Source organism: Streptomyces acidicola (assembly GCF_009377235.1).
GTDB classification, from domain to species: domain Bacteria; phylum Actinomycetota; class Actinomycetes; order Streptomycetales; family Streptomycetaceae; genus Streptomyces; species Streptomyces acidicola.
Genome location: NZ_VMNX01000027.1, coordinates 1 through 56,814, shown reverse-complemented (window position 1 = coordinate 56,814; position 56,814 = coordinate 1). Strand labels below are relative to the sequence as shown.

56 protein-coding genes (1 of these 56 only partly in view) are annotated in these 56,814 nt (G+C 67.6%); 30 read left to right on the top strand and 26 right to left on the bottom strand.

All coding sequences use genetic code 11. The features are described from left to right. From FPZ41_RS10870 to thyX, 3 genes are all read right to left on the bottom strand, one after another. Positions 1–1,324, bottom strand: partial view of a ribonuclease J gene (locus FPZ41_RS10870; protein WP_152861465.1) — the 5' portion only. 362 nt of this gene lie to the left of the window's left edge; the window shows 1,324 of its 1,686 coding nt (coding positions 1–1,324); it begins with the start codon at positions 1,322–1,324; the stop codon falls past the left edge of the window. A gap of 128 nt (positions 1,325–1,452) precedes the next feature. Beyond that, positions 1,453–2,352 (bottom strand): 4-hydroxy-tetrahydrodipicolinate synthase, encoded by a 900-nt coding sequence (gene dapA, locus FPZ41_RS10865; protein ID WP_152861464.1) that lies wholly within the window; start codon positions 2,350–2,352, stop codon positions 1,453–1,455. A 232-nt stretch (positions 2,353–2,584) separates the two neighbouring features. Further along, positions 2,585–3,325, bottom strand: a complete 741-nt coding sequence (gene thyX / locus FPZ41_RS10860; RefSeq protein WP_322620073.1) for an FAD-dependent thymidylate synthase — start codon at positions 3,323–3,325, stop codon at positions 2,585–2,587. 221 nt (positions 3,326–3,546) lie between these two features. Between thyX and FPZ41_RS10855 the strand changes: the two genes are divergently transcribed. Then, on the top strand, positions 3,547–3,780 hold the full coding sequence (locus FPZ41_RS10855; RefSeq protein ID WP_152861460.1) for a hypothetical protein: 234 nt from the start codon (positions 3,547–3,549) through the stop codon (positions 3,778–3,780). A gap of 159 nt (positions 3,781–3,939) precedes the next feature. After that, positions 3,940–4,494 (top strand): hypothetical protein, encoded by a 555-nt coding sequence (locus tag FPZ41_RS10850; RefSeq protein WP_322620072.1) that lies wholly within the window; start codon positions 3,940–3,942, stop codon positions 4,492–4,494. 69 nt (positions 4,495–4,563) lie between these two features. Here the strand turns inward: FPZ41_RS10850 and FPZ41_RS10845 are convergent, their stop codons facing one another. The 6 genes from FPZ41_RS10845 to eccD all read right to left on the bottom strand — a co-directional run bounded on the left by FPZ41_RS10845 (position 4,564) and on the right by eccD (position 11,762). Then, a complete protein-coding gene (locus FPZ41_RS10845; protein WP_152861458.1) occupies positions 4,564–5,019 on the bottom strand; it encodes a tetratricopeptide repeat protein in 456 nt (151 codons plus the stop codon). A 16-nt stretch (positions 5,020–5,035) separates the two neighbouring features. After that, the gene (gene dapB / locus FPZ41_RS10840) at positions 5,036–5,788 is read right to left on the bottom strand and encodes a 4-hydroxy-tetrahydrodipicolinate reductase (protein ID WP_152861456.1); all 753 of its coding nucleotides are present in this window, start codon (positions 5,786–5,788) and stop codon (positions 5,036–5,038) included. A 74-nt stretch (positions 5,789–5,862) separates the two neighbouring features. Further along, a complete protein-coding gene (locus tag FPZ41_RS10835; RefSeq protein ID WP_322620071.1) occupies positions 5,863–7,242 on the bottom strand; it encodes a M16 family metallopeptidase in 1,380 nt (459 codons plus the stop codon). Continuing rightward, the gene (locus FPZ41_RS10830) at positions 7,239–9,470 is read right to left on the bottom strand and encodes a polyribonucleotide nucleotidyltransferase (protein WP_322620070.1); all 2,232 of its coding nucleotides are present in this window, start codon (positions 9,468–9,470) and stop codon (positions 7,239–7,241) included. The genes FPZ41_RS10835 and FPZ41_RS10830 overlap by 4 nt, the downstream gene beginning before the upstream one ends. Before the next feature lie 354 nt (positions 9,471–9,824). Further along, the gene (gene rpsO / locus FPZ41_RS10825) at positions 9,825–10,112 is read right to left on the bottom strand and encodes a 30S ribosomal protein S15 (protein ID WP_322620069.1); all 288 of its coding nucleotides are present in this window, start codon (positions 10,110–10,112) and stop codon (positions 9,825–9,827) included. Between the two features lie 192 nt (positions 10,113–10,304). Further along, on the bottom strand, positions 10,305–11,762 hold the full coding sequence (gene eccD / locus FPZ41_RS10820) for a type VII secretion integral membrane protein EccD (protein WP_322620068.1): 1,458 nt from the start codon (positions 11,760–11,762) through the stop codon (positions 10,305–10,307). A 288-nt stretch (positions 11,763–12,050) separates the two neighbouring features. Between eccD and eccCa the strand changes: the two genes are divergently transcribed. From eccCa to FPZ41_RS10780, 8 genes are all read left to right on the top strand, one after another. Further along, positions 12,051–15,995: a type VII secretion protein EccCa gene (eccCa, locus tag FPZ41_RS10815; protein ID WP_322620067.1), complete on the top strand. Its 3,945-nt coding sequence runs from the start codon at positions 12,051–12,053 to the stop codon at positions 15,993–15,995. A gap of 145 nt (positions 15,996–16,140) precedes the next feature. Beyond that, on the top strand, positions 16,141–16,539 hold the full coding sequence (locus FPZ41_RS10810) for a hypothetical protein (protein ID WP_152861450.1): 399 nt from the start codon (positions 16,141–16,143) through the stop codon (positions 16,537–16,539). Between the two features lie 227 nt (positions 16,540–16,766). Further along, positions 16,767–21,941: a toxin glutamine deamidase domain-containing protein gene (locus FPZ41_RS10805; RefSeq protein WP_152861448.1), complete on the top strand. Its 5,175-nt coding sequence runs from the start codon at positions 16,767–16,769 to the stop codon at positions 21,939–21,941. A gap of 75 nt (positions 21,942–22,016) precedes the next feature. Next, complete coding sequence (locus tag FPZ41_RS10800; protein WP_152861446.1) at positions 22,017–23,006, top strand: hypothetical protein; 990 nt, start codon at positions 22,017–22,019, stop codon at positions 23,004–23,006. A gap of 146 nt (positions 23,007–23,152) precedes the next feature. Continuing rightward, entirely contained in the window at positions 23,153–23,491 is a 339-nt protein-coding gene (locus FPZ41_RS10795; protein ID WP_152861444.1) for a hypothetical protein, read from the top strand. A 134-nt stretch (positions 23,492–23,625) separates the two neighbouring features. Next, on the top strand, positions 23,626–25,656 hold the full coding sequence (locus tag FPZ41_RS10790) for an ATP-binding protein (protein ID WP_152861442.1): 2,031 nt from the start codon (positions 23,626–23,628) through the stop codon (positions 25,654–25,656). Between the two features lie 81 nt (positions 25,657–25,737). Beyond that, the gene (locus tag FPZ41_RS10785) at positions 25,738–27,078 is read left to right on the top strand and encodes an SUKH-4 family immunity protein (RefSeq protein ID WP_322620066.1); all 1,341 of its coding nucleotides are present in this window, start codon (positions 25,738–25,740) and stop codon (positions 27,076–27,078) included. Positions 27,079–27,489: 411 nt separating this feature from the next. Continuing rightward, the gene (locus FPZ41_RS10780; protein ID WP_228022667.1) at positions 27,490–28,044 is read left to right on the top strand and encodes a hypothetical protein; all 555 of its coding nucleotides are present in this window, start codon (positions 27,490–27,492) and stop codon (positions 28,042–28,044) included. Between the two features lie 67 nt (positions 28,045–28,111). On the opposite strand, the gene FPZ41_RS10775 is transcribed toward FPZ41_RS10780, so the two are convergent. Next, positions 28,112–28,549: a hypothetical protein gene (locus FPZ41_RS10775; protein WP_152861438.1), complete on the bottom strand. Its 438-nt coding sequence runs from the start codon at positions 28,547–28,549 to the stop codon at positions 28,112–28,114. 192 nt (positions 28,550–28,741) lie between these two features. Here FPZ41_RS10775 and FPZ41_RS10770 point away from each other — a divergent pair, with 192 nt between their 5' ends. Then, a complete protein-coding gene (locus FPZ41_RS10770; RefSeq protein WP_152861436.1) occupies positions 28,742–29,395 on the top strand; it encodes a hypothetical protein in 654 nt (217 codons plus the stop codon). Between the two features lie 159 nt (positions 29,396–29,554). Here FPZ41_RS10770 and FPZ41_RS10765 read toward each other — a convergent pair whose 3' ends face one another. Beyond that, positions 29,555–29,971, bottom strand: a complete 417-nt coding sequence (locus FPZ41_RS10765; protein WP_194236058.1) for a hypothetical protein — start codon at positions 29,969–29,971, stop codon at positions 29,555–29,557. 66 nt (positions 29,972–30,037) lie between these two features. On the opposite strand from FPZ41_RS10765, the gene FPZ41_RS10760 reads away from it, so the two are divergent. Further along, entirely contained in the window at positions 30,038–30,358 is a 321-nt protein-coding gene (locus tag FPZ41_RS10760; protein WP_194236057.1) for a type VII secretion target, read from the top strand. Positions 30,359–30,376: 18 nt separating this feature from the next. Continuing rightward, positions 30,377–31,114 (top strand): hypothetical protein, encoded by a 738-nt coding sequence (locus tag FPZ41_RS10755; protein WP_152861430.1) that lies wholly within the window; start codon positions 30,377–30,379, stop codon positions 31,112–31,114. A 72-nt stretch (positions 31,115–31,186) separates the two neighbouring features. Here the strand turns inward: FPZ41_RS10755 and FPZ41_RS10750 are convergent, their stop codons facing one another. Further along, positions 31,187–31,801, bottom strand: coding sequence for a hypothetical protein (locus FPZ41_RS10750; RefSeq protein ID WP_152861428.1), 615 nt, complete (start codon positions 31,799–31,801; stop codon positions 31,187–31,189). A gap of 247 nt (positions 31,802–32,048) precedes the next feature. On the opposite strand from FPZ41_RS10750, the gene FPZ41_RS10745 reads away from it, so the two are divergent. Genes FPZ41_RS10745 through FPZ41_RS10735 form a run of 3 tightly spaced genes read left to right on the top strand, consistent with a single transcriptional unit; the run spans position 32,049 to position 33,995 of the window. Beyond that, a complete protein-coding gene (locus tag FPZ41_RS10745) occupies positions 32,049–32,357 on the top strand; it encodes a hypothetical protein (protein WP_152861426.1) in 309 nt (102 codons plus the stop codon). Between the two features lie 2 nt (positions 32,358–32,359). Continuing rightward, on the top strand, positions 32,360–33,328 hold the full coding sequence (locus FPZ41_RS10740) for a WXG100 family type VII secretion target (RefSeq protein ID WP_152861424.1): 969 nt from the start codon (positions 32,360–32,362) through the stop codon (positions 33,326–33,328). 43 nt (positions 33,329–33,371) lie between these two features. Further along, positions 33,372–33,995: a hypothetical protein gene (locus FPZ41_RS10735; protein WP_152861422.1), complete on the top strand. Its 624-nt coding sequence runs from the start codon at positions 33,372–33,374 to the stop codon at positions 33,993–33,995. 33 nt (positions 33,996–34,028) lie between these two features. Here FPZ41_RS10735 and FPZ41_RS10730 read toward each other — a convergent pair whose 3' ends face one another. Genes FPZ41_RS10730 through FPZ41_RS49840 form a run of 3 tightly spaced genes read right to left on the bottom strand, consistent with a single transcriptional unit; the run spans position 34,029 to position 36,767 of the window. Then, positions 34,029–34,565 (bottom strand): WXG100 family type VII secretion target, encoded by a 537-nt coding sequence (locus FPZ41_RS10730; protein WP_152861420.1) that lies wholly within the window; start codon positions 34,563–34,565, stop codon positions 34,029–34,031. 20 nt (positions 34,566–34,585) lie between these two features. After that, positions 34,586–35,056, bottom strand: a complete 471-nt coding sequence (locus tag FPZ41_RS10725) for a hypothetical protein (protein WP_152861418.1) — start codon at positions 35,054–35,056, stop codon at positions 34,586–34,588. Positions 35,057–35,114: 58 nt separating this feature from the next. After that, entirely contained in the window at positions 35,115–36,767 is a 1,653-nt protein-coding gene (locus FPZ41_RS49840) for an alpha/beta hydrolase (RefSeq protein ID WP_194236056.1), read from the bottom strand. Positions 36,768–37,098: 331 nt separating this feature from the next. Here FPZ41_RS49840 and FPZ41_RS10715 point away from each other — a divergent pair, with 331 nt between their 5' ends. From FPZ41_RS10715 to FPZ41_RS10685, 7 genes are all read left to right on the top strand, one after another. Next, positions 37,099–37,440, top strand: a complete 342-nt coding sequence (locus FPZ41_RS10715) for a WXG100 family type VII secretion target (RefSeq protein WP_228022665.1) — start codon at positions 37,099–37,101, stop codon at positions 37,438–37,440. Beyond that, positions 37,437–38,807: a putative T7SS-secreted protein gene (locus tag FPZ41_RS10710; protein ID WP_194236055.1), complete on the top strand. Its 1,371-nt coding sequence runs from the start codon at positions 37,437–37,439 to the stop codon at positions 38,805–38,807. The genes FPZ41_RS10715 and FPZ41_RS10710 overlap by 4 nt, the downstream gene beginning before the upstream one ends. 2 nt (positions 38,808–38,809) lie before the next feature. Further along, complete coding sequence (locus FPZ41_RS10705; RefSeq protein ID WP_152861415.1) at positions 38,810–39,889, top strand: hypothetical protein; 1,080 nt, start codon at positions 38,810–38,812, stop codon at positions 39,887–39,889. Next, positions 39,886–40,563 carry a hypothetical protein gene (locus FPZ41_RS10700; RefSeq protein WP_152861413.1) on the top strand — a complete coding sequence of 226 codons (678 nt, stop codon included), beginning with the start codon at positions 39,886–39,888 and terminating at the stop codon, positions 40,561–40,563. Before FPZ41_RS10705 ends, FPZ41_RS10700 begins: the two co-directional genes overlap by 4 nt. 818 nt (positions 40,564–41,381) lie before the next feature. After that, positions 41,382–41,684, top strand: coding sequence for a hypothetical protein (locus FPZ41_RS10695; RefSeq protein WP_152861411.1), 303 nt, complete (start codon positions 41,382–41,384; stop codon positions 41,682–41,684). Positions 41,685–41,703: 19 nt separating this feature from the next. Next, positions 41,704–42,999, top strand: coding sequence for a putative T7SS-secreted protein (locus FPZ41_RS10690; RefSeq protein WP_152861409.1), 1,296 nt, complete (start codon positions 41,704–41,706; stop codon positions 42,997–42,999). A gap of 35 nt (positions 43,000–43,034) precedes the next feature. Next, positions 43,035–43,556 (top strand): hypothetical protein, encoded by a 522-nt coding sequence (locus FPZ41_RS10685; protein WP_194236054.1) that lies wholly within the window; start codon positions 43,035–43,037, stop codon positions 43,554–43,556. A gap of 53 nt (positions 43,557–43,609) precedes the next feature. Here FPZ41_RS10685 and FPZ41_RS10680 read toward each other — a convergent pair whose 3' ends face one another. Beyond that, on the bottom strand, positions 43,610–44,335 hold the full coding sequence (locus FPZ41_RS10680) for a hypothetical protein (protein ID WP_152861407.1): 726 nt from the start codon (positions 44,333–44,335) through the stop codon (positions 43,610–43,612). Positions 44,336–44,717: 382 nt separating this feature from the next. On the opposite strand from FPZ41_RS10680, the gene FPZ41_RS10675 reads away from it, so the two are divergent. The 3 genes from FPZ41_RS10675 (at position 44,718) to FPZ41_RS10665 (ending at position 46,187) form a co-directional block, all read left to right on the top strand. Then, positions 44,718–45,071 (top strand): DUF4333 domain-containing protein, encoded by a 354-nt coding sequence (locus FPZ41_RS10675; RefSeq protein ID WP_152861405.1) that lies wholly within the window; start codon positions 44,718–44,720, stop codon positions 45,069–45,071. A 518-nt stretch (positions 45,072–45,589) separates the two neighbouring features. After that, entirely contained in the window at positions 45,590–45,871 is a 282-nt protein-coding gene (locus FPZ41_RS47000; RefSeq protein ID WP_194236053.1) for a hypothetical protein, read from the top strand. A gap of 115 nt (positions 45,872–45,986) precedes the next feature. Beyond that, positions 45,987–46,187 carry a hypothetical protein gene (locus FPZ41_RS10665; RefSeq protein ID WP_152861403.1) on the top strand — a complete coding sequence of 67 codons (201 nt, stop codon included), beginning with the start codon at positions 45,987–45,989 and terminating at the stop codon, positions 46,185–46,187. 142 nt (positions 46,188–46,329) lie between these two features. Here the strand turns inward: FPZ41_RS10665 and FPZ41_RS10660 are convergent, their stop codons facing one another. From FPZ41_RS10660 to FPZ41_RS10635, 6 genes are all read right to left on the bottom strand, one after another. Then, a complete protein-coding gene (locus FPZ41_RS10660) occupies positions 46,330–47,712 on the bottom strand; it encodes a hypothetical protein (protein ID WP_152861401.1) in 1,383 nt (460 codons plus the stop codon). Between the two features lie 117 nt (positions 47,713–47,829). Then, entirely contained in the window at positions 47,830–48,342 is a 513-nt protein-coding gene (locus FPZ41_RS10655; RefSeq protein ID WP_152861399.1) for a hypothetical protein, read from the bottom strand. A gap of 165 nt (positions 48,343–48,507) precedes the next feature. After that, positions 48,508–48,993 (bottom strand): hypothetical protein, encoded by a 486-nt coding sequence (locus tag FPZ41_RS10650; protein WP_152861397.1) that lies wholly within the window; start codon positions 48,991–48,993, stop codon positions 48,508–48,510. A 201-nt stretch (positions 48,994–49,194) separates the two neighbouring features. After that, complete coding sequence (locus FPZ41_RS10645) at positions 49,195–49,491, bottom strand: hypothetical protein (RefSeq protein WP_152861395.1); 297 nt, start codon at positions 49,489–49,491, stop codon at positions 49,195–49,197. Positions 49,492–49,930: 439 nt separating this feature from the next. Beyond that, positions 49,931–50,146, bottom strand: coding sequence for a DUF397 domain-containing protein (locus FPZ41_RS10640; protein ID WP_322620065.1), 216 nt, complete (start codon positions 50,144–50,146; stop codon positions 49,931–49,933). A gap of 2 nt (positions 50,147–50,148) precedes the next feature. Continuing rightward, the gene (locus FPZ41_RS10635) at positions 50,149–51,009 is read right to left on the bottom strand and encodes a helix-turn-helix domain-containing protein (protein ID WP_152861393.1); all 861 of its coding nucleotides are present in this window, start codon (positions 51,007–51,009) and stop codon (positions 50,149–50,151) included. 194 nt (positions 51,010–51,203) lie between these two features. On the opposite strand from FPZ41_RS10635, the gene FPZ41_RS10630 reads away from it, so the two are divergent. From FPZ41_RS10630 to FPZ41_RS10615, 4 genes are all read left to right on the top strand, one after another. Then, complete coding sequence (locus tag FPZ41_RS10630; protein WP_152861391.1) at positions 51,204–51,449, top strand: hypothetical protein; 246 nt, start codon at positions 51,204–51,206, stop codon at positions 51,447–51,449. Continuing rightward, a complete protein-coding gene (locus tag FPZ41_RS10625; RefSeq protein ID WP_152861389.1) occupies positions 51,446–51,745 on the top strand; it encodes a hypothetical protein in 300 nt (99 codons plus the stop codon). Before FPZ41_RS10630 ends, FPZ41_RS10625 begins: the two co-directional genes overlap by 4 nt. Further along, positions 51,742–52,320 (top strand): hypothetical protein, encoded by a 579-nt coding sequence (locus FPZ41_RS46995; RefSeq protein ID WP_194236052.1) that lies wholly within the window; start codon positions 51,742–51,744, stop codon positions 52,318–52,320. The genes FPZ41_RS10625 and FPZ41_RS46995 overlap by 4 nt, the downstream gene beginning before the upstream one ends. A gap of 245 nt (positions 52,321–52,565) precedes the next feature. Beyond that, positions 52,566–52,937 carry a hypothetical protein gene (locus FPZ41_RS10615; protein ID WP_152861387.1) on the top strand — a complete coding sequence of 124 codons (372 nt, stop codon included), beginning with the start codon at positions 52,566–52,568 and terminating at the stop codon, positions 52,935–52,937. Here FPZ41_RS10615 and FPZ41_RS10610 read toward each other — a convergent pair. From FPZ41_RS10610 to FPZ41_RS10595, 4 genes are all read right to left on the bottom strand, one after another. Then, entirely contained in the window at positions 52,934–53,521 is a 588-nt protein-coding gene (locus FPZ41_RS10610) for a hypothetical protein (protein ID WP_152861385.1), read from the bottom strand. The genes FPZ41_RS10615 and FPZ41_RS10610 overlap by 4 nt on opposite strands. Before the next feature lie 122 nt (positions 53,522–53,643). After that, entirely contained in the window at positions 53,644–55,020 is a 1,377-nt protein-coding gene (locus FPZ41_RS10605; RefSeq protein WP_152861383.1) for a hypothetical protein, read from the bottom strand. A gap of 35 nt (positions 55,021–55,055) precedes the next feature. Beyond that, entirely contained in the window at positions 55,056–56,180 is a 1,125-nt protein-coding gene (locus FPZ41_RS10600; protein ID WP_152861381.1) for a WXG100 family type VII secretion target, read from the bottom strand. Further along, positions 56,177–56,542: a hypothetical protein gene (locus tag FPZ41_RS10595; protein WP_228022664.1), complete on the bottom strand. Its 366-nt coding sequence runs from the start codon at positions 56,540–56,542 to the stop codon at positions 56,177–56,179. Before FPZ41_RS10595 ends, FPZ41_RS10600 begins: the two co-directional genes overlap by 4 nt. Positions 56,543–56,814 lie beyond the last annotated feature (272 nt).

Sequence of the window (56,814 nt, the reverse complement as noted above, 5' to 3'; positions counted from 1 at the left end):
CGGAGATCTTCGCCTTTCCCTCGACGAGATCGACGACCACGCCGTCCTCGGCGATGACGATCCGGTCGTGCGGGACGCCCGTCATGGCGCCCAGCTCGGCGTTCGCGCGCAGGTGGCGCCATTCACCGTGGACCGGCATCAGGTTCTTCGGCCGGCAGATGTTGTAGAAGTACAGGAGCTCGCCCGCGGACGCATGGCCCGAGACGTGCACCTTGGCGTTGCCCTTGTGGACGACGTTCGCGCCCCAGCGGGTCAGGCCGTTGATCACTCGGTAGACCGCGTTCTCGTTGCCGGGGATCAGCGACGACGCCAGGATCACCGTGTCGCCCTGGACGATGCGGATCTGGTGGTCCCGGTTGGCCATGCGCGACAGGGCCGCCATCGGTTCGCCCTGGGAGCCCGTGCAGACCAGCACGACCTCGTCGTCCGGGAGGTCGTCCAGCGTCTTGACGTCCACGACCAGCCCCGGCGGGACTCGCAGGTAGCCCAGGTCCCGGGCGATACCCATGTTGCGCACCATCGAGCGGCCGACGAAGGCGACCCGGCGGCCGAACTCGTGGGCCGCGTCGAGGATCTGCTGGATGCGGTGGACGTGGCTGGCGAAGCTGGCCACGATGATCCGCTTGCGGGCGCTCGCGAAGACCTGACGCAGGACGTTGGAGATGTCGCGCTCGTGCGGGGTGAAGCCGGGGACCTCGGCGTTCGTGGAGTCGGTGAGGAGGAGGTCGATGCCCTCCTCGCTCAGCCGGGCGAACGCGTGCAGATCCGTGAGGCGGTTGTCCAGCGGGAGCTGGTCCATCTTGAAGTCGCCCGTGTGGACCACCATGCCCGCCGGGGTGCGGATGGCGACGGCCAGGGCGTCGGGGATGGAGTGGTTGACCGCGATGAACTCGCAGTCGAAGGGACCGATGCGCTCACGGTTCCCCTCGGCCACCTCCAGGGTGTAGGGACGGATGCGGTGCTCCTGGAGCTTGGCCTCGATGAGGGCGAGGGTCAGCTTGGAGCCGATCAGCGGGATGTCCGGCTTCTCGCGGAGCAGGTAGGGGACGCCGCCGATGTGGTCCTCGTGGCCGTGTGTGAGGACGATGCCGTCGATGTCGTCGAGGCGGTCCCTGACGGAGGAGAAGTCCGGCAGGATCAGATCGATTCCGGGCTGCTCCTCCTCGGGGAAGAGCACTCCGCAGTCAACGATCAGCAGGCGGCCGCCGTACTCGAATACGGTCATGTTCCGGCCGATTTCGCCGAGGCCACCGAGCGGGGTGACCCGCAGGCCGCCCTCGGGGAGCTTCGGCGGCGGGCCGAGTTCAGGATGCGGATGACTCAAAAGACTCTCCTCACCACACACGCCACGTACCTGTAGGGCACGTGGCGCGCATGACGTTCGTGCAAAAGCAGTTGTCAGTGTGGGACGCAGGCACCTGTGTCCTGCCTATTCAGTTGTGAAGTCCGTTGTCAGAGCTGTACCCCGCCGGCGGCAAGATCGATCTTGAGCTGGGCGGTCTCCTCGGGCGTGAGCTCGACCATGGGGGCGCGCAGGGGTCCTGCGGGCAGGCCCTGGAGTGCGAGCGCCGCCTTGGTGGTCATCACGCCCTGGGTGCGGAACATGCCGGTGAAGACCGGGAGCAGCTTCTGGTGGATCTCGGTGGCCTTCTGGACGTCACCGGAGACGTACGCCTCGACCAGGGCGCGCAGCTCGGGGGTGACGACGTGGCCGACGACCGAGACGAAGCCGACCGCGCCCACGGAGAGGAGCGGCAGGTTCAGCATGTCGTCGCCGGAGTACCAGGCGAGGCCGGACTGGGCGATGGCCCAGCTGGCGCGGCCGAGGTCACCCTTGGCGTCCTTGTTGGCGACGATCCTCGGGTGCTCCGCGAGGCGGACGAGTGTCTCGGTGTTGATCGGGACGCCGCTGCGACCGGGGATGTCGTACAGCATGACCGGCAGCTCGGCGGCGTCGGCGACGGCCGTGAAGTGCCGGTAGAGGCCCTCCTGCGGGGGCTTGTTGTAGTACGGCGTGACGACGAGCAGGCCATGCGCGCCCACCTTCTCGGCGGCGTGCGCCAGCTCGATGCTGTGGTGGGTGTCGTTCGTGCCGACGCCGGCGACGACGTGGGCGCGGTCTCCCACGGCCTCCAGGACGGCCCGTACGAGATCCGATTTCTCCGCGTTGCTGGTGGTGGGGGACTCTCCGGTGGTGCCGTTGATGATCAGGCCGTCGTTGCCTGCGTCCACCAGGTGGGTGGCGAGCCGCTGTGCGCCGTCGAGGTCGAGTGCGCCGTCCGCCGTGAAGGGCGTGACCATGGCGGTGAGGACCCGCCCGAAGGGGGTCTGCGGAGTGGAGGTCGGAGCCATGGGTAACACGCTACTCGCTGCTCAAGGCGCGGTCTGCCCGCGGGGGGCCGTAAAAGTCCGGACAAAGGTGGAACCCGGCACTGCCTGCTCGGGGGTTCAAGCAGTGCCGGGTCCGTTTGATCAGGCTAGATGAACTTCGCGAAATGCCGCAATCCGGGCGCCTCTCTCGGTTGACCCGTACATGCGTGTCCCAGGCGACCGGAGCCGCCCGCGATACGGGTCCCCGTGGGTACTACGGGGCGATCCGGCCGTTGGCATTGAAGGCGGCGTGCGTCAGCGGCATCAGCCTGGCCCACTCCGCCTCCATCTTCTCGCCGACCATCTCGATCTCCCGTTGCGGGAAGGACGGGACCTTGGCGAGCTCGTGCTGGGTGCGCAGGCCGAGGAAGTGCATGAGCGAGCGGGCGTTGCAGGTGGCGTACATCGAGGAGTACAGACCGACCGGGAGGACCGAACGGGCGACCTCGCGGGCGACGCCGGCGGCGAGCATCTCCTGATACGCCTCGTACGCGTGTACGTACGTGTCCTCCATGACCCGGCCGACCAGCTCCTGCTGTGCCTGGGTGCCCTCCACGAAGACGTACTTTCCGGGGCGGCCCTCCTGGACGAGCTTGCGGGACTCGTCGGGGACGTAGAAGACGGGCTGGAGCTCGCGGTAACGGCCGCTCTCCTCGTTGTAACTCCAGCCCACCCTGTGCCGCATGAACTCGCGGAAGACGAAGATCGGGGCGCTGATGAAGAACGTCATCGAGTTGTGCTCGAAGGGGCTGCCGTGCCGGTCCCGCATCAGGTAGTTGATCAGGCCCTTGGAGCGCTCCGGGTCCTTCTTCAGCTCGTCCAGGGACTGCTCGCCCGCGGTGGAGACGCGGGCGGCCCACAGCACGTCGGAGTCTGCCGCGCTGTGCTTGACCAGCTCGACGGTGACGTCGCTGCGGATGCTGGGCTTGAGGTCGTCGGCGGGGGTGTGGGTCACGGCTCGGAGGGTCCCTTCCATCACGTCTCTCGGGCGGCGCCCACTCTACGGTCCGGCACTGACAACGCGGCGTTCGGTGGCGGTCCGCGACATTCGTCGGCGAACTTCTGTGAAATCGGCGATAGCGGGCACCTTCTGGGGGTTTCGCACGTCTGTGTAGGTGACCGCGATTGTTCGAGTCGCCAGGTCCGTCACAAGGTCCCGAAGGAGAAGCGCACCCCATGTTCCGTCGGCGCGAGCCCGTACCGTTCGCCTTCATCGCCGAAGCCGACAGGTTCCGCAGCAATGTCACTCCCCCGCCCCGTGAGCGGACCTCCGCGCGCGAGAGGGCCGGGCGCTGGCTGATAGGTCTCACCGTCGTCGCGGGGCTCGTGGGCTCCGTACTCCTCGGGATGCCCGCGCTGTCGCTCGACCAGGCGCCCGCGCACGAGTCACAGGCGTCCCAGAACCGCTGACCGCGGGGCTGCTCAGGCCGGCCACCCAGGCCGGCCGCCCGAATGGCAGGGTGCGCACCCCCATGGACCCCCGCGGGTGGTGGGCGCGCATCCGGCTCGATAGCCTCACTCGGCGATGTCCCCCGCATCGATTGAGTCTGGACTGAGTGAGGATCTGTCGTGCCCCTGCCCTTCCTGACCGCCGATCGCGCTTTTGACGAGGCGGTGGACGACCAGGCGCTGCCGTTCGACGACCGCGACCGCTGGCGGCGGCCCTACCGACCTGGCCCGTGGCGGGTGAGCGCGGCCGCGATCCTGCTGCTGCTCGCCTCGTACGTGCTCTTCGCGGCGGTCATCATCACGGTGGCCGGGACCCTGGCCGCCGGCGCGGTCTGCTTCGGGCTGGCGCTGTGCATCATCGCCGGCGCCCTGCGGCTGCTGCGCATGGGGACCTGGGTGAGCGGGCGGGGGCTGCGCAAGGTGAGCTTCCTGGCCACGCGCACGACGCCCTGGGAGCAGGTCGCCTCGGCACGGACGGTGCAGCAGCCGGTGCGCTGGCTCGGGCTGCCGCGCACGCTCCAGGGCCAGGCCCTCGTCCTCGAACGCAAGGGCCGGGCATCCGAGGCCGTGCTGCCGCTGATGACCTCGCACGACGCCGACTTCCTGGCCCGTCCGGATGCCTTCGACCGGGCGACGGACACGGTGGAGGCGTGGGCCGCGGAGTACACGCGGTGAGTTCGAGCGGAATGTGATGAGGGCCGGTCCGCGTGTGCGGGCCGGCCCTCGGTGTGTCGGAAGGTGCGCTCAGGCGGGCTGGACAGGTTTGCTGTCGTGCAGCGCGATCGCCCGTTGCATCGCCTTGCGTGCCCGGGGTGTGTCCCGGGCGTCGCGGTAGGCGATGGCGAGGCGGAACCAGCTGCGCCAGTCGTCGGGGGCGTCCTCGGTCTCGGCCTTGCGCCGGGCAAAGACCTCGTCGGCCGAGTCGCGGTCGATGCCGCCGCCCGCGGTGCGCCTCAACTCGTCGACGGGCAGGCCCCCCTCGGCGTCGAGTTCGGCGGCGAGCTGGTTGGCCTTGTGGACGAACTGGGTGTTCTTCCACAGGAACCACAGACCGATCCCCGGCAGGATCAGCACCGCCACACCGAACACGATCGTGACGGGTGTGCCGGCCTCGATCAGCAGGATGCCGCGGCTGCCGACCAGGACGAAGTAGACGAGCAGGACGGCGGCCGTGACGGTGTACGTGATCTTCGCGCGCATGGTGGTTCCCGGCCGCTCAGCTCAGGTCGAGGAAGTGTTCGAGGCCGAAGGTGAGGCCCGGGGCGGTCACCACGCGGCGGGCGCCCAGCAGGATGCCCGGCATGAAGCTGCTGTGGTGGAGGGAGTCGTGGCGGATGGTGAGGGTCTCGCCCTCGCCGCCGAGGAGGACCTCCTGGTGGGCGAGGAGGCCACGGAGGCGTACGGCGTGGACGGGCACTCCGTCGACGTCCGCGCCCCGGGCGCCGTCCAGGCCGCTCACCGTGGCATCAGGCTGGGGGGCGCTGTCGGCGCGCTCGCGGGCGGCGGCGATGAGCTGGGCGGTGCGCATGGCGGTGCCGCTGGGGGCGTCCACCTTGTTCGGGTGGTGCAGCTCGACGACCTCGACGGACTCGAAGTAGGGCGCGGCCTTCTCGGCGAACTTCATGGTCAGCACGGCCCCGATGGAGAAGTTGGGGGCGATGAGCACGCCCGTCTCCGGGGAACGGTCCAGCCAGCCCCGCAGCTGCGCGAGGCGCTCGTCGGTCCAGCCCGTGGTCCCGACGACCGCGTGGATGCCGTGGCGTACGCAGAAGTCGAGGTTGCCCATGACCGAGGCGGGGGTGGTCAGCTCGACCGCGACCTGGGCTCCCGTGTCGGCGAGCGTCTCCAGTTTGTCGCCGCGGCCGAGGGCGGCCACCAGCTCCATGTCCTCGGCAGCCTCGACGGCCCGTACCGCCTCGGATCCGATACGGCCCTTGGCGCCGAGGACCGCCACGCGCAGCTTGCTCATGTTGTTGCTTCCTTAGGGGAATGCGGGTTGTCGAGGACGTACGCGAACCTACCGGCGATGCGTGCCGCCGCGCCTCACGCGACCGCGTCGTGCAGCCGGGAGGCCTGCTTGTCCTTGAGCGGACCGATGACGGACAGCGAGGGGCGCTGTCCCAGGATGTCGCGGGCCACGGACCGGACGTCGTCCGGGGTGACCGCTGCTATCCGGGCCAGCATGTCGTCGACGGACATCTGCTCGCCCCAGCACAGCTCGCTCTTGCCGATACGGTTCATCAGCGCGCCGGTGTCCTCCAGGCCGAGGACCGTGGAGCCGCGGAGCTGGCCGATGGCACGGTCGATCTCGTCGTCCGGCAACCCGCGCTCGGCGACCTGGTCTAGCTCGTCCCGGCAGATCTTCAGCACATCGTGGACCTGGGACGGCCGGCAGCCCGCGTACACGCCGAAGAGACCGCAGTCGGCGAAGCCCGAGGTGTACGAGTACACGCTGTACGCCAGGCCGCGCTTCTCCCTGACCTCCTGGAACAGTCGGGAGGACATGCCGCCGCCGAGTGCGGTGTTGAGGACGCCGAGGGCCCAGCGGCGCTCGTCGGTGCGGGCCAGGCCGGGCATGCCGAGGACGACGTGGGCCTGCTCGGTCTTGCGGCCGAGGAGCTCGACGCGGCCGGCCGTGCGGATGGTGCGGCGGCCGTCGCGCGGGGCGATCGGGGTGGCGTCGGGCCGCTTGAGGGCGCCGGCCTGCTCGAAGGCGGCGCGGACCTGCCGTACGACCTTGTTGTGGTCGACGTTGCCCGCGGCCGCGACGACGAGGTGCGTCGGGTCGTAGTGCTTGCGGTAGAAGCGGCGGATGCGGTCGGCGGTGAGGGCGTTGACCGTGTCGACCGTCCCGAGGACCGGGCGGCCGAGGGGGTTGTCGCCGAACATCGTGTGCGCGAACAGGTCGTGCACGCAGTCGCCCGGGTCGTCCTCCGTCATGGCGATCTCTTCGAGGATGGCGCCGCGCTCGACGTTGACGTCCTCTTCGAGGATGAGCGAGCCGGTGAGCATGTCGCAGACGACGTCGATGGCGAGCGGCAGGTCGGTGTCGAGTACGCGTGCGTAGTAGCACGTGTACTCCTTCGCCGTGAACGCGTTCATCTCGCCGCCGACCGCGTCGATGGCGGCGGAGATGTCGAGTGCGCTGCGCCGTGTGGTGCCCTTGAAGAGGAGGTGCTCCAGGTAGTGCGTGGCGCCGTTCAGCGCGGGTGTCTCGTCGCGGGAGCCCACGTTCGCCCAGATCCCGAAGGTGGCGGAGCGCACGGAGGGCAGGGTCTCGGTGACGATGCGCAGGCCGCCGGGGAGGGTGGTCTTACGGACCGTACCGATGCCGTTGCTGCCCTTGATGAGGGTTTGGGTACGGGCGACGGCCCGCGCCTCGGAGGAGGTGCGGGCCGTCGCCAGGGAGCTACGCGACGTCACTTGTCGCCGTCGTCCTTCTTCTCGTCGGAGCCGCCGTCGGACTCGCCCTCGCCCTCGATCACGGGGATGAGGGAGAGCTTGCCGCGGGAGTCGATCTCGGCGATCTCGACCTGGACCTTCTGGCCCACGCCGACGACGTCCTCGACGTTCTCCACGCGCTTGCCGCCGGCGAGCTTGCGGATCTGCGAGATGTGCAGCAGACCGTCCTTGCCCGGGAGCAGCGACACGAACGCACCGAAGGTGGTCGTCTTCACGACCGTGCCCAGGTAGCGCTCGCCGACCTCCGGCATGGTCGGGTTGGCGATGCCGTTGATCGTGGTGCGGGCGGCCTCGGCGGCCGGGCCGTCGGCGGCACCGATGTAGATCGTGCCGTCGTCCTCGATCGTGATCTCGGCGCCGGTGTCCTCCTGGATCTGGTTGATCATCTTGCCCTTGGGGCCGATGACCTCGCCGATCTTGTCGACCGGGATCTTCACGGTGATGATCCGCGGTGCGTTCGGGGACATCTCGTCGGGCGTGTCGATCGCTTCCATCATCACGTCGAGGATGTGGAGGCGGGCGTCACGGGCCTGCTTCAGCGCGGCGGCCAGGACGGAGGCCGGGATGCCGTCCAGCTTGGTGTCGAGCTGGAGGGCGGTCACGAACTCCTTCGTGCCGGCGACCTTGAAGTCCATGTCCCCGAAGGCGTCCTCCGCACCGAGGATGTCGGTGAGGGTGACGTAGTGCGTCTCGCCGTCGACCTCCTGGGAGATCAGGCCCATGGCGATACCGGCGACGGGGGCCTTCAGCGGCACACCGGCGTTCAGCAGCGACATGGTGGAGGCGCAGACCGAGCCCATGGAGGTCGAGCCGTTCGAGCTGAGGGCCTCGGACACCTGGCGGATCGCGTAGGGGAACTCCTCACGCGTCGGCAGGACCGGGACCAGGGCGCGCTCGGCGAGGGCGCCGTGGCCGATCTCGCGGCGCTTGGGGGAGCCGACGCGGCCGGTCTCGCCGGTGGAGTACGGCGGGAAGTTGTAGTTGTGCATGTAGCGCTTGCGGGTCACCGGGGAGAGGGTGTCCAGCTGCTGCTCCATGCGGAGCATGTTGAGGGTGGTGACGCCCAGGATCTGGGTCTCGCCACGCTCGAACACGGCGGAACCGTGCACCCGCGGGATGGCCTCGACCTCGGCGGCCAGCGTACGGATGTCCGTCACGCCACGGCCGTCGATGCGCTTCTTCTCCTTGATCACGCGCTCGCGGACCAGCTGCTTGGTGAGCGAGCGGTACGCGGCGGAGATCTCCTTCTCGCGTCCCTCGAAGTCGGGGAGCAGCTTCTCGGCGGCCAGGCCCTTCACGCGGTCGAGCTCGGTCTCGCGCTCCTGCTTGCCGGCGATGGTGAGTGCCTGGGCGAGCTCGGTGCGGACCGCGGCGGAGAGCGCCTCGAACACGTCGTCCTGGTAGTCCAGGAAGATCGGGAACTCGCCGGTCGGCTTGGCGGCCTTCGCGGCGAGGTCGGCCTGGGCCTTGCACAGGACCTTGATGAAGGGCTTCGCGGCCTCCAGACCGGCGGCGACGACCTCCTCGGTGGGGGCCTCGGCGCCGCCCTTGACCAGCTTGATGGTCCCCTCGGTGGCCTCGGCCTCGACCATCATGATCGCGACGTCGCCGTCCTCCAGGGTGCGGCCCGCGACGACCATGTCGAAGACGGCGTCCTCGAGTTCGGTGTGCGTCGGGAAGGCCACCCACTGGCCGCGGATCAGCGCGACGCGGACGCCGCCGATCGGGCCGGAGAAGGGCAGGCCGGCCAGCTGCGTGGACGCGGACGCGGCGTTGATGGCCACGACGTCGTACAGGTGGTCGGGGTTGAGCGCCATGATGGTGGCGACGACCTGGATCTCGTTGCGCAGGCCCTTCTTGAAGGACGGGCGCAGCGGGCGGTCGATGAGACGGCAGGTGAGGATGGCGTCCTCGGAGGGCCGGCCCTCACGGCGGAAGAAGGAACCGGGGATCTTCCCGGCCGCGTACATCCGCTCCTCGACGTCGACCGTCAGCGGGAAGAAGTCGAGCTGGTCCTTGGGGTTCTTGGATGCGGTGGTGGCCGACAGCACCATGGTGTCGTCGTCCAGGTACGCCACGGCGGAGCCGGCGGCCTGCTTGGCCAGGCGGCCCGTCTCGAAGCGGATGGTGCGGGTGCCGAAGGAGCCGTTGTCGATGACGGCCTCGGCGTAGTGGGTCTCGTTCTCCACTAGCGTTTTCTCCGTTACATATCGTCTTTCGTCCCTGGTCCCGCCCGTGTGGCGGGGGGACGGTGGTGGAGAAGCGCTCCGTCTGGTGCGGGCCGGTCTTCGATCGAAGCACCCGGGGCTCACTTCCCCCCGGGGGCCACTACCGAGGACCGGCGGCGGCGAGACGCGCTTCTCCTCGTTCGGTGTGGGTGAGGTCATCCGGGTGTCCGCTCGTGTCCCGGTTGCCGTCACGCTGTGTCGTGTGTACTGCGTTGTGCTACCACCCTACAAAGCGGCGGTGACACTCCGCACGTTCCGCACGTACAGCAAAGGGAGCGGTCCCCCACCTCCGGGAACCGCTCCCTTCACGGCGTCTTACTTGGCGCCCGCCGCACCGCGGCGGATGCCGAGGCGGTCGACCAGCGTACGGAAGCGCTGGATGTCCTTCTTGGCGAGGTACTGCAGCAGGCGACGGCGCTGACCGACCAGGATCAGCAGGCCACGGCGGGAGTGGTGGTCGTGCTTGTGGGTCTTCAGGTGCTCGGTCAGGTCCGAGATACGGCGCGAGAGCATCGCGACCTGGACCTCGGGGGAGCCGGTGTCGCCCTCCTTGGTACCGAACTCGGTCATGATCTGCTTCTTCGTAGCGGCGTCGAGCGGCACGCGTACTCCTCGTGGGTCTTCTTGTTGCCACCGAGTGCCCCCTGGTCTTCTTCTCAGGGGAGCTTCCGTGACTCGGGAGGCGGGGATCCGTCCGGCGCGGTCTCCGGCAGGTACCGCGAACGCGCACACAAACGGCCGTCACACAGCGTACCAGCCCGGAAGTGTCCGGTTTTCCGCCGTGGCCCGCGGGGCTCAGACGCCGCCGCGGACCTTGCCGTAGACATCGAGGACGGCCAGGCAGACCGGGATCAGGGAGAGCAGCACCAGCGAGTCCGCGAGGTCCAGCATGCGGCCCCAGAAGGGGGAGAGCCCCTTCTGGGGGACGATCAGGGCGATCGCGATCAGCAGCAGCACACCGGCCGCGACCGAGGCGCCGAGCCACAGGGTGCGTACGTCGACGGGGCCGGTGTTGCCCTGGACCAGTTCGAGGATGATGTCGGCCGGGGGCGAGATCGCGAGGCCGAGGATCAGCAGACCGAGCGTGACGACACCGGCCACGAACAGGCAGGTGACCTGGGCCGTGTACCGGAACAGGCGCGCCCGCAGCATCGCGGCGACGCCGGTGCACAGGGCGAGCAGCTGCGCCCAGCCGCTGTCGCTGAAGCCGAGCACCGCGCCGCCCGCGCCGACGATGACGGCGGCGCAGCCGCCCACCAGACCGAGCAGCAGTTCGTGGCCGCGGCTGGTCTGGGCGACGATGCGCTGGACGTCGACGGCCTCGAGGTCGCCCTCCTGGCCCTCGCGACGGGCCCTGGCCAGGTCCTCCGGGTTGCGGAAACCGATCGGCAGCTTGGCGAAGCGGGCCGACCAGCCGGGCAGGAAGCCGACGACCGCGAGGGCGACGACCGAGGTACCGGCGGCGATCTCCCGCGGCTCCGCCTCGGTGAGCACACCGCAGAACACAGCGAGCGTGCCGATCGCGGAGGCCAGCGCGGCGGCCACGAACGGGGCGTCCCCCTGCGGCAGCAGCATGATCAGGATGACGGAGAAGAGCAGGACGGCGACACAGCCGACGAGGAACTGGATCCTGCCCGGACCCTCCCCCGGGTCCTGGGAGATGACGCCGGAGCCCGCGATGAGCGCGTGCGGCAGCGCCGAGATGCCCAGCGCGACCGCGCTGCCGCGGTCGTCGTACACCCGGGCCCGTACACCGGCGAGTGCCGTCAGGGTCACCGCGGCGACGCCGGCGAGGATGCCCTGCAGGCCGTGCATGTCATGCCGTACCGGGTCCGCGAACCAGAAGACGAAGCCGAGCATGACCAGCAGCAGGGCGCCGGAGACAAGGCCGGCGATCCGCATGAGGTTGTCGTTCCAACTGCGGCTGTCCTGCTTGACCGCGGCGGCGATCGCGTCCACCACGTCGTCGTGGACGGCCGGCGGCAGTGAGTCGGCGAAGGTGCGCAGCAGCAGCACCTCGCCGTCCCTGACCCTGTGCTCGAGCAACGAACGGCTCGCGTCGAGGACTTCGCCCTCGCGGCGTACCAAGTGGTAGCCGGCGGGGCTGGTGTCCGACTGGACCAGGCCCGAGAGCCTGACGATCTCAGGAAACAGGTCCTGGATCGGCAGATCCTCAGGCAGAGCCACATCGACTCGGCTGTCCGGCGCTGCGATGGTGATTCGGCAGAAACCTGTCGAAGTCCCCGTGCTCACCTGGTACATCCCCCTGTGGAAAAGGCTTCTTCGCGCCGTTCGTACGACGCGGAGCGCCACCATATCCGCTACGGCAGGCGCAACAGGGCCTGCCTCCCTCAATTCTCCCCGGACCCCCTCGGCATCTCCATCCTCCTGGCGCCCTGGCGCACTGCTCGCATCAGTAGGATCGTCGCCTACGCGGACGACGCCTAACGCGGACGAGAACACGTCGCGGTACACGGGGGCGTCACACCAGGACGTATCAGACGTAGTCAGACGTATCAATCGCGAAGGATGAGTGCATCGGTGAGCGTCGTCATCATCAAACGGCCACCGCGGATAACACCCCCGGTGGTACCGGACGGCGAGGTCAAGCTGGAAACGCCGCCCGAGATCCCGCGCGAGGGCGACGAGAGCATGCTGATGAACCTGCTGCCCATGATGGGCATGCTGGGTTCCGTCGGCTTCTTCTTCATGCCCAACCTGCCCTCCTACATGAGGGTGGTCGGTGGGCTGATGCTGGCCTCGACCCTGGCCATGGCCATCGCGCAGTTCGCCAAGTCCCGGCAGGGCGGCGGCGCGGGGATGGCCCAGGACCGGCGTGACTACTTCCGCTATCTCGAACAGGTCCGCAAGGACGTACACAAAACGGCTGAACTGCAGCGGCGCAGCCAGCTCTTCCAGCACCCCGACCCGGAGCAGCTGTGGGCGGTGGCGGCCGACGGCAAGCGGCTGTGGGAGCGGCGCCCGACCGACGCGGACTTCGCCTCCGTGCGGATCGGCCGTGGTGTCCAGCAGTTGAACACTCCGCTCGTCGCGCCGGAGACGGCCCCCAAGGACGAGCTGGAGCCGCTGACCGCGGCGGCCATGAAGGCCTTCCTCGACGCGCACGGCAGTCTCTCGGACCTGCCCGTCTCCATCTCGCTGCGCGCCTTCTACCACGTGACGGTGTGCGGAGAGACCGACACGGTCTACGCCAACGCGCGTGCGACGCTGGCCCAGCTGGCGACGCTGCACTCGCCCGAGGACCTGATGATCGCCGTGGTGGCGCACCCCTCCTCGGCGGCCGACTGGGACTGGATCAAGTGGCTGCCGCACAGCCAGCACCCGAAGGCCAAGGACGGGGCGGGCTCGGCCCGGCTCCTGTTCGACGACCTCGGCGAGCTGGAGGAGGCCCTGGCGGACCAGCTGGACGACAGGCCCCGCTGGAACCGGGAGGCCAACCCGGTCTACGACCAGCCGCACCTGATCGTGGTGCTCGACGGCGGCACCGTGCCGCCGGACTCCGAACTCGCCAGCAGCGAAGGGCTCCAGGGCGTCACCTTCCTCGAGATCTCCCCCGGCGAACTGGAGGAGGAACTGCGCGCGGGTCTGACGGCCTACGTGAAGCCGGACCGGATGCGGCTGTTCGTCGGCCACGAGTCCGCGTACACCGGCAAGCCCGACGTACTCAACCCGGCGCAGGCCGAGTCCCTGGCGCGGCAGCTCTCCCCCTTCCGGGTCGGCTCCGCGGAGGAGGGCGAACCCCTCCTGTCCAACCTGGACTTCACGGACCTCATGGGCATCGGCGACGCGGGTTCCGTGGATGTCTCCCGCACCTGGCGTCCGCGCACGCTGCACGAGCGGCTGCGGGTGCCGATCGGTGTCGGCGAGAACGGCGAGCCGGTCATGCTGGACCTCAAGGAGGCCTCGCAGGAGGGCATGGGCCCGCACGGCCTGTGCGTCGGCGCCACCGGCTCCGGCAAGTCCGAGGTGCTGCGTACGCTGGTGCTCGGTCTCGCGGTGACGCACTCCTCGGAGACGCTCAACTTCATCCTCGCGGACTTCAAGGGCGGTGCGACCTTCGCGGGCATGGCGGACATGCCGCACACCGCGGCCGTGATCACCAACCTCGCGGACGACCTCACCCTCGTCGACCGTATGCGTGACTCGATCATGGGTGAGACGCAGCGCCGCCAGGAGCTGCTGCGTTCGGCCGGCAACTACGCCAACCTGAACGACTACGAGAAGGCACGGGCGGCGGGCGCCGCGCTGGAGCCGATGGCCTCGCTGGTGATCGTGCTCGACGAGTTCTCCGAGCTCCTCACGGCCAAGCCCGACTTCATCGACATGTTCATCCAGATCGGCCGCATCGGCCGGTCGCTGGGCATTCACCTGCTGCTGGCGTCGCAGCGCCTGGAAGAGGGCAAGCTGCGCGGCCTGGACACGTATCTCTCGTACCGGATCGGTCTGCGGACCTTCTCCGCCGCCGAGTCCCGTACGGCGATCGGTGTCCCGGACGCCTACCACCTGCCGTCGATCCCGGGCTCCGGCTATCTGCGGTACGACACCGACACCATGGTCCGCTTCAAGGCGGCGTACGTGTCGGGGGCGTACCACGGCGAGGGCCCCTCGCGGGTGAGCCGCTCCACGCAGCTGCGGCCCGCGCTGTTCTCCGCGGAGCATGTGGCACTGCCCCCGCAGCCGGTGATCGAGGAGCCGGAGCCCGACAACCGGGTGGACGACGCGCTCGCCGACACCGTCCTGGACGTCCTCGTCAGCCGGATGATCAACCAGGGACCGCCAGCCCACCAGGTGTGGCTGCCCCCGCTGGAGGAGGCTCCCTCGCTGGAGCAGCTCCTCCCGCAGCTCGCCGTCACCCCGGAGCGCGGCCTGACCGCACCCGACTACACGGCGCTCGGCCGGCTCAACGTCCCGGTCGGCATGGTGGACAAGCCGTTCGAGCAGCGGCGTGACGTGCTCTACCGGGACTTCTCCGGCGGTGCGGGTCACGGTCTGTTCGTCGGTGGTCCGCAGTCCGGCAAGTCGACGCTGCTGCGTACGCTCATCTCGTCGTTCGCGATCACACACACGCCGTCCGAAGTGCAGTTCTACTGCCTGGACTTCGGCGGTGGCAGTCTGATCGCGATGGAGGACCTGGCGCACGTCGGCGGCGTCGCCAACCGTCTCGACGCCGAGAAGGTGCGCCGTACGGTCAGCGAGGTCGAGGGCATCCTCAACGCGCGCGAGGAGTACTTCCGCGCGAACAACGTCGACTCGGTCCAGACGTACCGTCAGCGCCGGGCCGCGGGCCAGCTGCCGGACCAGCTCTGGGGTGACGTCTTCCTCGTCATCGACGGCTGGGCGACGTTCAAGACGGACTACGAGATGCTGGAGTCCACCGTCACGGAGATCGCGACGCGCGGCCTCGGCTTCGGTGTGCACGTGATCCTCAGCGCGAGCCGCTACACCGAGGTGCGGCCGGCGCTCAAGGACATGCTGCAGAACCGCATCGAGCTGCGGCTCGGTGACCCGACCGAGTCGGAGATCGACCGCAAGGTCGCGCAGAACGTCCCCGCCACCGTGCCCGGCCGTGGTCTGACCCCGGACAAGCTGCACTTCATGACGGCGCTGCCGCGCGTCGACGGCTCCTCGGAGACCGAGGACCTGTCGGAGGCGACGTCGATCCTCATCCGCGGCATCAACGACAACTGGCAGGGCAACCCCGCTCCGGCCGTGCGGCTGCTGCCCACGCTCTTCCCGGTGGACCGGCTGCCGAAGGGCTTCGAGCACCCGGACCGCGGTGTCGCCATCGGTATCGACGAGTCCTCGCTCTCGCCCGTCTTCGTCGACTTCGAGACGGACCCGCACTTCATCGTGTTCGGTGAGAGCGAGTCCGGTAAGTCGGCGATGCTGCGGCTGCTCATCAAGCAGATCTGCGAGCGCTACACGCCGACGCAGGCGAAGATCGTCATGGGTGACTACCGGCGTGCCCACCTGGAGGGAGTGCCGGAGTCGCACCTCTCGCGGTACTGCGCGTCGGCGCCCGCCCTGTCGGAGACGCTGGAGGGACTCGCCGGTTCGCTCAGCCGCCGTATGCCGGGCCCGGACGTCACGCCCGAGCAACTGCGCAACCGCAGCTGGTACAGCAGCCCGGACGCGTTCGTCATCATCGACGACTACGACCTGGTGGCGACCGGCATGAACCCGCTGTCCCCGCTCCAGGAGTACCTGCCCTTCGCCCGCGACATCGGCCTGCGCATCATCATCGCGCGCGCCTCGGGCGGTGCCAGCCGGTCGCTCTACGAGCCGGTCATGCAGCGCCTGCGCGAACTCGGCGCCCAGGGCATCGTGCTCTCCGGCGACCGGGCTGAGGGTGCGCTGCTCGGCAACATCACCGCCTCGCAACTGCCGCCCGGGCGTGGGTACTTCCACACGCGCCGACGGGGTGGGCAGCTGATTCAGACGGGGTGGCTGCCGGCTCGGTACTGATCCGGGGCGCGTCTGCGGTACAGGCATGGAGAGGGGCGGCACCAGGTGGTGCCGCCCCTCTCCGTTGCGTCTGGGGGTGGGTCTGGGCCCGGTGCCCCGGCTAGTCTGGCGTTGCGACAGAAAAGGCGAGCCACGGGGGGCAGTTGTGTCGTCGGACCACACGATCTCCGATCCCAAGGTCCTCAAGGACGAGGGCTTCAACATGTTCACGGTCGGCCAGGACTTCGCAAAGGCCGCGAAGAGCCTGGAGGACGGACTGACCGCGCTTGAGAAGGGTGACACCCCGCCCTGGGGTGACGACGACATCGGCTCGAAGTTCGGTGTCGTGTACGAGGGCCTGCGCGACGGCATGTACGACTCGATGGGCAGTCTGGCGGAGCGGCTCGCGGGGATAGGGCTGGCCTTCACCAAGATGGGCGTGGCGCAGGAGAAGAACGAGGCCAGGGAAGAGGAGATCTGGCGGGCGACGACCGCCGAGTACGACGGTCAGGTGAAGATGCCGTCGGGTGTGCAGGCCACGCTGACGCCTCGTCAGGGCCTCTGAACTCTCAACGGGTCTGGCGCGCTCAGCGGGTCTGGCGCTCAACAGCTCCGACGTTCAACAGATCTGACCTGCAAGCGATCTGCCTTGCAAGAGACTTGCAAGAGATCTGACTTGCAGCAGATTTGTGACAGCAACCCCCTGAAGTTGTCCGCGGGTGTGTCCGTACACTCTGTGCACTGCTGTACTTCTGTCTGATTTTCCTTGTGAGTGGGGACAGTTGTACGGCCGTGTCGGCTGACGGGGGTGCTTTAGCTGTGTCGATGATGCTGCCTGACGAGCTCGAGTGGGTTCTCGAGATGCTCGGCTACAACTGGCCGACGGCAGACGAGGACAAGCTGAGAGACTCCGCCGAGCTGTGGCGGAAGTTCGGCGATGACGTCGTCCGACTTCACGAGTCGGCGAACTCCGCCGCCCGGAACGTGACCGCCCACAACGGCGGCGAATCGATCGACGCGTTCACCAAGACCTACGCCAAGTTCGACAACGGCGGCGACGGCTACCTCACGAACGCGGCACAGGCGGCGTACATCATCGCGAACGTGATGGAGGCCTGCGCCTACATCGTCGAGTTCGCCAAATGGGCGGTGATCGCCCAGCTGGTCGCCCTGGCCATTCAGATCGCCGCCGCCCAGCTCGCCGCTCCGTTCACCTTCGGCCTCTCCGAACTCGGCGCTCTCGGCGCCACGCAGGCCACCCGGCTGATCGTGCGCCGCCTCCTCGACGAGCTCAAGGACGCCCTCATGGAGGCGATCGTCGAGGCGATGAAGGAGCCGGCCGTCTCGGCGATCGAGGCGATCATCACCGACCTGGTCCGCCAGACGGTGAACGTCGGCTTCGGCGCCCAGCAGGGCTACGACCTCAGCCAGACCGCCAAGGCCGGGGCCCAGGGCGGCTGGGAGGCCATCCAGCAGACCCCGCAGACCCTGGCCGAGGGCGTGCGCGACAGCCTGGGGTCGAAGGCGGGCAGCCATGCGCGCAACTCGGTCGAAAGCCGTGTCGACGGCTATGGACTGGGGTCGGGAACATCGGGGAGTGACGGGGGTTCGGGCTCGTCTTCGGGCTCGTCCTCCGACTCATCCGGTTCCTCTTCCGATTCTTCCTCTTCATCATCTTCGTCTTCGTCCAACTCCGGCTCGTCCGGGTCGGACTCGTCTGCGTCGACGCGTTCGGGGAACGGCGCGGGCGTGAACATAGGTGGCGGGATATCCGCCGACGGCGGTGGCGGTGGCGTAGGCGCGCCGGACGTGGGTTCGGGCCCGAGCTCTGACTCAGGATCCGGGTCCGCGTCCGGGTCCGGCGCCGGGCAGAATCCTTCCGCCTCGGACGCCCCGGCTCCCAGGCCGACACCGTCGCTGTCAGGGCCGACGCTGTCGGACTTCGACGACCCAGCACCCGGCGGAACGCAGTCCGGTGGCTCGAACTCGGGCGGCTCGTCCGGTACTCCGAGTACATCCGGACCGTCCCACACCGGCGGTGGCCCCTCCGTGTCGAGCATCTCGTCGCCGGCCGCGCAATCCGCGCCGGCTGCCGCACCGTCCGGCGGTACGTCGTCCTCGTCACCGGGTGGCGGAGCGATCGGGACCTCGATCGACAGCCTGGCCGCCACAGTCCCCACTCAGTCCAACGCGGCGCCAACGCCGACGGCGACCGATCCGTCCTCCGCGAGCACAGGGGGCCGTACAGATGGCGGCTCGACCGCACCGACGTCTCCGGTGGCGCCATCCACGGGAGGTGGTGTGTCCGGCTCGCACCAGAGCGCGAGCGCCGCTGGCGGTACGCCCTCCGCCACGAGCCCGACCAGCCCGACCCCCAACTCAAGTGCGGCGAGGAATCCTTCCGCCAGCACAGCGGGCACCCCCTCCTCCACGGGAACGGGACCTGCCTCGACTCCGAGCCCCACGTCACCGGCGACGACTCCAGGGAGCACCCCGACTGCAACGCCGGACGGTCGCACGCCCGGTACAGATGGCCGTACTCCGAGCACTCCGGCCACGCCGGACGGCCGAATACCGGCCCAGCGCACCCCTGGTACGACCCAGGGTGACGGGAGCACGCCCCGGAACACGCCCGGTACGACGCCCGGCGACCGCACTACGCCCCGCAACACCCCCGGCACCCCGCCGGGCGACGGCACAGCGCACCGGAACACCCCCGGTAGCACCCCGGGCGACCGCACATCGTCCCGTACCAGCCCGGACCCGAGCGGCACGCGCACGTCCACGCCGGGGCAGAACCCGAGCACGAGCACCCCTACGACGACGCCCTCGACGTCTACCGGCACGGGGACCGGCACCGGCACCGACCGGGCCTCCACGCCGAGCAGCAGCAACCCGAACTCCGCGACACGGCCGGGCCAGGCGCAGACGCCCAGCACGCCCAGCACGCCCAACACGTCCGGCACACCGGGAACGCAGAACCAGCCGAGCGCCGGTACACCCGCCACTCCCACCAGGCCGCCCCAGCAGCCCGCGGGCAGTACCCCCAACACGCCCAACACCCCTCAGCAACCGGCCGCGCAGCCTCACACGCCGCAGAACACCCCGCCCAACCCGCAGCAGCAACAGCACCAGCAGGTCACGGCGGTCCCGATCCACACGGTGGTCACGACCCCGAGTTCCTCGACGCCACCGCCACACGCGGCTCCCGCCACACCACACCCGCCGGGCTCGCCCCAGGCCACCCCCGGCGACCCGAACCACCAGCAGCAGCCGCAGCAGGACGGTCTGGAGGACATCCGGTCCGACCTGGACCACTACCCGGGAGGTCTGTCCGAACCGGACCCCGCCGACCAGCAGGCGCTGGTCGACGCTGTCCCGCGCAACGAGGACGGCACCCCGGAACGCTTCCCGGACCCCTTCGGCTCCTGGTCACAGCTCCAGAACGACGGCGGCATCCAGGTACCGGGACGCAGCAACAACTGCGCCGACTGCTCGCGCTCCTTCCTGGAGACCTGGTACGGAAACCCCCAGGTCTCGGCCGCCCGAACCCCTGACTACGACGAAAACGGCAACCACGACCCGTTCACCCCCGAGGACAACGCCAACGACAACCAGATCCGCTGGACGGGTGCCGCACACACCTACGCCGGACCCGGCGGCGACCCCGCGACCGCCGACAACATCGCGTCGGTCCTCCAGCAGGCCGGCCCCGGCTCAGCGGCCATTGTCCAGGTCGACTGGCCGAATGGGGGTGGCGGTCACGCCTTCAACGTCGTCAACCACAACGGCAACATCGTCTGGATCGACACCCAGAGCGGAGAGGTCAGCAACGAGCCCCTCCACATCGACAACGCCGAGCACGTCTGGCACATCCCTCTGGACGCCGACCGGAACCCCATAGACCTCACTCAGTCCGACGCAGGGGATTCCGAGCACGATTCGGACACGCCTCAAGAAGAGACCGGCACTTCCCAGCCGAAGGCGAACGACTCGGCACAGGGGAACCAGGACCAGGAGGCGTCCCAGTCGGATACCTCGGGCGAGAAACCGGACGGCTCGTCCAGCGAAAACTCCGACCACTCGAATCTCGGAACAACCGCAGACGATCCATCGGCCACTGATGCCCGCAGCCAGGGCCACACCGAGGAGGGAACGCCCCCCGCGGACATACCGCGCTCCGATGGCCTCTCAACAGGTCAGCCGTCCCACTCCACACAGGCACCGGATGCGACTGGATCGGACAAGGGCACCCGAACCGGCGAGACCAGCACTCTCGGCCCCCGTACCACAGATCCGGACCCTGCGCAGAGGGACCCTTCGCCGACTGACCACTCCGGTAACGCTGACACCCGTACCCTCAGGGACAATGCGGTCCCTTCGGCTCCGCATGCAGCGCCGAACGACCCGACACCCGATCGGGGTGCCCCACAGCAAACCCCTGTCCCGGAACCCACGCCCTCGACACCGGCTGACCGACCAACCAGTGGGACCCCGATCCGGCCGAATCCAGGCGACACGCCCCCAACAGGCCGACACACCACGACCAACCAGCCAACAGAGACCCCAGGCAGCCCACACCGCCGTGGTCCCGAAGAGCCCGCCGGACAGAAACCCGATAACGGGAAGAAGTCCACCGACTCCAAAGACGCCACGGATGAAGGAAAAGACCCGAACGACCCTCCATACAGCGATCCTCACGACCGAGGTACGAGCGATACCTCCGACCAGAGCCGCTCTGTCACGCACGACGGCCCAGAGAGCGACGTGTCGCGCACCCATGAGCGCGAAGACGCACTCTCCAGGGAATACGGCATCGAGCCCGATGCACTGCAGCAATCGCTGAGAACAAACCGGAGTGTCCACAGGGTCGACCTCGACCGGGTTCACCACCAGCTCCAGACGTGGACCAAATCGGGTGAACTCGCACACGTACTCCAAATGACGTCCGGCGCCCAACCACACCCCAACGGCCCCAAGGGCCCGCGCCTCTTCACCAGGTCCCAACTCGAAGACAACCTGGACGGGTTTTCCCGGCTGTCGCCCGGCGAGCAACAGGCCGTCGTTGCTTCCCTCGCGCGACTCAGCCTCTCGTTCCACCAACAGCACAGTGTTGGCCGCAGTCCTGAGCCAATCACCAACCCCTATCGCCAGCCGGGAGAGTCCGATCCTGCACCGGGTACGAGGGATCGAGGGGCCAAGATGTCCAAGCAGTCGCTTGGCGTGCGGCTGCACCGAATGGCAGTCAACAAGCTCTTCAGGGCGGCTGAGTACAAGAAACTTCCGGAAGACGAAGCAAAGAAACTCAGGCGACAGGCGCCCGACCTCACCGACAAGAACTTCGCCGTTCTCGAGGTGGAAGGACCAGACGGGGTCACCTATGTCGTGGATTCGTCCGTGCCACCCAATACTCCGGGCGTCAGCCCACGCCATTCGGAAAGGCATCTGCTGGAATGGCTGGAGCGCGTCGACCCCAAGGGTGATAAGTACAAACCACTGGGGCTCTACACCGAACGCGAACCATGCGGCACGGGCAGAGGACACGCAAAGTGTTCGGAAGTACTCCTCGACCAACGACTCGCGGGCGTCCCCATTCATTACAGCACCACGTACCGACAGGACCCTGCGGGCGTGGAAATACGCGACGCCCTGCTCCCGGAGAAGGCGCAAGCACTGGACGCCATCGACGACTTGTCGGATCAGGGGGTCAAGGAAGAACTGGAACGTCGGGTACGCGACCGACTCAAGGAAAATTCACCCGCTCTTCCGAAGAACCTCAAAGACATAGAAGACCTGACTGCCGAGGCAGCCAGAAAACGGCTGGAGAATGAAGTCGCCAACGAATACGACGCGATTCGCAAGGCCACCAAGACCGACGAAGAACGTGCAATGATTGCCGAAATGACTCGACACATGGAAGCTCTCGAAGAGATTTGGGGCAAACTACGCCCCCAGCTGGTCAACTGACGATTGACGTCCATCAGACAGGCTTGAGGGGTGGTCCCTCATCGCCGCCCCAGGACCACAACTAGGCTACGTCCCATGCCAGACACCATCGATTCCCTGCTACATGATCTCGATGATGACGACCGCAACCGTCGGGCCACCGCGGAGAACGGCCTGGTCGCGCTCGGAGCCCCGGTCGTCGACCACGTGCTGCCCATTCTCCGCAGCGGCCATCCAAGGAGCCGTTCCTTCCGCGGCGCCGAGTCCGTCCTCAGTCGCCTGGGTGACAAGGCGGTGCCACGCCTGAGGGAGATCCGGCGCAACGGCCCCGGGCAACTACGGAGCATGGCTCTCCGTTTCGTCGCCGAGCTGAGCGGCGAACAGGGACTCGACCCGGTCGACCGCCGAGCCATCGAACGGCTCGTACGGGTCAAATTGCTGTCCGAGCGCCCAGTGACTCTGCCGCCGGAGAGCCGTTGGATGGCCTTCCCGGCGGACCACCTTGAAGCCGTCATATCCGCACTTGGACTGCATGATCTCCGTGCGGCCACCACCGTCATGGGACTAGCTGCCACCGAGGCCGGCGGCGCCCACGACTCACTGGAGATCGAAACATCGCATGGCAAGAAGGAGACGGTCAACCGCGTCTTCATCACGCCTCAATTCGGGAACTGGCGCCTGTTGTACGGCAACTCGTTCCTGGATGGATTCGGCGGAGAGTACCTGGCCGAGAAGGCCAGCGAACAGTGCGGCGAAGCTCAATTCTATTCTGTCGACACCTACCACGACGCCCACGTCTGGTATGTCGCCAGAAATGGCCGCATGGTACGCCGCCACGCCACTTGGGGAGATCCAGAATGGGAGGGAGAGCCGCTTCCCTTCGAGGTTGAATACATCGAAGGGAAAGTCTGGATCGATCCGTCGCAGGCTGATGCACATGGAGTGACTGACGCTAATGTCGCGGCCCGTCACCTCTCCGTCGATGTCGGCTTCATGCGCAAGCGCGAGACGCACGGACACGGCTGGCTTGCCACTACTCACCCTGGAGCCCTCAATTCCCACTTCAAAGGCGCATTGCCCATTTGACCGTTGCCTTGAGCGGCGTTCAGTACGCCGGCACGCGACGGTCACTGGGGGGGGAATTACGGCAGCTACGACCGGCGGGGCGAAACGGCTTCGTACCCGCTCCGACACCCAGTCCGTACGACCGTCACGACAAGGAGACCAGCTCCATGACCCCGGACAACCCCGCTCTCCCGCAGAACCCGGCGCCCCCGAACACTCCCGAGGAAGCCCTCGCCATCGTCCGCAGCCGTTACGCCCAGCCCAAGCTGCCCGACGGGACCCCGGCCCCCATGCACGTCCACGAATTCGACATCGGCTACCTGGTGTACGCGACGTTCCCGCCCGTCGCCGACACCACAGGCCAGCCGCGGCCCTCAGCTCCGGGTGGCAGCAAGATCGTGGTCGCCAAGGACACAGGGGAGACCGTCACCGTCCCGAACTACCCGACCGAGGCGGCCATCGCCCTCTACCGCAAGCAGTACCGGGCGCGGCGGCCGAACGCCTAGCGACGGGTAGCAGTTTCAGGCATGGCTGTTCGCCCGATCCGCAGGCCTCGGCCACCCGACAACCGGCGCCTAAGATCGGCGTCGTACGCGAATGAGTCCGCGATGGCGAACGACGTGGCGGAGGACGGGGACCCATGACCGGCTCGACCAAGGACACCGAGGACTACGCACCGCACCCCCACATAGGCGGCCGGACCGCAGCGTTGCGCGCGCTCGCCGCCTGGCGCGGGGCCGCGCCCGGAGCACCGGATGCGCCGCGCGTCGTCGTACTCACCGGCAGCTCCGGCAGCGGGCGTTCGCGGCTGCTCACCGGGTTTCTGATGCTGTGCGAGCCGGAGTTCCGCAAGCAGCTGCCGCTGGACGAGCTGGATCCGTCCACGGTGCCGCCGGAGTTGCCCGCCCCGGCCGTGCCCACCGCTGAGGGGCTGACCGCCGCGCAGGTGCTGTGGCTGCTCGCCGACCACTACGAGCTGAACGCCACCAGCACCGCCGAGGTGTTCGCGGAGCTTGCCGCGCTCGACGAGCCGGTGACCGTCGTCGTGCCGGACGTCGACCGGGCCGGTCCGGTACGGGCCGCGGGCGAGCCCGCACGGCTCGTGCGGGAGGTTCTCACCCCGCTCGCCGCCACCGAGAGCGTCCGACTCCTCGCCGCGGTGCCGCGTCCCCTGGCCGCCGAGTTGGCCTCCGCCCTGGCCGACGTCCTGCCGCCCGGCACCGTGCAGGTCATAGACCTCGACGAACCGGAGTGGGCCGACCCCGAAGGACTGGTGCTGCACGCCCAGGCGGCGCTGAACCCCGAGTTCGGGGCGCCCGAGTTGCCGTTCACCGTCGATCCCGCCGCCCGGCTCGCGCTGGGAGCCGCCATCGGACGCCGGGCCGGGACCAGTCCGCTGGTCGTACAGCTCGCCGTCCACTGCGTCCTCATGGCCCCCGAGGGCTTCGATCCCGCCTACGAGAGCCTGTTGCCGACCTCCGTCGGCGAAGCCCTCGACCTGCATGCCAGGCGGCTCGGCGCCGATCCGCAGACGCTACGGCTGATGCTGGCACCGCTCGCCCTCTCCGAGGCCGACGGCATCCCCGCCCAGCTGTGGGCACGGCTCGCGAGCGCGGTCGCCGGACAGGACATGGGCCAGGCCATGGCCGGCGGGATGCCGCTCGCCGGGCCCTTCGTACAGCCCGTGGAGCAGGAAGTGGACGGAGAGGCGGGAGAGGCCAGAGAGTCCGGAGAGGACGGGCAGAGGGTCAGCGGACGTACGCTGCTCCGGCTGCTGCACCCCGCCATCGGCGACGAGATCCGCGCCGGCCTCCCGAACGTCCGCGCCACCCAGACGCAGATCGCGGTGGCGCTGCTGGAGGCCGTGCCCGAGCAGAATTGGGGCAAGGCCGACCCCTACGTACGCGACCACATAGCGGGTCACACCCTGGAGGCCGGGCTGCTGCCCCAACTCCTCACGGACCCAGGGCTGTTCGTGCACGCCGACCCGGTACCGCTGCGAGCCGCCATCGAGGCCGTCCCGGCGGAGGAGCTCGGTGCACCGGCCCGTACGTATCTGCGTACGGCGCCCCTGCTGACCCGTACCCAGGCGCCCGCCACGCTGCGCGCCGCGCTCCTGGAGACCGCGTTCGTCGAAGACGGCCTGCCCGAGTACGCCGATGCCATTCACGGCCGGCTCGGTCTCGAACTGCCCTGGCGGACCCTGTGGAGCGTGCCCGTACCCGGGGTCAGCGCCGTGACCGTCGGCAGCCTGCCCCGGCCCGACGGCCCGGCCGTCCCCGTCGCCGTTCTCGCCGTGCCCGCGGACACGCCTGGCGCACGCCCGGTCGATGAGACGGGCGGCGAGGAGGACGACGAGGGACGTATCACAGTGATCGTCCGCAGCCTCGCAGGACCGGGTGACCTCGGCGAAACCGACCCCGCCCCCGACCTCGGACAGGTCATGCGCCCCTCCGAGGAGGAGCGTGCCGCCGCTCCTCTGGGGCTGAGCCGCGGTGCCGACTACCTTCGTGTCTGGGACCGGGCGAGCCAGGAGGTCGTGGCCGCGTTCATCTCCGACGTGCCGCTCACCGCTGCCGACCTGTCCCCCGACGGCATTCTCGTCATCGCGACCGAGCGCGGGGCGAAGGCCCTCCTCATCCACCCGGCGACCTCGGCGATAGCCTCGTAGGCAGTGGACAACAGTAGACATACGAGTCACGTCCTCCCCATCCTCCTCCCCTCTCGACCGACCCCCCGAAGGAGCGTCCCCGTGACCAGCCAGGAGCAGGCGCTCGCCGTCGCCGACCGTTGGCTCAACCCGGAAGGTTCGGCGGAGCCGCGCCGCGAGGTCAGGATGCAGGAGTTCGACCTGGGCTGGGTCGTATGGGCCGCGCCCGCGGCGCCCGAGCGTGATCCGGAGACCGGGGAGCGCCGACCGCCCTCCGAGATCGGCAACGCGTGCGGGGTGGTGGACCGGCGTACCGGCGAGCTGACGGTCTGGCCGTCGGTGCCGGTCGACGAGGTCGTGCGAATGTACCGGCGAAAGCATGGTGACGAGCACGGCGGTGACGCACAGGGAGAGGGCTCGCAGCACGGTGCCCGTCCAGTCACCGGCCCCGGCAATACCGCCGTTTTCACCTACACCGACCCGGCCACCGGCGAGGAGACCACACTCTTCCGCAACTCCGGCCCGGGCCTGCCCCCCGCCGAGTACCAGGCGTGGGCCGACCTGCAGCGGATGAACGTACCCGTCGGCCATGTCCTGGCCGTCCACACCGACCTACGTCCCAGCCTGCTCCCCGGCGGCTACACCGCCGAACTCCTCAACACCTTCCCCAACGCCCAGCTCTCCTGCTCGCAGGGCTACGGCGCCCGTCCCGAGGCACGCGCGGAGGGTATCGCCGCGTTGGTCGAGCAGGTCGAGACGATGCACCGGATCGCAGGCCAGCAGCCTCCGCCCCGCCCGCACCGGCTCCCCGTTCCCTCCCCGGTGATGCCCGCGGAGCCGATGCGCGACGTGTCCCTCGGCCATCACCTCGTCGAGGTCTTCGGAGAGGACGGCGTACGTCGCTACGACGCCGACGACATCGCCGACATTCCGCTGCCGGAGACCACCAAGGCCATGCTCACCTTGGCCGGAATCCCCGCCGGCCTCCCGCTGTTCTTCACCGCCGACCGGCCCGACGCCCCACCGGCCGGTGGTCTGTTCACCGACGTCGCCACAAACCTGCGCGAGCGCCGCAGCCCGGCGGGCGAAGAGAAGATCGGCGTCCTGGCGCACCTGGCCCGGATCGGCTTCGACGGCGTCGCTGTGATCGCGGTGCAGTGCCTGCCCGGTACCACGGAACCGGACGGCCTCGGCGCGGTCTGGGCGGTGGACCCGGTTACCGCCACCGCCCGATACGTCAACACCTCGGCCGCCGCCTTCGCCCGCTCCCTCGCCCTGCTCGCCACGGCGCGGCAGCGGATGGAGGGCCTGGACCCGGTCGCTGCCGGCAGCGAAGTGGCGGAGTTGCAGGAGCAGTTGGTGACTGTCGACACTTCCGCGCTGGGGAACGCGGACACGTGGTGGTCGCTGATCGTCGAGCAGATGTGGCACGGGTTGTTCTGACCGCCCACCGACGCGCGGGGAGTGGCGCCCCACGGTCCGCCGTCGACTCCCGGGCACCCTGTCCCTCGCCTGGTACGGTCCCAACGCCCTTCACTCTGCCCGCTCGGGCTCCGACGGGCCCCTCCTGATCTCACTGATAGCTTGCTGTCCCTGTCAGTTCACTCTGTGGGGGAATCGATGAGCCAGCCGCCGTTCCAGCCGCCACCGCAGCCACCCGAGCCGCCCCAGCAGCCGTCCCAGGCGCCCCAGAACCCGTACAACCCGTACAGCCAGCCGGCGCCGCCGCAACAGCAGCCGGGGTTCGGCCCGCCGTCCGCCCCGGGTCAGCCGCCGACGCCGTCCGGTCCGCCACCCGCTCCCGGGCAACCACCGATGCAAGGCGGCCCGCCGCCCGTGCCGGGGCAGGCACCCATGCAACCGCCCGTGCCGGGGCAGGCACCCATGTACCACGCGATGCAGCCCGGACTGCCGTACCAGGCGCCCCACCTCGGACCGCAGCCGAACGCACGCGGCGGGAGTCCGGTCGGTGGGGTCCTCCTCGGGTTCTTCGCCTCGGTCGTCGTCTCGGTGCTCTACAGCGGTCTTGTCCTGCTCACATACAAGGACCAGTCGGAATCCATGGCCCACACCCTCTATGTGGGCCACGCGCTCCTCAATGGAGTGGTCGTCGGCGCCCTGGCCGGCCTGGTGGGCGGCGGCGGCAACGGCGCCCGGATCGGCGCGGCCGTCATCGCCCCGCTCGGCGCCTTCTTCGGCTACACGAACGCCGTTCCGCTCGTCATCGCCGACAGCCGAGCGCCCTCTGTCGTGTGGGACATGCTGGAGAACGAACCCTTCTTCCCGGCCAAGGCCTGGTGGGGCAGCGCGAGTGACACCACATGGATCTCACTGCTCGGTCTTGTGGTCGCCGCAGCCGCCGCCTGGGGCCTCGCCTACGTCGCCGGTAACAGGGGCCGCCGGTCCTGACTCCCTGTCGGCCCTGACTCCCCGCAGGGCACGGCTCCGCGGTCAGTACGCGATCAGTACTACGCGATCAGTACAGCGAGAACCCGCCGCTGTGCCGCCCCGGGCTCTTCTTGCCGGGCTGCGACGAGGACTGTCCCTCCGAGGGCCTGGGCTCGGAGGCTCCCGGGGCCGAGCCGCCGCTCGGCGGTGCCTCCCCACGCCGCATCTGCTCCCGCTCCTCCTCGGGGAGCGACTCCCACTGCCTGCGCAGGGACGCCATGCCACCCCCGCCCAGGGTGCGTGCCACGGCGGGGTCGTCCAGGGCGTCGCGCAGGGCGAGGCGCCCGGAGAGCAGCCTCTTCGCCGCCTCCTGCATCTCCTTGCTCGCGCCTCCGTCGGATGCGGAGAGCCTGCGCAGGGCGGAGTTCAGGGAACGTATCTGCTCCGGTTCGAGTGCTTCGTCCAGCACTCCGCGGTCCGGCGAAGAACCGTCCGGGTCCGGGGAGTTCTCGGGTCGCCTGGTCATCTCGCTTCTCCTCGTCTCTCCTCGCTTCGCGTCACCCGCAGTATCCCCCGCCGCACCCGCGAGCCGATGCAGTGCTGCACCAAAGACACACCCTCCCCGTCGTACTCATAGGCACGGGTGCCATGCTGACTGACCGCACCAGCCGAACAGCAAGCCAAAGAGCAAGCCGAAGAAGAGAAGGACGGCATCGTCATGGCTCGAAAGGCTCGAAAGCAAGGCACCGGGACAAACAGCTTCCTCGCCCGCCTCGTCGGCAGAGCCTTCGGCCGCCTCGGCCGCGCGGGCGGACTGGTCTTCCTTGTTGCGGGTCTCGCCCTGAGCGGATGGGGCGCGTACGAAGCGGCGTACACAGCGGGGTGGGCGGGCACGCACGGCACCCTCACGGTGAAGGAGTGCGAGGAGAGCTACCCGAACAACGCCTCGCGGAGCAGCCGTAAGAACCGCCGCCCCATCCGCTGCGACGGCACCTTCGTCTCCGACAACGGCAAGAGCGAGGACGCCAACGCCGCGGTCCAGGTCAGGCATCGGTACGAGCCGGGCACCGAACTGTCGGTGCAGCAGACGGACCCGCCCACGACGGATGACGCCACGGACGGCGACTACGTCCAGGGCGGCATGGACCGGGCCTGGCGCTTCCTCGGCGCCTTCTTCGGCGGCTGGGTCCTCACGGGCCTCGGCGTCTTCTGCCTCGTCACGGGTTACGCTCCGTTCGGCCAGAGCCGCATCTCGTACAACGCGGCCTGGGAGGCGTCGGCGCGCGGAGTGACGCGCCCGGCCGTGATCGGGATGATCGGTGTGGGCCTCGTCGGGGCCGGGGTGTCGTTCCTGGTCAGCTACTTCTTCTGACGCTTCTTCCGGCGGCCGCTGACGCCGACACCGACGATGACATCACACGGGCCACTGAACCTCTCCCACACTTCCGCACGGTCGAGGAAAGGTGCAGATCCTCTTCAGAGACGGTGGAGGCGGTGGCTGCGGACGCGGCGGTGAAGGTCGGGCCGCCGCTCAGAGACTCCAGCCGCGGCCGTTGTGCTTGCCCGGCCGGTTGCCCGAGCCGCCCTCCGAACGGCTGCGCTCACGCGCCTCCTCATCCAACTCGCTCCGCACCGCGTCGAATTGGCGTCGGCCTTCTTCCTCGGCCCCGCGGCGCTCCGACTCGGACATCGCCTCGTAAGCGCGCAGACCCTGCTGCATTCCGGTGCGCATGGCCTCGCCGTACGCGGGGACGTTGGCGGCGTCACGGAGACTCAGCCGGCCGGACAGCACCTCACCTGCCATTTCACGCAAGGCCGGATCGTTGCTGCGATCGAGGATGGTCTGGAGTGATTTGCGCAGTTGGCGCGCTCTGACCGGATCGCCGGTCATCTCCGTGAACTGCTCGTCAGGTTGTGGACTTGTGCTCATTTGGACACGCTCGTTCATCAGGGCGTACGTGATGGCAGGCTATGGTATCCAGCCAGCAGCGGGTCGGACAGGGGGACGGTGGCAGTGTCATTCGATGTGGAACCGAAGGACGTTCGCAGCTTCGGCAAGCAGATCGGGCGCGCGGCCGAGGACGCCCAGGAAGCGAAGAAGTACGCCAAGACACACGGCGACGCGGTGGGCGGCCAGTCCCAGGACGGGCTGATCCTGCACCTGCTGGGACTGCACCCGTCAGCGGTGGACAGGGTCGACGACACGCTGGAGCGCGTGCGTAAGCTGCTGGACTCCAGCTCCCGGGAACTGGACCGCTCCGCCGGCCTGTACGAGAAGACCGACCACGACGAAGCGGCACGCCAGGACGCCACCTACCCGGCGTCCAAGCGCTGACCAGGGGAGCGCCCGTCCATGTCCTTCACCGACACCGTAGAGCCCACGTCGTATCTGAAGGCGCCGCAGGCGAAAGAGCCCGAGAAGGGCCCCGTCAGCGACGTCATCGGTGCGGTGAGCGACCTGCTGAGCCCGTCCGCCTGGGCGGCGGAAGCCCTGAAGGCGGCCTTCGACTTCGACCCGTTCGAGGAGGTGGCGAAGTGGTTCGCCGGGGACTGGGAGGGCTATGCCAAGTGCGCCGACGCCTGGGCCAACATCGGTGAGCTCACCGCCGGCATCGCCAAGAATCTCGACAGCGGCAACGGCACCCTCGACCAGACCTGGAACGGCAACGCCGCCGACAGCGCCTTCGTCTACTTCGAGCAGCTCGCTGACAAGATCGAGGGCTTGCAGGACGACTTCGACCAGCTGAAGCAGCACTACGACGAGTTGTACGCGGCCGTGTGGGCCGGCGCCGACCTCATCTCGGGCCTGTGCAAGCAGCTGCTGGACGAGGCGATCATCGCGGGGGTCGCGTTCGCGGCGGGCACGCTCCTCGCGGAGACAGGGGTCGGACTGATCGCGGGTTACGCCGTGGGAGCACTTGAGATCATCCAGATGATCAAGACGTGGGGGCGCATCACCGAGGCCTACAGCGCGTGCGAGCAGGCGGTGATGATCTCGGTGACGGCGTCCGGCGCCATCGTCGGCGGCCTCGGCACGGCGCTGCAGAACTTTCCCGAGGTGGGCGGGGCGTACGACCACCCGGGAGTGTGAGCGGACGTCCCACGCCGGGGCTCCCCCGGGGCTGCTTGCGGCGCGGGGCGGACACTACGCTCCCGCCGCGCCTCAACTCATGGTCGCGTACGTGAAGTACGAGACGAGCATGCCCGCAAGCCCCACCAGCAGCAGCGCGTTGCGCACACGTCCGGCAGTCGTCCCCTTGATCCCGAACGTCACCATGGCCAGCACCCGCGTACGGTTCTCGCCGCGCCCGAACCAGCGCGGCTGAATCCCCGTCGCGAGGAACGGCACGGCCAGCGCCGAGAAGGCCAGCCCTCCGAAGACCGCCATCACACCCTGCGCGAGGCCCTTGCCACCGGACAGCTTGTAGGTCGCGCCGTCCTCGTGCACGTCGAGCTTCTGACCGACCGCTACGTCGGCGGCACCGCCGCCCCGGTACTCGGCGTTCTCGACCGGCTCCCCGCCCTCGTCCGGCCGGAAGGTCCCCGAGCAGCGCGGCTCGTCGAAGGCCTTGCCGCTGCGGTCCTGCTTCCAGCACCGCTCAACTGTCAGCGTTCCCTGCACGCCCTGCATCCCGGCGGCGGTCAGCATCATGTTGACCCCGGCCACGCAGATCCCCAGCGCGACAAGGAGCAGCAGAACCCCGAACAGTCGCCCGCCCAGGCTGCGCCCGGGCAACTGGGCAGGGTCACCGAGCACGGTCTCCCTGAGTTCCGTCACAGCCCCTCGCCTCCCACCGAGCACACCCATGAAGGCGCCCATCTTCCCACGCAGGTTCACGGCCGCAATCCGTGTGGCCCGCACCACGTCCAACGCCCCGTGCCAGTAACTGCCACTCTCACAAAACCCCGCAGTACGCGCTGTGCACGGGCGGTGAAGCCTCTCGAACGAAGCCGTAGAGATCATTGACTACTGTGGATCTTGACGTGAAGTTGAAAATCTCAACTGTCGGGACACGGGGGACCGAATGAGTCAGGGATTTGGCGTAGCGAGCGACGCGCTGCGGACATACGCCCGCAACACCGAGCCGGACGTCGACCGGATACAGCGGATACGCAACCGGATCCAGCAACTGGAGCTGTCCGAGGGCACCTTCGGCATGCTGCCCCAGTCGGACGAGCTGAGCGCCGACTACGACACGAAGCAGCAGGGCGCGGTCAAGGACCTGGGTGACGCGGCCGACGCCCTTCAGGGCATCGTCGACGCGGCGCGGGTGACCGCGGACCGTTACGACGGCAACGAGGACGACACCGCGGCCGGCTTCGGAGGCCCGTGATCATGGACATCCTCAGTCGTCTCGGAGTCAGCATCAGCGGGCCGTTCTCCGACACCCTCGAAGAGATCGTCCGGGGGATCATCAAGCAGTTCGGCCTTGAGGACGACCTGGAGAAGGTCAGCGGCGACAACGAGAAACTCCTGGAGACCGCCGCCCAGTACCGGCAGGCGGCTCGGGACCTGCGCGGCGTCGTCCAGGACCTGGAGGCCGAGCGAAGGACACTCCTCAAGAAGTGGAGTGGTGAGGCCGCCGACGCGTTCCGTGCGAAGTCGCTGGCGTTCGAGAAGGCGCTGGACGGCGAAGCCGACGACATGGACACCATCGCCACGCTCCTCGAAACGGCTGCGGAAGCCTGTGCCATGGCCGAGCAGCTGATGATCGATCTCATCGTCGAGATCATCGAGATGGCGCTGGCCGCGGCGGCCACGACGGCGATTCTGTCGCTCCTGACGGCCGGCGCCGCCGCCGCGATCGGACCGCTGATCGCAGCGGCCGGCATCACCCAGAGGGCCCTGAAGGCCGTCAGGATCACCTCCAACCTGGCCGACAAGCTGAGCGACCTGGCGAGGAGACTGAGGGCGATCGAGCGAGCTGAGAAGCTCGCGGGCGAGCTCAAGAAGCTGGGCGCGGGAAAGAAGAACGCCCAAGAGGCCTACCGCATGGGCCTGGACCGCTTCCGCGGCAACGTGACAGGCGTCCAGGGCGGCAACCGGGCCGACTTGGCCCAGTACGCCGCGTTCGAGGCGGTCAAGTACGGCATCGAGGAGGGGATCGTCACACCGGTCATCGACGCGGATGTGGGCGAGCCCATTCGACGGGCGTACGACGAGTTCGCGCCCGCCGACGCGCCCGGTGTGTCACCGAGGGAAGCGACGGCCTACGACCAGCGGCCCGAGTCGCAGAGTTTCGACCAGCGGATGTCCATGGCCGAGACTGCGACTCAGAAGAAGGTGCGAGAGGACTTCGGGTGACCTGCGACAGGGTCGACGGAACACGACAAACGGAGGGGCTTGTATGACAACAGCCAGGACGGACGCCACCCTCCGGGAGCTGGCGACGACAGCGCTCCAGGGCGACCGCGTGGTTCACCTGCAGCGGGTGGTGTCCCACTACCGGGTGCCCAGGCCGCCGAGGCGGCGACGGCCGCGCCCCGCTGTCCTCCCCCATGGCGGACGCCGCCCCAAGCCCCCCTTCGGGATACGGGTGCGGGACAGGCTGATCGACTTCCTCTTGTGGTTCCTCCACCCATTTGATTCCCTCGGCGAACTGATCCTGATGCCCTTCCGGGCGCTGTTCTGGCTCTGCCGGAGCAAGGAGAAGCGCCGGCGGGACAAGGGACTCAACGGGGGATGGGACAGTGCGGCCGGGGGCCTCGCGATCGCTGTGCATGTCTGGAGCGGCTGCGTGCTGGCAGTCGGAGAGCGGCTGGTCGGCCTCGTGTATGTCGGTGAGCGCGAGGCGGAGCTCGCCTGGACCGTCCCGCGGGAGGAGGTGGCCGGTGTGGAGCTTGCCGACTGGGACACCCACGACGAGCAACAGGCCACGCTCCGGTGGCATTTCCGGGACGGGTCCTGGTGCGACGTACAGGCACGGGACGCCGGGTGGAAGTCCCTGGTCGACGCTCTGCCCGTTCGCTGAACGGCTCCGTGACGGTCGGGCAGACGTGGCGGTTCAGCCGAAGTCGTTCGTGCCGGGCGTGGGACGGGTGCTGATGGTCTCGTCGTACGTCGGCATGTTGGTGCCGTACGAGGTGCGCGGGTCCAGTAGCGGTGCGTCGCCGGACGGCCGGCCACCCGGGTCGAAGCCCGGGGCGGTGCCGCCCAGGTGCCCGATGGGGTGGTTCTCGCCCTCGCGCGGGCGCAGTGCTGCGGGCATCTCACCGGGGGTGGCCTGCATCGCGGCGTCCGAGCCGGTCTTCTCGAAGTCCTGGGAGACCCGCTCTTCGTTCCACTCATGGCCGTCCGCCGACGACCTGAGGTTGTCCCCGCCGGCCTGGACGCGGGCGCGCAGGCCGTCGAGGGCGGGCTTCCAGCTGGTGGCGATCTCCGTCAGGGCGGGCCCGATCGACCAGCCGGTGAGCGAGCTGCCCGCGGTCCTGGCCTCCTTGACCGCCTTGTCGGCGGGGTCCTTCATGGTGCGGGCTATACCGTCGCAGGCTCCGGCTGAGGCGCGTAGTTCGGCCGGGTCGACTTTGGTGCGCTGGGACACGTCCGGTTCCTCTCAGGCGTTCAGAACTGCTGCTGTTCGGCGCCGGGCGGGAGCATGCACGGGGTGCGTACGGAGAAGGAGAGGGCTTGCGGCTCCTTCTTGCCGGATCCAACGGTGTCGGCCTTGATCCGATAGGAGTTCTTCTTGTTGCGGGCACTGAAGATCGCCGATGAATAGGCGTCCTGGAACTCCCGGTATCCGGTGACCTCGTACCCTTGCTCGGACAGTTCCCGGCGGAGTGTCCGCACGACGCGTGTGTGTTCCGTGACGGGAGCCGGGGAGTAGACGTAGTAGAAGAGGCTGTACCGCCCGTCCTCAGCCACCTCGTCGTTCTCCCCGATGCACGCCTCGAAGTTCACTTTGGCCGTCGAAGGGGTGAGTTCGACATCGGTGAGCCGGGCCATATACGCGGTGTAGTTCTCGGCCCATTTCACCGCGGCGTCCTTTTCCATACGGGGCAGCGGGGCGTTGGGGTTGTCGCTCTGGGACATACAGCCTCCAGTCGAGAGCAGGGCTGCGAAGACAGCGAGGACCGTGCGGAGAAGGGGATTACAGCCCGGGGACAATGGTGGCCTCCGGCGGCAGGTCGCTGCCCTTCTTCGGAACCTCCCCAGGCCGCTTGCCCGCGATGATTCTTCCCTGGTTGTCGAGGGATTCACTGTCCTTGTCCCAGTAGCCGCTGTGGCCGTGGGTGTCGACTTCGAAGTTGTTGCCACCGAAGCCTCCAAGCATCGGGTCGCGGCCGAGGGTGTAGTCGGAGAGGTGGTTGATGATGGGGTCGTCCTCCGCCCCGCCGACCCATACGTGTTCCGGATCCATCTGCAGATCCTCCGCCTCATCCACGGTCATCCCCGGACTGCCGACCACCACGATGTCGTCCGCGCCCAGGCCGGAGCCTCCTGCGGCGGCGGCACCGACCACGGTGGAGCCGTAGCTGTGCCCGAGGACGGTGGTGTGACTCGGCGACCCGTCGTGCGAGGCCTGCGTACCCGCCACGAACTGACGCAGGTCCGGAGCGGCGTCCTCGGCCCGCCCGGTCCCGCCGACGCTGTTGAAGTCGGTCGACTTGGCCTCGGGAGCGTCGTATCCGAGCCAGGTGACCATCGCCACACTCTCGCCCTTGGACTGCTCCTCCGCCGCCGACTGCAGCTTGTCGATGCGTTCGATCTGACCGGGCACGCCGGTCATGTCCGTATTGGTGCCGGGCACCAAAATCCCTGTGTTCGCGGCCGTGTCCGGGTTGCCCATGGCGATGATGGCCCGACCGTCGTCCTTGGAGTCGTAGCCGAGGAGGTACAACTCCTTGCCCCTGGGCGCGCTGTCGCTGGCGTTGAGCCGGTCATTGAGCAACAGGGCGTTGTTCAGGCGTTGGTTGACCGTCTCGTCGCTCTCGCCCGGGAATCCCTCGTCGTAGTTGCCCTCCTGGAGCATGTTGAGCTCCTGGGCGAGGGCCGTGCGATTGGCGTCGTTGCGTACGTCCGTCGGCAGACCGTCGGTCGCGCCGATCTCCTTCGGATAGAGCGTGGTGTAGGTCTGGCGCTCCTCGGGGCTGAGGGCCTTCCACCACTCGGCGGCGGCCTTCGGGTCGTCCTCGGGGATCTGCGGGGGCTCCACGCCGAGAGCTTTCATCGCTCGCTTGGTGTCCTGGGCGGATTCCGCTGCCGCGTCATGGTTGAACGGATCGGTGAGGATGTCGCCGTTCAGCTCCGTCAGGGCCCTCACGCCGTCGTTGCTGGCTTTGTGCGCGTCGCTCAGGGCCTCGTCTATACGTGTGCGGTGCTCCTGGAGCAGAGCGCCGCGCTCCTCGGCGATCACCTGGTTGTTGCGTGGAAGATCCGCGATCACCCCGTCGCTGATCCCACCGTCGGCGTCGACCTCGAAGCCGTCCTCCTCCGCACGCCGTACCGCGTTGCGGAGTTCCGTCTGGGCCTGCTCCATCCAGAACTTCGTGGATTCCAGGGCTGAGGCGATGGCCATGGCCTCCGTCTCGACCACACCGATCCGCGACTCCACGTCCTCCAGGTAGTAGAGGGCTGAATCAGCGTCGTCGCCCTGCCAGGAGTGGTGCAGCGGTCCGGTGACCTGCCGGCGGTGGCGGTCGGTCAGGGAGTCCATCGTCGTCGACAGTCCACGCCAGGCCTTGGCCGCGGCTTCCAGGTCGGAGAAATCCTGCTTCATCAGCCGCGAGAAGTCAGAGGCCACGTCGGCTCCCGCTCGCCCCGGATGCAGATCTTTCAGTGCATGACAATTCGGTACACGACAAGTCACCGCATGGCGACATGAACCAACCCCCGTTGTTACTGCTCGCCCATGAGTTCGAGGCGCCCAGGTTAGCCGACTTGGTCGCCGTACGTGCGAGGTCGCACGGGTAACGGCTCGCTGGCCACGGGCCGTCCTGTGACGCCTCGCGATCGGTTCCCCTGACCAGGTGTGAACACCGGGGTCTTCTCGTAAGAAGCCGTGAAGGTTCTGCGGATGCGAAGACCCTGAACAGGCCGTTCGTATCCAGCTGGATAGCGTGTGACGACAGCCAATGACTGCGCGTAGCGGGGGACAGGGGGATGCCGGCGCCATGGGAGCGGGCTTCAAGGTAGAGATATCGGAGTTGGACGGTCTCGTCAGGGAACTCCATCGGAGTCAGGACGAGATGCGCGCGGCGCTGAACGCGCTGCGCGACACCGGCCCGAAGACCACGGGGAGCAAGGAACTCGACAACGCGTGCGACGAGTTCCACGACAGCTGGGACGACGCGATCACGAAGATCGCCGAGGGTACGCAGGCCATCGAGGACGGGCTGAAGAAGACCCGCGACACCTACCGGGACGTCGAGACGGCCCTGCGTGACGGCTTCGCCGGAAAGGGCGGCACCCAGTGAGCAACGACGCCTACCCCGCGCTCGGCTTCGACCCGGCCCCAGGCAACCCCGGCAACGTCGACTCGCTCTCCGCCCGCACCAAGAAGGCCGCGGACGCACTCGACAACGCCCAGAACAGCATCAAGCGCCTCACAGGAAACGTGACCTGGGCCGGAGACGCCGCCTCCGCGTTCTCGAAGAAGGTCGGAGAACTGCCCCGCTACCTCAAGGACAGCCACGAGGCGATGCGCACGGCGTCGTCGGAGCTGTCGAAGTGGCGCGAGGCGCTGACCGACTACCAGAGCACGGCCCGTACGTACGAGACCCAGGCCAAGGAGGCCAAGGGCCAGGTCGCCTCCGCGGAGAAGACCAAGAGCACCGCTACCGACCGCTACAACCAGGCGGCGTCCGATCCCGCGTTCCGCCTCAGCGGCCAGTACTTCACCGGCACCGCACTCCAGGACGCCCAGGCGAAGATCGACGCGGCCAGCACCCGGCTGCAGCAGGCCGACGGCGACCTGTCGGCAGCCTCCTCGCGACTGGACCAGGCCGAGCGCGAACTCGAAGAGATCATCAAGCGGGCGGAGCGGCTGTACGAGGAGCACCAGGCCCAGGCCCGCGGCATTGCCGGCCAACTGCGCAAGGCGACCGACGGTGCACCCGACCCGGGGTTCTGGGAACGCCTGGGTGATCAGTTCCAGAAGCTCGGCCACGCCATCCAGGAATGGTGCGCCCGGAACAAGGACCTCCTGAAGTCCATCGGCGACTGGCTGGGCAACATCTCCGCCGTCCTCGGCATCCTGTCGCTGCTGACCCTGTGGTGCCCGCCTCTGTCGGGCGCCCTCGCCCTGGCCGGCGCCGGGCTCTCGGCGGGAGCGCTGCTTGCGCACGGGGCGGCGATGATCGGCGGGGCTGATGTGGGGCTGATGGACCTTGCGGGTGACGCGCTCGGCGCCATCCCCGGCGCAGCGTTCGCCAAGACCGCCATCACCGGGACAGTAAAAGTGGTCACGACGGCAGGGCGCAGTGCCGACGACATGATGTATGCCGCCCGCATCGCCGACGCGGGCTTCGACACGGTCAAGGGTCCTGCCACAAAACTGTTCAGTAACGCACGGATCGGCGACGTGATCGCGGCGGACGGTCACCGCTTCAAGCTCGCCTGGGAGCACACCGTAGCCAAGAACCTTGGATCAAGTATCGGCGAAAGGGGACTCCTGGAAGTCGTCGAGCGTGTTCCCGGCTTGCGGAACATGGATTCCTTCCGGTCCGCACTGCGCTTTGACGGGACGCTCGATCCGACCTCCTGGTGGTCGAAGGGCCCGTTGCTCGCCACGTCTGTGCCGGGAGCCGTCACCGGCGTCTACGACAGCGTGACGGGAGAATAGCCATGGCTGCCGCACCGCACCTCGATGTGTCCACCGACCCCGTTCTCCCCCACCGCTCCAGAATCGGGCTCCTCCTGTGGTTCACCACGCAGTGGTTCCTCATCCCGCTGGGATTCGTCGGCCAGGTTCTCATGGTTCTCACCGGGCAGTCGCACGTATCTGAGGTGCTCGACCCGGTCAGAGCTTTCCTGTCGCCATACAAACTGGTGCTCCGCCTGTCTCGAAGTCGGGCCTGGCACGAGAGGTACCTGGACCGGAAGTTCGCCCGCATTTCCCAAGAGATCAAGCAACAGCGGTTCAGCTTCCGCACCCGCTTCTGCCATGAGTTCCCCCTGCTCCCCGAAAGGGAATCCGATACAAAAACCGGCGTCCGCTTGAAATCCCGGGAGATTGGCGTCCAATTGAAGCCCCGGTACTACCGGGGCCTTACCGTCGGCACGTTGAAACGCCTCGCGCACGCGCACCACTTGGATTTCGACACCTCACGGCACCTCACCCTCGGTATCGACCTGTTCCTTCTTCCCGAGGCCCGCCTCATGAGGCACACCGCGGCTGACGAGTCCCCGTCGGCTACATCTGGCCAGCGCTCGGTGGCTCCGGTACTTCCCCTACTTCCCCGATGGGCACTGCTCCTCTGGTTTGTCGTGCAGTGGATCGTCATTCCCCTCGAAGCCGTGGCGCGCTGCCTGCTCCTGGCGTTCAAGCTCGTCGCGGACGCGGACGGCGCCAACTCCGACGGGATCGACCCTCGCCGCGCCGTGTCGCGGGCAACCTCGCCGCGCAGCCTGCGGTTCCAGATGTCACGTGACCCGGCGAAGCGGCGGGCACACCTTGACAGGAAAATCGCCGGGCTGGCCGAACAAATCCGCACCCAGCGGTTCACTCTTGGCACCTCGGTGTTCCATGCCCCCAGGTGGAATGCACGCAAGGACAGCAAGGGGCTCACACTGCGTCCCCGTGACTACCGGGGTCTGTCGGAGAACACCATCGAAGAGATCATCGCCTCGCATGGGCTTCGCGTCTCGGGCGACGACACATCGCTGCGTATCTGGGAAGGACACCTGTGGACGGAACTCGCATGAACCACACTGCCGAACCAGAACTGCAACTGGACATCCCCGGAGGGTTCCATTCCCTGGGTCTCGATCTCGGCCCCGAGGCGCAGGTGGAACAGCTGTGGTCCATCGCGAAGGAGATCTGGCCGACCGGTAGCGACTTCCAGCGCGAGGTCGCCTTCCACTCCTACCGCGAGATGGCTGACCACGCCCTCGCCGAGAACTCCTTCTACGCCGGCTTCTGCCTGGGCGAAACGCCTGACGGCCGCCTCACCACCGCATCGATGCTGGCCCGCCTCGACCCGTTGGAGGAGCCGGACGCCGAACTCTCGGCACGCGGCCTCTTCGAGGCGCTGTCCGCGAATGACAAGAACACGGTCGAGGAGATCCGTGTTCCAGCCGGGCCAGGCGTTCTCGTCCTGTGCGGCCTTGAGTGGCAGTCGGATCCAGCAGATGACACGGCTCCCTCCCTGCCACTGGCCAGGGCGGACGTGTACCTCCCCCTTCCCCGTACGGGACGGCTACTCGTCCTGAGTCTCACCACACCTTCCCTGCCCGACCTGCCCTTCTACGTCTCGCTGTTGTCGAAGTCGGCGCATGACCTCACGGTCTCAAGCGGCGCAGAGACCGTCTCCGTCCCGGACAGCGGGGGCGAGACGAGGGGTACCGTCGCCGAGCATGTCAGGGCGGACTTCGGGTAGCAGGGCGCCTTCCAAGGATGCCGGCTTCGAGCGCCCAGACCGAAGCTGACCTGTGCGGCCTCGCTGGTGTGCTCGGCCTCCAGTTCCTTGAGTGACTCGTAGTCAATGTTGGCCTTGGGCGAGGGCCGGAGTTCGCCTCGTTCAACTCCCGCTCGGCGGAGCGCAGCCGCGCGGTCGCGGCGTCGGCCTCCTCCTGCGAGGGGAAGGCCTGACCCGCGAGCTTCAGGTCCAGGTGCTGGGCGGCCTGGTCGTACGCGTTCCTGGCCGTGTCGACTGTGGCCTTCTTCTCGGCTGCGCCGGCATCGCACTTCTTCGCCTCTCGACTGCGGCAACACCCAGCTTGTCACTTCGGTCGCGCCGTGCTCGGCGCAGAATACGGCAGGCCGTGGCAACCGAGCGTGTTGCCTTGGCTCTTGCCTGAATGGGCGAAGCCGCAGGCCGTCCTGTGGGCAAGGTTGGAGCCCCGGGGACGCCAGTCGCATCACACTCTATGGATGGCGTCGCCGACGAAGCGGCCGGCTGCGTCGTTCATGTTCCGGTGACAGTGTCCGCCGGTGGCCTGGGCTCTCTTCAAAGGACCTGACAGCGGTGCGGATCTCGCCCCGCAGGGCGCCTCCGCTACTCCTTCACAACAGGCCGGCAACACACACCGTTGGGGAGACCTCAGCGGCTGCGCTGGATGGGCTCCGCGGCTGCGCGGCAGGAGTCGTGAAGGGGTAGTGCGGGCGCGCATCTTCGGGACCGATCCTGGTGATAATTTGCGCAGTCTGGTTGCCAATGCGCCTGCATACAGGCGGAGTTAACAAGGGGATCTTGCTGTGACCGATCTCGAAGTGAGCCCCGAGATCCCCAAAAAGGGCGCTTCGGACATTCTGGACTGTCTCACGCCGGTTGAAAAGGTGGATCTGGAGCCGCTGGCCAAGCAGAGTTCCTCGCTCGGGGTCGATTCGGCCGCCGCGGCATTGGCGACATTCTGCGCGACGTGGCAGTCGGGCGCCGGGTTCCTCGCCGACTGCGCGGTGACCCTGGCAGAGGCGCTGAACTCGGCCGGCAACAACTACGCGGCGACGGATGAGGCTATCCGCGACGCAGTGAACTCAGTCAAGTCGGACTTGAGTTAAGAACGGGGAATCCGCATTCATGGCAGCCGCGCTCGGGGAGACGACTGACCCGAAGGAACTCGTCCCGGGAGACGTCGAGAAGCTTGGCGAGCTCACCACCGCCCTTACCAACTGGTCGGACAAGTTCGACGGAATCGGCGACGGCCTGCGTGCCCTGCGCATCCCGGGCTGGACCGGTAAGGCAAGTGACGCCTTCTGGCCCACCCTGTCCAAGGAGAAGACCAACTGGTACCTCGCTTCCGACGCGATGTCGGGGGCGGCCAAAGCAGTCACCTCGTATTCCTCCATGCTGAGCTGGGCGCAGCAGCAGGCCGCTACAGCGATTGCGCAATGGGAGAGCGGGCAACGCGATTCGGCGGAGGAGGTACTGAAGACCGCGCGCCAACAGCTTCAGCACGAGTCCGAGGCGTTGGCCAAGAAGCTCGACGACCTTGCGGGGGGTTCCTCCGACAGCCCCAGTTGGCTCGCGGAGGCCAGGGACTGGGTGGACGCCAAGCAGTGGACCGACGAGCACGGGCTCGGCAAGACCACTCAGACCCACTGGAAGTGGGAGAACGAGAGGTGGCGGCCCAGAGGCGAAGACGGCCAGTGGCGCACGGACAAGGAGTGGGGCAGGGACGAGAACGGTAACTGGTATATCCGGGACAAGGCTCCAGGGCCCGAGGACGGGAATCCGGCGGACCCGGCCACTGGCAAGAAGGCGGATGTCAACATCAAGCTCGCCGAGTGGTCGGGCAAGGCCAGCGCCTGGTCGGCAGGCACTCCCCCCGGCGAGACGACGGTGGGTGGCGCCACGTTGAAGGGCGCAGCAGGGATTTCGGCGCTCGGGGTGGACGGATCTGCCACCGCCAGCGTCACCAACGGGCGAGTACAGGCCGGCGTTTCGGGCAGTGCCTACCTGGCGCAGGCGTCCGCGAACGGCAGCGTTCAGTACGGCATCGCCGGAGCCCAGGCGGAGGCAAAGGCCTTTGCGGGAGCCGAGGCCTCGGCGAACCTGTCCGCCGGCAAGGACGGACTGCACGCCGGAGCGGAGGCCTTCGCCGGAGCCAAGGCCACAGGGTCGGTCTCCGCCGACGTCGGCGGCGTCGGTGTCGGGGGCGAGGCCTGGGCGGGGGTGGGAGCTTCCGCCAGTGCCGACCTGGGCATGAAAGACGGCAAGTTCACCATCGGCGGAGAGGCCGGAGTCGGTCTGGGTATCGGCGGCAAGGTCTCCGTTGATATCACCATCGATCCCGGCAAGATGATCGACTCGGCGGGTGACGCGGCTGACGCCGTGGGAGATGCCTGGGACAGCACGGTCGGCAGCTGGTTCTAGCCTGAGCTGACGCTCATCAAGGAAGTGGATTCACGATGACCACCACGTTGCCGATCAAGATCTCGTTCTCACTGCCGGACGGTTGGCAGGCGGCGCCGCCGGACGAGGTGGGGGCGCCTGGCGTCGCCTTCGTCGCGCTTCATCCCGCCTCCATGGACGGGTTCACGGCGAACATCACCATCGCCGGGCAGATGCGCAACGACAGCGCCAGCATCTGGCAGATTGCCGACGAGTCGGTACGGCGACTGCAGCAAGCAGGGCCCGTAGAGGTCATCAAGAAGACCGAAGTGGGTACGCCGGACGCCCCGGGTCTGACGGACGCCCCTGGCGTCGTGCAGAACCTCCGACTCTCCACCACCCTGAGGGGAGAACCTCTGGAACTGCTCCAGAGCCAGGTCTACCTCGGCATGGAGGACGTCAAGGACCCGTCGAAGCGCGTCGTCCTCGAACTCGTCCTCACCGCGAAGCAGAGCCAACTCGGCCAGGTCATCGCGGACTTCAAGGAGTTCATCAGGACAGTGCGCCCGGCCGAGGAGGCTCCGGCGCAGCCAAACTGAATGCCCCCTGGCCCGCAGACCTTTCACTCCGGGGCAAGGGGCATTCTGGTTGCTCAGGCAGCGGTCCAGGCCTGGGCCGGAATCCGGTCGAGCACATCGCACAAGTAGTTCAACTTCTCGTCGACGGTCTGCGGTGACAGGGCGCCCGTGTACCACGTGATGAGTTCGTTGTCGCGGAAGCGAAGTGGGGACTTCTTGGCCCGGTGGTCTGCGAGCATGAAGGGCACTACGCCACCACTCAGGGCGTTCTGGAAAAAGTCCTCGTCTTTCACAAGGACCTTGAATTCCTTGTCGAACTCCGGTACCCCTACCCGCTTCCCGGGCCGCCCGTCCAGCACCGCCCCCAGCTTGCTCCTGCGAAGGATCTCCATATACGACCCCGAGCCAGGCGCGGTGATGATGAAGACTGCCTTGATGACGAGACGCCTGTGCTCCCCAAAGTCGTTGACGTCACCGTCCACCGTGGATCGTTTGTAGCGGTACTCGAAGTACGTGAAGGGGCGGCCGCGGAACTCTCCCGTGGTGTAGTGCCAGGCGGCCTGATTCTCGCCCTTATAGAGGATGGGGCCCATACCGCCATACTGATCGATCTGCCCTCGCGTACAGGGATGGTAAGTCCAGCCACGTTCCGGAGCGATCTGGGCAATCTGCTCCCATTCGTTCCTGATCCGCGCCTCCTGCCTGCGTCCGCGAACGGACATGGTGATCACCAAGGTGAACAAGCCCGCGATGACAGCGAAGAGCAACACCTTGACGAGAATCCCTACCAGCAGCTCCATGAACCAAGATTATCGCGGACGTGCGACGGCAAATAGAACAGGGGGAATCCCGATCGCGGAAGACGCGTGTATACCTGAGGGCCCCTCAGCAGCATCCTGCGGGCGGAGCGCAACAGCGGCGAGGCACCCTGGCACAGACGTCTGCCCTTCATGGGTGAAGACCGGCCGCAGGCAAAGTGAAGGGATCATGATGCACCGCCGGATACCCAGGGCGGCCTGATATTTAATTGTTCTGACACGTGCTGTCTCCTTAGTACAGCGTGGGATGCTCCCGGGGCTTGCCCTGACGGCAGCGTTTACTGATCCGACTCAAGTCTGGAGCATCCTGCCAAGCGTGCTTCCAGCACCTTGATTATCTTGATCACACGAAATGGAACCCATCATGACCACAGCCCGCTTGTCCGCAGCAACTTGCAGCCTCTCGGCCGTAGCCGTCGGTGCGTTGCTCGTCGGCTGCTCGGCCTCGGTCAACGTTGAAAAGGCCGAGCCGAAACTGTCTGCGGACAAGCTGTCCACCACTGTCGCCGAAAAGCTTGCCGCCACGACGGGCCAGCCGAAGCCGGACGTCACCTGCCCCGACGATCTCACCGGGAAGGTTGGCACCACCACCCGCTGCACACTCACAGCAGCCGACGGCAGCACCCTGGGCGTGACGGTCACTGTTTCCTCCGTCGACGGAGACACGATCAACTTCGACATCAAGGCCGACGACGCGGCTTCCCCGGCTGCGAACTGACAAGCGGACCTTGCCGACCTGCTCCCGCGCGAGCGAGGATCGCGTACACCGAGATCACGAGCTGGCCGGCTACCGCTTCCGCCTCCGCTACACCACCGCGGCAGCCCGGGTGAAGGAGCTGGTCGAAGCGGCAGGCGACAGACAACTCGGCAGGACCAACGCCCTGTCCGGTCGTGTCGACCTCTTGGAGACCGACGAACCCGGTAACCGCGAACTCGACCGTCGCTGCGCCGGTGAAGATGTGGCGTGCATGAGGCGCCCGTCCGGTCGGAGGATGATCGTGCGGCCGGAGAGGGCGAACCCGACCTGGTAGCGGGCCCCGCCAGGCAAACGAGGCCGTCGCGAAGGACCTTGCGGTCGACCTCAACCGGTTCGCCGGCGGCGAGGATGACCGTGCCGCTGCCGGATCGGGGCAGGGCGGCAGGTGCGGGCTCGGGACCGGCCGGACGGGCAACAGAGGGCACAGTCAGGCAGGCGATGTCCACCGGCCGTAGCCGGGAGTGGACCGTGGTGACCCGATGCCCGTCGAGGAGGACGGAGACGCTGCGATGGTCCGCCCAGCCCCTGAGCGCCCCGCCGACCGGTGCCTGGTGGATGCCGACTCGCTGCCTGCCCGTCACAGGATGATCTCGCAGCTGGGAGGCACCCGCACGTCGAACACGACCGCGGTCCCCTGTGACGGCAAGACCGACGGCTCGACAACAGCGACGGACAACTCTCGCCCCGGCGACGGCCTGTTCAGGATGCTCGTCGACTCGGCCAATGCCGGTGTGGGGCCGGAAGAGGTGGCTTCCGGATGACGGCATCAGTCACGACGTCGCGGAGGGCACCAAGGCGGGGGGCCCTGTCCGGCGCGCCAGGCGCACTCGGGACCTTCGGCACCGATATCGCTGAACTCTCAAGGAACGTCCGGCTGTGAACAACCGCCTCGGCGTCGCAGGCTCCGAGTCGAGGCCGGTTTTCTGGCACGGGTTCCCCACGGGTATCTCGAACTGGATGGCCAAGGTCAGCCAGCCGGCGCTGTTCACGGTGCTGCGGGCGGCGCCCTGGTCGGAGGCCACCGTGCGGTTCTACGAGCGCGGCGCTCCCGCACCCTCAGGCCAGGGGCCGCCGTGAAGGGGGCAGGCGTACTCGTGGACCCGAAGGAGAGCCGGTTCCGCTGCACGGACACCACACACGTTTGGGCGGTGCTGACACATGCCGGGCCCACGGCCCGGCTTGAGCGGAGCAACCTCTCAAGCCGGGCTCATGGGCGACGTTACGGAGCAGACCCCGTGGCACCCTGCCCGGTGCTCAACTGCCTCCGCGCCGCCGTGTCCTGGCTCACGACTACGTACAGGCCATACACCAGAAGACCGACCGTGCCGGCGATTGCGACGACCAGGCGCCAAGCCGCCGAGGGAACGGGAAGCGCGAGCGCCACGACGCAGAGCGTCCAGAGCAGGAGGACGTTCATCAGTCGGTTCGGGATGCTGAGGATCCAGCCGCCGCCGAGGTCGAGCAGCCGCCTCTCGCCTGTTGAGCCGACAGAAGCCTGGTGGCCAGCCTTCGCCCTCGCGGACTCCTCATACTCCGGGGCGAGCCCGCCCGGGATGAACCAGCCGGCATCGCTGATGAACACCGCGCCCGTACGATGCGGCCCCTTCCGGCCTCCGTGCCGGTTGCGGTCCGGCGCCCAGACCAGATGGCCTTCCGCGCGCCCCACTGTGTCCACGTACCTGGCATTGTCCCCATGGACATGCAGCTTCACGGGGCCCTTGGACGTATCCAGGCAGATGTGTGCCTTCCCCGCCCCATGACCGTCGTACCCGGAGATGCTCGCCCGCAGCACGCGTTCGTTACCGCGCAGCCGCCGAGGAAATTGCTGGTCCCTACGGCTCGTGAGATGGACGAAGAGGAGTACCCCGATGAGGAACAGCCATCCCGAACCCAGAATCCAGGTCCACCAGTTGCTCATGGCACGACCGGAGAGTTGACGGTCGACATCGGCCCTGTCGTTGTCGCCCACGGCTCCCAGTTCGGGTCGGTCGGGGGCGTAGGCGACGTAGGCCTTGCCGCCGACCACCGCGGGATCTGGCCATTGCGACCGGAAGGCGACGCGCCTCCCGCTCCCGGCTCCGTCGGCCGGAGGCAGCAGCACCGTCACTGTGCAGTGGTACGTGCTGCCGTTCCTGTGCCGGTCCCTGACGACATCCCGCACCGACTCGACCGGCAACGCCCGCACGACGGCGCCCGAAGAAGCGATCTCCGCTGCCTTGCCCGTGGGCGTGGGCGCACCCACCCCAAGGGCGAGCGGGAGGACCAGCGCCATAACTCCGCCGTAGAACGTTAGGGCCTCTCCGTTCAACAGAGCAGAGGCGCCTCGCAACCTCACGGGGGGCGCCCCGGGTCCGCTCTTTTTTGCATCCGATGTCCGATCGGCCAGGGCGCGATAAACCAACGTGGAGTCAGGGTTGCCCGACGCGCGTCGCAACGCCCATGCCGAGAGGGCAAGGACAGCGAACATGACCGCGCAGCCCAGCACTAGAGCGTCCCGCAGGGTGGACTTCACGAGGAAGAGCCAGCACCCGAGGAGCACCGTCATCAGGAGGCACGCCACCCAGGCCACCACCTTGCCCAGGAGGATGGCCGGGCCGAGCATGCGAAGCCCACCGTCGTTCATGGCACCTATTCTCGTTCCGTCCGAACCATTCATCCGAAGTCGTCCACCAGACTCGTGTTCACCTCATGTAGGCAAGCGGGTGCAGTCCCGCCACTCTCACAGCTTGCCGGTGATGACTCCGCGCCAGATCCAGCCCGACTTCAGGACGACGCTCTGCAGGGGGGTCTTCAGGTCGTCGCTGTCGAAACTGAACGTCTCGTCGCGGCTACCGTCCTCGCCCCTGCCGAGCGACCAGCGCTTCGAGACGGTCTTCACCTGACCGCGCTGGGCCTCGGATGACAGGGCGAGCCTGGGAGTGTCACCAACCCAGTCGACCTCGAATTGCTGATCGAGGGCACGGACCTCGTGCTTCTCCGGAACCAGACGCATTTGAACTTTGAACGTCCGGCTCAGCTGAGTACGGAGGAAGAAAGTCCGCCAGGCCGGCTCCAGGACACGCCACTCGGCCACCAGGTCCACGTCCGCGTCTTCCGCGTGGCCGCCTCGGATGACGTACGGAACATCAGGACTGTTGAGGCCGAACAGGGCCGCGTGGACCTCGTCGGCGGATCGCGGGGCGATGCCGTCGGCGGGGCGCTTGGTTCCGGTCAGCTTGTCGAAGAGTCCCATGACATCAACCTATGTGCACCCCGCAGACGGTGTCAGGCAAGGCGCACTCGACCTCAAGACGGGTCTCACCAGGGCAGGCCGCGAGCAGAAGTGCGGCAAGTGAAAGCACTGTGCAGCCGACACGGCGGCCTGGGCAGCCAGTCCTCGGCCATGCCGAGTGGCCTGTCATGGATTTGGCTCCGAGAGCGATTCCGCCCCCTCGCAGCCAAGTAGGTCCTGGGCGACATAACGAGCGGTCGCGGCTGTCAGATCACGGAACCCCTCGGTTCCATTGTCCTTCGCATCATCGTGCTTCAGATATTCCGCCTGGACCTGGACCTTCGACTCGAGGTCATCGTTCTTCGGACACGGCACGAAAAGCGCCCCAGAAGTGTCGCTCGCGTATCCCTTGGCCGTACCCACCTTCAGTGCCTGGCGCCCGTCCGCTGTTATCAGTTCCTCGATGGCCTCGTCCTTGTAGAAGTCCCCGGACCAAAGGCGATACGAGATGCGTACCGTCAGTCCTCCACCTCGGACAGAGCAGAACCCCGTGGTGCTCTCCCCCGTGAAGCCCTGTGCCTCCTCTGAGTACGCCGTGCCGTGGTCCCCGGGAAGAGGGGACACCAGGTTCCCGGCTAGGGAGCCGTCACACACCTTCGCCGGTACTGCCACGGCTGGCCCTTCCCCGCCTCGGGAGACCCACCACCCCAGCCCTCCTGCCAGAACGGAACACGCTACGGCAACCGCCGTCCAACGTGCCCGACGGCTCGGATGCCGGGGATCGACGACCTCACGAAAAGCGGCCATTGCCATGAACCTCGGATCTCTTGACCACGACGGGTGCCAACATGCGAGCTACGGTTCCCACAGCCATCAGAGGCCTCTGGCTCGCGATCGGCCGTCGCTGTAATCCAGGTTGGCCTGGTGGTACACGGCATCCCCGAGCGTGCTGATCTGGTCCTCCGTGAGTCCCGCCTCCCGGCCGGCAGTCTGGGTCGCGGCCTTGACGGCCTGGGCGCCGGTCTCGCGCTGTTTCTCCAGCTCGCGCCTCGCCTCGTCACTGGCCTCGTCGCTGGAGTCACGGGTGTAGTGCTCGACCACGGCCCCTTGGATGTCCTCCACCACCCAGCCGACCGCATCACCGGCGACCGGAATCCTGCTCGTGCCCATCCCGACGAGTCGGCCGACCCACTTGTCTCCGGTAGCCCCGGCAGGCCGGGGACAACTGGCAGCACGGTCAGGGTGTAGACGGAGACCTCCGCAAACCGCAACACGAACGGGACGGCGATGAGGCCGACGCCAAGGGCCAGTCGACCCGCAATGCGTTGACCATGGTGCTCCCTGTTATGCCGGAGAACCTGGTCCGCATTCGGTGGGAGAGACAGCTGAGTCATCCGAAGTCACTCCTCATCGCCGCTGCGGCAGAACCGAGGTCGGGCTCCTCGTCCGGGCTGCTGCTGCTTCCTTGCAGGGGCAGAGCCGCGTAGGCGGCGGCTTGGCAAGCCCCGCGTACCGCTCGACAACCCCACCTGCCCCTCAGGGCCCAGATGCAGGGGCCGCATCCGGTGAATCCGGGTGCGGCCCCTGCTTAGGCGCACGAGCGTGGCGATCAGGCCGTACGATCCAGCCGGCCGCGCTTGACTCCGTCGAGGAAGGCGGCAAACGCCTCGCCATTGACAGCCAGGAGCGGACCCGGAACCACCTTCGAGTCACGCACACCAACCGTCTCGCCGGATCCGAATGCCACCTCGACACAGTTGTCACCACCTGAGCTGAAGCTGCTCTTGGTCCAGTTGGCGGCGTTCAGGTCAGCCTGGCCTATCACTCTTACTCCTTGATGAGGTCCTGCAGGAAGTCGCGTGAAGCCGGGATGTCCAGCGCCCTCGCACGCAGGTGATGGAAGGCGAGGTCGTAGCGGCCCACATGCACATCCTCCTCCAGATACAAGGAGGTTGTCAGTGGCTCGACCACCGCCAGAGGGTCACCGGCGTCGAAGCGGAAGACGGTGAAGGCCCCGTCGATGCCGGCGTGCACTCCGGCCTTGAAGGGAAGCACCTGGAACTCCACTCCGGGCAGTTCCTCCGACATCGCCAGCACTTGACGCAACTGCTCGGCCATGACCGCCGGTCCGCCCATCTCCCGGCGCAGGACCGCCTCGTCCAGCACGCACCACAGGGACAAGGGGTTCTCGCGGCGCAGCACGTACTGGCGCTTCATCCGGAGCTCGACGAAGGTACGCACCTCCCTCGCCGTCCGCCACTTGCCGCTTCCTTCGACGACGGCGTGCGCGTACGCGGGTGTCTGCAGCAACCCAGGAACGAGCTGAGCGGCATACCAGTCGGCATGGACAGCCAGCTCTTCGAGTTCGAGGTAGTCGGCGAAGGGATCGCGGACCGCGTCACGGTACTGATTGAACAGGTTGGTGCTACGGGGCGAAGACGCCATGGCGGCGAGGCGCCTGACCTCCTGGATGCGCTGCTCGTCCGTCACGTCGTAAGCCTGGAAGTACTTGTCCAGGGCTGATGACGGGACGCGCTGCTTACCGTTCTCGATCTTGCTCAGCGCGGAGGGCCCGGAGAGTCCCAACCTCTCCACGGCATCGGGCAGGTTGAGGCCCGCACGCTGCCGCAGGGTGCGGAGCGCCAGGCCGAGTCGGCGCCGCATCAGGTTGGGTCGAGCATCAGCCATGCATCGATCACCGCCTCTCTGGCGTGGACTCTACACAGCCCGGACGGCCCGACATATGCCAGTTCGGCGAGCCGGTCAGAAAACTCGCGAACCAACTTGCCGAGAAACCTTTCTCAGCGTCATGCTCTAGTCAGTCACTCTTCGCAACAGGTTGACCACTCCACGCTCACGCTCACCCTTCGCCTGGAGCACCCATGGCAGCACCCCACACCGACCTCCGTACCGGCACCCACGACCCCCTCTGCCTCCCCTACGAATCCTGGCGCCGCCTCTACGGCCTGGCCTGCGTCCGCTGCGGCGGAGGACGAGGGCTGCGGCCCGGCGGACACGCGTACACACAGCACCTCGACGGAGGCCGGCTCGGCTGGGCCGTGCGGATCTGCGCCGACTGCGAGGACTGCCCCAAGGCCATTGAAAGCAAAGGTGAGTTGACCCAATGATCAATCTGACCCTCCGCGCTCTCGACGCGCTCACCGTCCTCTTCGCCCTGCGGGGCCGTCACCGCGCCGGACACACGCCACCCGAGCCCGTACGCCGCCAAGAGTCTGGGCCCGTGCTCCGCCGAGCGCCTGGCCCCAACGCCACGAACACCGCTCTCGACGACGCCGCCACCCCACCTGTCCGCCCCTACGTACTCACCACCGAACAGCGCGCCCGGCGCCGGGCCCTCTGGCTGGCGACGTATGGCCTGAACGTTGGCCCCCGCCGTATCCCCGGAGTGGAGGTCGGCCGATGAACCTCACGGAAAAAACAGGCGGACCGGGAGAAGGAGAAGACCTTCCCAAGGAGCCCGAGCCCCGCACCCGCCTGCTCCCCTGGACCGGCTTCCTCGGCCAGCGCTGCTATCTCATCGAGGACGACACCGGTGCCGGCACCCTCTCCCGGATCGCCGACCGCGTGGAGACCGTACAACTCGGCCTCGCAGAACGGCTCCACGAACGGGCCTGGGAAGTACTCGCCACACACACCGCTCTGACCACCGAGATCCGACAGCTCGCCGAACAACTCACCCAGGCACTCGGCGACACCCTCCTCATCGCCGAAAGCCGAGGTGCACGACTCCAACACCGCACAGCTCCACCGCCCGCCCCTGCTGCTGCCACACCCACCGACTACGAGGGGATCGTCACGTCGGCCATCGGCCAAGATGTGGGCGAGCCCATCCGGCGGACCTACGACGAGTACACGCCCGGCCCGACACCGAAGGAATCGACGGCATGCGACCAGCGGCCCGAGTCGCGGAGTTACGACCAGCGGATGTCCACGGCCGAGACGGCCACCCAGAAGAAACTGCGAGAGGACTTCGGGTGACCTACGGCAGACGCAACGGAACACGACACACAGGAGGGCTCGTATGACGGTGTCCAGGACGGACGCCGAACTCCGGGAACTGGCGATAACAGCGCTCCAGGGAGGCCGTGTAGTCCATCTGCAGCCCGTCGGTGCGCCACTCCCGGGCGCCCAAGCCACCGATGCGCCGACGGCCGACTTCCCGCGTCCTCTCCCACGGCGAGCGCCGCCCCCGACCCTCCGCCGGGGTATGGGTGCGGGCGTGGATGACCGGCTTCCTCGCGTGGATCACCGCCCCGCTTGATTTCCTCGGCGACCTGCTCCTGATGCCCTTCCGGGGACTCTTGTGGCCCTGCCGGAGCAAGGAGAAGCGCCGGCAGGAGAAGAGACTCAACGACGGATGGGACAGTGCGGCCGGGGGCCTCGGGACCGCTGTGTACGTCTGGAGAGGGGACCGCGTGCTGGCCGTCGGAGAGCGGTGGGTCAGCCCTCTGTACGTCCGTGAGCGCGAGGTGGAGATCGCCTGGTCCATCCCTCGGGACACCGACAGCCATCACGGACCCGCCCGGCCCGGCAACGCCGCGAGCGTACGTGCCAGGCATCGCCGGGCAGGCGGGAGCTTGACGCCGGAACGCTAGGAAGTAATCGACTCCACGATGTTGGCGACGAAGCCCAGGACGCCCACAGCGACACCGACAACGACACCGCCATCCGCCCGATCGGCCGCCCTCTCGCGCCACGAGGGCTCCGGGCTCCGGTTCGGCTCGCCCGACTTTGGTGGCCTGATCGCCAAATACGCCAGCCAGCCGAGGATGGCCACGGCAAACCCGACCTGCCACAGCTCACCCACGACGCCGCGGACCCCTGCCCGCTGGATCGTCTGCGGCTCAAGCCCCTGCCGCGCGTCGAACTCGGTGCCGTCCGGGTAGTCGTGCCCGGTTCCCTCAAGGTGCACGTAGACGGCGTCGTCGGCGCTGCCGCCGTCCGGAATGAAGTCGCCGTAGCAGTCGTAGTCGGAGTTCTTACGGCTGGTGTTGGTGTCGTAGCAGCTCTCCACCTTGTACGTGCCCGGGGTGCCGTAGACGCCTGCGGACAGGGCGAGATCGGCGGTCGCGGTGACAGCCCAGAAGGCGGCGACGAACGCGACAATGCCGCCGCAGATCCAGAGGATCACGCGGGTCACGGGGCCCCGGGGGCGGGAATCAGTACGGGAGTCGGTCATGCGGAGCTAGATGATCCTTCGCGTGAGGTCGGCGCCGCTGCCCTCATTCGTCGGCATACCGTGCTTGTCAAAAGGAAGACTCGCGTCGCGATCTTCCACAGGTCCTCGTCACATAAGAACGGTTATGGTGCGGCTCGCTTCGCAGGAGGGTCCTCACTCAAATACGCTCCACTGGCCGCGAACGCTCCGAGGAAACCGACGATTCCCGCGGCCCAACGCCACCCGGTCCCCACGTCGAACGTCAGCAACGCAGCACAGGCGACAACCACCACGCAAGTCTGCAATGCCAATGGCTCGACAAAGAGAGGCCACTGGGAGCGAAAATCGAATAGCCGAAGCGGCCGGTCCTCCAGCAAAGCAGGGCGGAGTTTCTCAACGGAGACACCACTGTCATTCAACGACCGCGCCTCGTCAACGCTCACCATTCCGTGCACGACCAGCCCTGTGTCGAACACCAACACCGCAGGCGTCCTGTTCGGCGAGATCCGCGAACCCCGCGCTCCCCGATGAGCGTCCCAGCACAGCCAGAGCTGTTGGCCTTCCATCGCCTCTGGCAAACCGCGCTTGCCGACGTTTGTACGGAAATGCACCCACCCAGCATCCGTACCGATCTCCAGATAGATGTCTTTCCCTGACGACCCTTGCTCGGCCCCAGCACCGGGCCCACCAACGCGGGTGTAGTGCCCCCGCATGGCCTTGTCTCTCTTGCCCAGGCGTGAATATGAACGAAAACCATGTCTGGTCGACACATGACTGACGGCGGCGAAGCAACTAAGAAGCCAGGCGGCGAAGAAGAACCAGCGCATGTACGCGGGCATTGTTTCCCCACGCAACTCCCAGCCGAGACTCCGCTCGTCCCCTGCTACCGCTCCGAGCTGCGGTTGTGCGGGCGCGTACAGAACCTCCACCGGGTCACCTGGACGCAACGGCTGCTTCGTCGTCGCCTTGACTGTTGCCGACACGGGTTCGCCACCGGATTTGGCAGGCAACTGGACGACCACTGTCGCCGTGTAGGGGTCCTTGCCCCTGGAGGACTTTCGCCGTACATCGCTGACCTTTTCCGCCCGTGCGAATCCGAACTCGGCCCCGGCCGAATGGATGCGCTCCACCCGCTCCGGCCTCTGCGGTGCTCCTACCGCCAGGGCGAAAACCCCCACAAGCACGGTTGCGTTCCCGATCACCCAGGCGAAAGCTCGGAGTTGTTGCCCCCGCCTCGACGGGATGGTCCGCGGCACAGAGACCGACTCCGTGGCCGGCCCCTTCTCCTCATCAGCCGCCTCGGTGCATGCGGCCGCGGCGACCTCTCTGAACGGCCGCCGTCCCCCTGACGACCGTTGATTTAGCGCGACCACTACGACGCAGACGAGCACACAGCCAAGGGAAACCAGAACCAGCTGCCGCCGCAGCTCTGGTGCGGTACCGAACAGCCACAGCCCGAGCACGGACATCGCCGCCATCAACCCCAGACCCGCACACCACGCGCCGATCTTGGAGGACACCTTGAAAGGCGTACGCGTGACTTCCGCATGCATCATCAGCCGAAGTCCTCGCGAATCCGGTCCGTTGCCGTCTCGTGCTCGCCCTCGACGCCCCTCTCGGCGGCCTTCTGAGCCTCTTTCGCACTCTCGTCCACGCCGTCGAAGCCGTCCTTCGCGGTGTTCGCGGAAACGCCCCCCGCTACAGGCGTGGCAGCACCGAAGGCGGTGTCGCCACCGAGTCGCTGGTGCTCCGGTCGATCCCCGCTGTAGGTGAAGTCGTTGTCGTTCCTCAGACCTCGGGCCATGTCGTCGAGACCCCTGTCGACGGCCCTTGCTCCGCCACCGAGTCCACCAGCCGCGCCTCCGGCGATACCGGTGACAAGGCCCTGCCGGATGTCGAAGTCCTCACCCTTGCGGATAGAGTCCACATAGTCTCCCGACATACCTCCAGCCGCACCGCCAACCATGCCGCTGACGATCTCCTTACCACCCAGTGTGGTCACGGCCTTGCCCGCCGCAGTCCCGACGGTCGCGCCCGCCAGGCCTCCAATCATGTTGGTCCCGACTTCCCAGCCCTTGCCGCTCAGCTGGCTGGTGATCATGCCACCCGCAGTGCCGCCAGCCCAGTTCAGCAGCCCTTCAGCGAAGAGTCTGCCCGCCTTTCCCGAGTTGTACAGGCGCAGGAAGTTTGTACCGATCACCCTTAGGAGCCCGCCCAGTCGGCCCGCTGCCTCGAGAGCCCTCGTGACCAACATGGTGACTCGCGCTGTACCGGCCGCCGCCGACACACCCAAGGTGAGGAACGACATGCCCACCGAGACCCCGATGGAGATCCCGATCTCCACGTAGATGTCGTGAATCTCCTCATTGACCTCGCGAATAGTCTTGGCAGCGTCCTCAAGGCCCTGGGCAGCTTCGTCGAAGTCGTCCGTCGCGCTCAGCACGGCAGTCGCGAACTCATCCCAATGAGCCTGGAAGGCATTGGCGGCCTCACCACGCCATGTGTGTCCGACTGTTGCCCTGACGTCCTTGTCCAGGTCCTTGACCAGGCCCTCGACGTCAGACTTCAGCTGGCGCCACGCCTTGGCCGCAGCTTCCAACTCATCCGGGCGACCGCCGGGATTGATGACCTCGATGCCGAGTTCGATGATCTCTTCGGCCGCGGACTCGTTCCCGCTCACCGATCACCGTCCGATTGCTTCCCGAAGAGGACCGCGAGGTCATCGTCGGTAACTTCGGTGTCCCTGTTCACCTTCCGCAAAGCGTCGGCGATGCTGTCCAAGTGCTCATGCACGACCTTCATGGCGCTGGCTACGTCCGCCGAGTAAGAGATGTAGGCGGAGGTGACCTCAGCTGATTCCGTCAAGACGCCGAAGCCATCAGTGATCGCTTCTTCCCCTGTCTCCTCCTCGAACTTCTTGAGGTAGGCCCTCAGGTCGTATGCCTGCATCTCGAACTTGCGGGCCAGTTCCCTGCCCGCTCCAGGCTCATAATACGAAGTTCCGTCATCAGCCATTTTTGTCCTGATCTTGGTGGTGAACATGCCGAGGATCGAGAGCGTTGAGGCCTTCCCAGAACGATCAGATCCAGGGCGGAACCTCGTTTCGGCCCGAAAAACACACCAGAGCCTTCAGCACCTGCTGGAATGGGCCCTGAATCGGCTACTTACTGGCGATGGTGCGAGGGCTGTTGGGCGTTGGGGCTGGTCACTGGGGCGGCCGTCCAGGGGAAGAAGCGATCACTGATGGCTTCGGCGTCTTGACGGAATCAGCTGAGGTCACCTCCGCCTACATCTCTTACTCGGCGGACGTAGCC

Excerpts from the sequence above, each read along its gene's own strand:
- FPZ41_RS10790 (WP_152861442.1), top strand. The coding sequence starts at position 23,626 with ATGACCGGCTCGACCAAGGACACCGAGGACTACGCACCGCACCCCCAC.
- FPZ41_RS10780 (WP_228022667.1), top strand. The coding sequence starts at position 27,490 with ATGCAACCGCCCGTGCCGGGGCAGGCACCCATGTACCACGCGATGCAG.
- FPZ41_RS10630 (WP_152861391.1), top strand. The coding sequence starts at position 51,204 with ATGGCAGCACCCCACACCGACCTCCGTACCGGCACCCACGACCCCCTC.
- FPZ41_RS10735 (WP_152861422.1), top strand. The coding sequence starts at position 33,372 with ATGACAACAGCCAGGACGGACGCCACCCTCCGGGAGCTGGCGACGACA.
- FPZ41_RS10680 (WP_152861407.1), bottom strand. The coding sequence starts at position 44,335 with ATGGAGCTGCTGGTAGGGATTCTCGTCAAGGTGTTGCTCTTCGCTGTC.
- FPZ41_RS10745 (WP_152861426.1), top strand. The coding sequence starts at position 32,049 with ATGAGTCAGGGATTTGGCGTAGCGAGCGACGCGCTGCGGACATACGCC.
- FPZ41_RS10855 (WP_152861460.1), top strand. The coding sequence starts at position 3,547 with ATGTTCCGTCGGCGCGAGCCCGTACCGTTCGCCTTCATCGCCGAAGCC.
- FPZ41_RS46995 (WP_194236052.1), top strand. The coding sequence starts at position 51,742 with ATGAACCTCACGGAAAAAACAGGCGGACCGGGAGAAGGAGAAGACCTT.
- FPZ41_RS10800 (WP_152861446.1), top strand. The coding sequence starts at position 22,017 with ATGCCAGACACCATCGATTCCCTGCTACATGATCTCGATGATGACGAC.
- FPZ41_RS10755 (WP_152861430.1), top strand. The coding sequence starts at position 30,377 with ATGTCCTTCACCGACACCGTAGAGCCCACGTCGTATCTGAAGGCGCCG.
- FPZ41_RS47000 (WP_194236053.1), top strand. The coding sequence starts at position 45,590 with ATGCCCGTCGAGGAGGACGGAGACGCTGCGATGGTCCGCCCAGCCCCT.
- FPZ41_RS10795 (WP_152861444.1), top strand. The coding sequence starts at position 23,153 with ATGACCCCGGACAACCCCGCTCTCCCGCAGAACCCGGCGCCCCCGAAC.
- FPZ41_RS10635 (WP_152861393.1), bottom strand. The coding sequence starts at position 51,009 with ATGGCTGATGCTCGACCCAACCTGATGCGGCGCCGACTCGGCCTGGCG.
- FPZ41_RS10645 (WP_152861395.1), bottom strand. The coding sequence starts at position 49,491 with ATGGGCACGAGCAGGATTCCGGTCGCCGGTGATGCGGTCGGCTGGGTG.
- FPZ41_RS10595 (WP_228022664.1), bottom strand. The coding sequence starts at position 56,542 with ATGTTCACCACCAAGATCAGGACAAAAATGGCTGATGACGGAACTTCG.
- FPZ41_RS10770 (WP_152861436.1), top strand. The coding sequence starts at position 28,742 with ATGGCTCGAAAGGCTCGAAAGCAAGGCACCGGGACAAACAGCTTCCTC.
- FPZ41_RS10690 (WP_152861409.1), top strand. The coding sequence starts at position 41,704 with ATGGCAGCCGCGCTCGGGGAGACGACTGACCCGAAGGAACTCGTCCCG.
- FPZ41_RS10660 (WP_152861401.1), bottom strand. The coding sequence starts at position 47,712 with ATGCTCGGCCCGGCCATCCTCCTGGGCAAGGTGGTGGCCTGGGTGGCG.
- dapB (WP_152861456.1), bottom strand. The coding sequence starts at position 5,788 with ATGAGCAAGCTGCGCGTGGCGGTCCTCGGCGCCAAGGGCCGTATCGGA.
- FPZ41_RS10725 (WP_152861418.1), bottom strand. The coding sequence starts at position 35,056 with ATGTCCCAGAGCGACAACCCCAACGCCCCGCTGCCCCGTATGGAAAAG.
- dapA (WP_152861464.1), bottom strand. The coding sequence starts at position 2,352 with ATGGCTCCGACCTCCACTCCGCAGACCCCCTTCGGGCGGGTCCTCACC.
- FPZ41_RS10845 (WP_152861458.1), bottom strand. The coding sequence starts at position 5,019 with ATGCGCGCGAAGATCACGTACACCGTCACGGCCGCCGTCCTGCTCGTC.
- FPZ41_RS10655 (WP_152861399.1), bottom strand. The coding sequence starts at position 48,342 with ATGGGACTCTTCGACAAGCTGACCGGAACCAAGCGCCCCGCCGACGGC.
- FPZ41_RS10765 (WP_194236058.1), bottom strand. The coding sequence starts at position 29,971 with ATGAACGAGCGTGTCCAAATGAGCACAAGTCCACAACCTGACGAGCAG.
- FPZ41_RS10705 (WP_152861415.1), top strand. The coding sequence starts at position 38,810 with ATGGCTGCCGCACCGCACCTCGATGTGTCCACCGACCCCGTTCTCCCC.
- FPZ41_RS10715 (WP_228022665.1), top strand. The coding sequence starts at position 37,099 with ATGACTGCGCGTAGCGGGGGACAGGGGGATGCCGGCGCCATGGGAGCG.
- FPZ41_RS10700 (WP_152861413.1), top strand. The coding sequence starts at position 39,886 with ATGAACCACACTGCCGAACCAGAACTGCAACTGGACATCCCCGGAGGG.
- FPZ41_RS10685 (WP_194236054.1), top strand. The coding sequence starts at position 43,035 with ATGACCACCACGTTGCCGATCAAGATCTCGTTCTCACTGCCGGACGGT.
- FPZ41_RS10610 (WP_152861385.1), bottom strand. The coding sequence starts at position 53,521 with ATGACCGACTCCCGTACTGATTCCCGCCCCCGGGGCCCCGTGACCCGC.
- FPZ41_RS10615 (WP_152861387.1), top strand. The coding sequence starts at position 52,566 with ATGACCGGCTTCCTCGCGTGGATCACCGCCCCGCTTGATTTCCTCGGC.
- FPZ41_RS10625 (WP_152861389.1), top strand. The coding sequence starts at position 51,446 with ATGATCAATCTGACCCTCCGCGCTCTCGACGCGCTCACCGTCCTCTTC.
- FPZ41_RS10675 (WP_152861405.1), top strand. The coding sequence starts at position 44,718 with ATGACCACAGCCCGCTTGTCCGCAGCAACTTGCAGCCTCTCGGCCGTA.
- FPZ41_RS10740 (WP_152861424.1), top strand. The coding sequence starts at position 32,360 with ATGGACATCCTCAGTCGTCTCGGAGTCAGCATCAGCGGGCCGTTCTCC.
- FPZ41_RS10775 (WP_152861438.1), bottom strand. The coding sequence starts at position 28,549 with ATGACCAGGCGACCCGAGAACTCCCCGGACCCGGACGGTTCTTCGCCG.